Annotated in this window: 52 protein-coding genes (1 of these 52 running past the window's edge); 28 read left to right on the top strand and 24 right to left on the bottom strand. The window is 73.7% G+C overall.

Features of this window, described 5'->3' with window-relative positions; all coding sequences use genetic code 11:
* On the bottom strand, window positions 1–560 hold the 5' end (the start) of the coding sequence (locus tag ACH5AR_RS06925) for an adenylate/guanylate cyclase domain-containing protein (protein WP_396300308.1). The gene continues 565 nt to the left of window position 1, outside the view; only the first 560 of its 1125 coding nucleotides appear in the window; its start codon is at window positions 558–560; the stop codon falls past the left edge of the window.
* Window positions 561–733: 173 nt separating this feature from the next.
* The gene (locus ACH5AR_RS06920; RefSeq protein ID WP_396300307.1) at window positions 734–1627 is read right to left on the bottom strand and encodes a biotin--[acetyl-CoA-carboxylase] ligase; all 894 of its coding nucleotides are present in this window, start codon (window positions 1625–1627) and stop codon (window positions 734–736) included.
* A gap of 230 nt (window positions 1628–1857) precedes the next feature.
* Here ACH5AR_RS06920 and ACH5AR_RS06915 point away from each other — a divergent pair, with 230 nt between their 5' ends.
* From ACH5AR_RS06915 to ACH5AR_RS06890, 6 genes are all read left to right on the top strand, one after another.
* The gene (locus ACH5AR_RS06915; protein WP_396300306.1) at window positions 1858–3447 is read left to right on the top strand and encodes an acyl-CoA carboxylase subunit beta; all 1590 of its coding nucleotides are present in this window, start codon (window positions 1858–1860) and stop codon (window positions 3445–3447) included.
* 29 nt (window positions 3448–3476) lie between these two features.
* Window positions 3477–3698: an acyl-CoA carboxylase subunit epsilon gene (locus ACH5AR_RS06910; RefSeq protein WP_396300305.1), complete on the top strand. Its 222-nt coding sequence runs from the start codon at window positions 3477–3479 to the stop codon at window positions 3696–3698.
* A 129-nt stretch (window positions 3699–3827) separates the two neighbouring features.
* Entirely contained in the window at window positions 3828–3968 is a 141-nt protein-coding gene (gene mmpB, locus ACH5AR_RS06905; RefSeq protein WP_396300304.1) for a morphogenic membrane protein MmpB, read from the top strand.
* Window positions 3969–4015: 47 nt separating this feature from the next.
* Window positions 4016–4627 (top strand): nucleoside triphosphate pyrophosphatase, encoded by a 612-nt coding sequence (locus tag ACH5AR_RS06900; protein ID WP_396300303.1) that lies wholly within the window; start codon window positions 4016–4018, stop codon window positions 4625–4627.
* 131 nt (window positions 4628–4758) lie between these two features.
* Window positions 4759–5475, top strand: a complete 717-nt coding sequence (locus ACH5AR_RS06895; RefSeq protein ID WP_396300302.1) for a hypothetical protein — start codon at window positions 4759–4761, stop codon at window positions 5473–5475.
* A gap of 283 nt (window positions 5476–5758) precedes the next feature.
* The gene (locus ACH5AR_RS06890) at window positions 5759–7534 is read left to right on the top strand and encodes an acetyl/propionyl/methylcrotonyl-CoA carboxylase subunit alpha (protein ID WP_396300301.1); all 1776 of its coding nucleotides are present in this window, start codon (window positions 5759–5761) and stop codon (window positions 7532–7534) included.
* 129 nt (window positions 7535–7663) lie between these two features.
* On the opposite strand, the gene ACH5AR_RS06885 is transcribed toward ACH5AR_RS06890, so the two are convergent.
* Together ACH5AR_RS06885 and ACH5AR_RS06880 are read right to left on the bottom strand one after the other, a co-directional pair.
* On the bottom strand, window positions 7664–8626 hold the full coding sequence (locus tag ACH5AR_RS06885; RefSeq protein WP_396300370.1) for a DeoR/GlpR family DNA-binding transcription regulator: 963 nt from the start codon (window positions 8624–8626) through the stop codon (window positions 7664–7666).
* A 236-nt stretch (window positions 8627–8862) separates the two neighbouring features.
* Window positions 8863–10326, bottom strand: coding sequence for an NAD(P)H-quinone dehydrogenase (locus ACH5AR_RS06880; RefSeq protein WP_396300300.1), 1464 nt, complete (start codon window positions 10324–10326; stop codon window positions 8863–8865).
* Between the two features lie 100 nt (window positions 10327–10426).
* Here ACH5AR_RS06880 and ACH5AR_RS06875 point away from each other — a divergent pair, with 100 nt between their 5' ends.
* Window positions 10427–10864, top strand: a complete 438-nt coding sequence (locus ACH5AR_RS06875) for a gamma-glutamylcyclotransferase (protein WP_396300299.1) — start codon at window positions 10427–10429, stop codon at window positions 10862–10864.
* Here the strand turns inward: ACH5AR_RS06875 and ACH5AR_RS06870 are convergent.
* Window positions 10831–11715: a hypothetical protein gene (locus ACH5AR_RS06870; protein ID WP_396300298.1), complete on the bottom strand. Its 885-nt coding sequence runs from the start codon at window positions 11713–11715 to the stop codon at window positions 10831–10833. The genes ACH5AR_RS06875 and ACH5AR_RS06870 overlap by 34 nt on opposite strands.
* Window positions 11716–11985: 270 nt before the next feature.
* On the opposite strand from ACH5AR_RS06870, the gene ACH5AR_RS06865 reads away from it, so the two are divergent.
* Together ACH5AR_RS06865 and ACH5AR_RS06860 are read left to right on the top strand one after the other, a co-directional pair.
* Window positions 11986–12807: a purine-nucleoside phosphorylase gene (locus tag ACH5AR_RS06865; protein ID WP_396300297.1), complete on the top strand. Its 822-nt coding sequence runs from the start codon at window positions 11986–11988 to the stop codon at window positions 12805–12807.
* 185 nt (window positions 12808–12992) lie between these two features.
* On the top strand, window positions 12993–14717 hold the full coding sequence (locus tag ACH5AR_RS06860) for a phospho-sugar mutase (protein WP_396300296.1): 1725 nt from the start codon (window positions 12993–12995) through the stop codon (window positions 14715–14717).
* Between the two features lie 72 nt (window positions 14718–14789).
* On the opposite strand, the gene ACH5AR_RS06855 is transcribed toward ACH5AR_RS06860, so the two are convergent.
* Both ACH5AR_RS06855 and ACH5AR_RS06850 read right to left on the bottom strand, forming a co-directional pair.
* Window positions 14790–15470, bottom strand: a complete 681-nt coding sequence (locus ACH5AR_RS06855; protein WP_396300295.1) for a PH domain-containing protein — start codon at window positions 15468–15470, stop codon at window positions 14790–14792.
* Window positions 15471–15531: 61 nt separating this feature from the next.
* Window positions 15532–15930 (bottom strand): type II toxin-antitoxin system VapC family toxin, encoded by a 399-nt coding sequence (locus tag ACH5AR_RS06850; protein ID WP_396300294.1) that lies wholly within the window; start codon window positions 15928–15930, stop codon window positions 15532–15534.
* 149 nt (window positions 15931–16079) lie between these two features.
* Between ACH5AR_RS06850 and deoC the strand changes: the two genes are divergently transcribed.
* The 5 genes from deoC to ACH5AR_RS06825 all read left to right on the top strand — a co-directional run bounded on the left by deoC (window position 16080) and on the right by ACH5AR_RS06825 (window position 20774).
* On the top strand, window positions 16080–17066 hold the full coding sequence (deoC, locus tag ACH5AR_RS06845; protein WP_396300293.1) for a deoxyribose-phosphate aldolase: 987 nt from the start codon (window positions 16080–16082) through the stop codon (window positions 17064–17066).
* A gap of 5 nt (window positions 17067–17071) precedes the next feature.
* Window positions 17072–18553 carry an aldehyde dehydrogenase family protein gene (locus tag ACH5AR_RS06840; RefSeq protein WP_396300292.1) on the top strand — a complete coding sequence of 494 codons (1482 nt, stop codon included), beginning with the start codon at window positions 17072–17074 and terminating at the stop codon, window positions 18551–18553.
* Window positions 18546–19448 (top strand): aldehyde dehydrogenase family protein, encoded by a 903-nt coding sequence (locus ACH5AR_RS06835; RefSeq protein WP_396300291.1) that lies wholly within the window; start codon window positions 18546–18548, stop codon window positions 19446–19448. The genes ACH5AR_RS06840 and ACH5AR_RS06835 overlap by 8 nt, the downstream gene beginning before the upstream one ends.
* A gap of 229 nt (window positions 19449–19677) precedes the next feature.
* Window positions 19678–20088 carry a hypothetical protein gene (locus ACH5AR_RS06830; protein ID WP_396300290.1) on the top strand — a complete coding sequence of 137 codons (411 nt, stop codon included), beginning with the start codon at window positions 19678–19680 and terminating at the stop codon, window positions 20086–20088.
* A gap of 47 nt (window positions 20089–20135) precedes the next feature.
* Window positions 20136–20774 carry an ATP-binding protein gene (locus tag ACH5AR_RS06825; protein ID WP_396300289.1) on the top strand — a complete coding sequence of 213 codons (639 nt, stop codon included), beginning with the start codon at window positions 20136–20138 and terminating at the stop codon, window positions 20772–20774.
* Window positions 20775–20931: 157 nt separating this feature from the next.
* Here ACH5AR_RS06825 and ACH5AR_RS06820 read toward each other — a convergent pair whose 3' ends face one another.
* Window positions 20932–21804, bottom strand: a complete 873-nt coding sequence (locus ACH5AR_RS06820; protein WP_396300369.1) for a SigE family RNA polymerase sigma factor — start codon at window positions 21802–21804, stop codon at window positions 20932–20934.
* Window positions 21805–22185: 381 nt separating this feature from the next.
* On the opposite strand from ACH5AR_RS06820, the gene ACH5AR_RS06815 reads away from it, so the two are divergent.
* The 4 genes from ACH5AR_RS06815 to ACH5AR_RS06800 all read left to right on the top strand — a co-directional run bounded on the left by ACH5AR_RS06815 (window position 22186) and on the right by ACH5AR_RS06800 (window position 25505).
* Window positions 22186–22863: a response regulator transcription factor gene (locus tag ACH5AR_RS06815; protein WP_030257458.1), complete on the top strand. Its 678-nt coding sequence runs from the start codon at window positions 22186–22188 to the stop codon at window positions 22861–22863.
* Window positions 22864–22911: 48 nt separating this feature from the next.
* Window positions 22912–24456: an ATP-binding protein gene (locus ACH5AR_RS06810; protein ID WP_396300288.1), complete on the top strand. Its 1545-nt coding sequence runs from the start codon at window positions 22912–22914 to the stop codon at window positions 24454–24456.
* Complete coding sequence (locus tag ACH5AR_RS06805) at window positions 24453–24785, top strand: hypothetical protein (protein WP_396300287.1); 333 nt, start codon at window positions 24453–24455, stop codon at window positions 24783–24785. The genes ACH5AR_RS06810 and ACH5AR_RS06805 overlap by 4 nt, the downstream gene beginning before the upstream one ends.
* A gap of 111 nt (window positions 24786–24896) precedes the next feature.
* Complete coding sequence (locus ACH5AR_RS06800) at window positions 24897–25505, top strand: VanZ family protein (RefSeq protein WP_396300286.1); 609 nt, start codon at window positions 24897–24899, stop codon at window positions 25503–25505.
* Here ACH5AR_RS06800 and ACH5AR_RS06795 read toward each other — a convergent pair.
* Both ACH5AR_RS06795 and ACH5AR_RS06790 read right to left on the bottom strand, forming a co-directional pair.
* A complete protein-coding gene (locus ACH5AR_RS06795; RefSeq protein WP_396300285.1) occupies window positions 25475–26155 on the bottom strand; it encodes a PhzF family phenazine biosynthesis protein in 681 nt (226 codons plus the stop codon). The genes ACH5AR_RS06800 and ACH5AR_RS06795 overlap by 31 nt on opposite strands.
* A gap of 160 nt (window positions 26156–26315) precedes the next feature.
* Window positions 26316–27704, bottom strand: a complete 1389-nt coding sequence (locus tag ACH5AR_RS06790; protein ID WP_396300284.1) for a hypothetical protein — start codon at window positions 27702–27704, stop codon at window positions 26316–26318.
* 334 nt (window positions 27705–28038) lie between these two features.
* On the opposite strand from ACH5AR_RS06790, the gene ACH5AR_RS06785 reads away from it, so the two are divergent.
* The gene (locus tag ACH5AR_RS06785; RefSeq protein WP_355267409.1) at window positions 28039–28224 is read left to right on the top strand and encodes a PspC domain-containing protein; all 186 of its coding nucleotides are present in this window, start codon (window positions 28039–28041) and stop codon (window positions 28222–28224) included.
* 37 nt (window positions 28225–28261) lie between these two features.
* Here the strand turns inward: ACH5AR_RS06785 and ACH5AR_RS06780 are convergent, their stop codons facing one another.
* The 3 genes from ACH5AR_RS06780 to ACH5AR_RS06770 all read right to left on the bottom strand — a co-directional run bounded on the left by ACH5AR_RS06780 (window position 28262) and on the right by ACH5AR_RS06770 (window position 31130).
* On the bottom strand, window positions 28262–28648 hold the full coding sequence (locus tag ACH5AR_RS06780; protein WP_396300283.1) for a hypothetical protein: 387 nt from the start codon (window positions 28646–28648) through the stop codon (window positions 28262–28264).
* Between the two features lie 227 nt (window positions 28649–28875).
* On the bottom strand, window positions 28876–30033 hold the full coding sequence (locus tag ACH5AR_RS06775; protein ID WP_396300282.1) for an adenosine deaminase: 1158 nt from the start codon (window positions 30031–30033) through the stop codon (window positions 28876–28878).
* Between the two features lie 131 nt (window positions 30034–30164).
* On the bottom strand, window positions 30165–31130 hold the full coding sequence (locus ACH5AR_RS06770) for a LysR family transcriptional regulator (protein ID WP_396300281.1): 966 nt from the start codon (window positions 31128–31130) through the stop codon (window positions 30165–30167).
* A 92-nt stretch (window positions 31131–31222) separates the two neighbouring features.
* Between ACH5AR_RS06770 and ACH5AR_RS06765 the strand changes: the two genes are divergently transcribed.
* Window positions 31223–32515 carry an MFS transporter gene (locus ACH5AR_RS06765; protein ID WP_396300280.1) on the top strand — a complete coding sequence of 431 codons (1293 nt, stop codon included), beginning with the start codon at window positions 31223–31225 and terminating at the stop codon, window positions 32513–32515.
* A gap of 245 nt (window positions 32516–32760) precedes the next feature.
* On the opposite strand, the gene ACH5AR_RS06760 is transcribed toward ACH5AR_RS06765, so the two are convergent.
* The 8 genes from ACH5AR_RS06760 to ACH5AR_RS06725 all read right to left on the bottom strand — a co-directional run bounded on the left by ACH5AR_RS06760 (window position 32761) and on the right by ACH5AR_RS06725 (window position 43254).
* Window positions 32761–34038 (bottom strand): thymidine phosphorylase, encoded by a 1278-nt coding sequence (locus ACH5AR_RS06760; protein WP_396300279.1) that lies wholly within the window; start codon window positions 34036–34038, stop codon window positions 32761–32763.
* 114 nt (window positions 34039–34152) lie between these two features.
* Window positions 34153–34563 (bottom strand): cytidine deaminase, encoded by a 411-nt coding sequence (locus ACH5AR_RS06755; RefSeq protein WP_396300278.1) that lies wholly within the window; start codon window positions 34561–34563, stop codon window positions 34153–34155.
* Window positions 34560–35825, bottom strand: a complete 1266-nt coding sequence (locus ACH5AR_RS06750; protein WP_396300277.1) for an ABC transporter permease — start codon at window positions 35823–35825, stop codon at window positions 34560–34562. Before ACH5AR_RS06750 ends, ACH5AR_RS06755 begins: the two co-directional genes overlap by 4 nt.
* Window positions 35822–36988 carry an ABC transporter permease gene (locus ACH5AR_RS06745; RefSeq protein ID WP_396300276.1) on the bottom strand — a complete coding sequence of 389 codons (1167 nt, stop codon included), beginning with the start codon at window positions 36986–36988 and terminating at the stop codon, window positions 35822–35824. Before ACH5AR_RS06745 ends, ACH5AR_RS06750 begins: the two co-directional genes overlap by 4 nt.
* A 3-nt stretch (window positions 36989–36991) precedes the next feature.
* Window positions 36992–38803 carry an ABC transporter ATP-binding protein gene (locus ACH5AR_RS06740; protein ID WP_396300275.1) on the bottom strand — a complete coding sequence of 604 codons (1812 nt, stop codon included), beginning with the start codon at window positions 38801–38803 and terminating at the stop codon, window positions 36992–36994.
* Between the two features lie 59 nt (window positions 38804–38862).
* Complete coding sequence (locus ACH5AR_RS06735; protein WP_396300274.1) at window positions 38863–39918, bottom strand: BMP family protein; 1056 nt, start codon at window positions 39916–39918, stop codon at window positions 38863–38865.
* A gap of 280 nt (window positions 39919–40198) precedes the next feature.
* A complete protein-coding gene (locus tag ACH5AR_RS06730) occupies window positions 40199–41452 on the bottom strand; it encodes an amidohydrolase (RefSeq protein ID WP_396300273.1) in 1254 nt (417 codons plus the stop codon).
* Window positions 41453–41664: 212 nt separating this feature from the next.
* Complete coding sequence (locus tag ACH5AR_RS06725; RefSeq protein WP_396300272.1) at window positions 41665–43254, bottom strand: methylmalonyl-CoA mutase; 1590 nt, start codon at window positions 43252–43254, stop codon at window positions 41665–41667.
* Window positions 43255–43437: 183 nt separating this feature from the next.
* On the opposite strand from ACH5AR_RS06725, the gene ACH5AR_RS06720 reads away from it, so the two are divergent.
* The 6 genes from ACH5AR_RS06720 to ACH5AR_RS06695 all read left to right on the top strand — a co-directional run bounded on the left by ACH5AR_RS06720 (window position 43438) and on the right by ACH5AR_RS06695 (window position 48762).
* Window positions 43438–44193 carry an SDR family oxidoreductase gene (locus ACH5AR_RS06720; protein ID WP_396300271.1) on the top strand — a complete coding sequence of 252 codons (756 nt, stop codon included), beginning with the start codon at window positions 43438–43440 and terminating at the stop codon, window positions 44191–44193.
* 289 nt (window positions 44194–44482) lie between these two features.
* On the top strand, window positions 44483–44968 hold the full coding sequence (locus tag ACH5AR_RS06715) for a 2-oxo-4-hydroxy-4-carboxy-5-ureidoimidazoline decarboxylase (protein ID WP_396300270.1): 486 nt from the start codon (window positions 44483–44485) through the stop codon (window positions 44966–44968).
* A gap of 346 nt (window positions 44969–45314) precedes the next feature.
* Window positions 45315–45695, top strand: a complete 381-nt coding sequence (gene sdhC / locus ACH5AR_RS06710) for a succinate dehydrogenase, cytochrome b556 subunit (RefSeq protein WP_074003919.1) — start codon at window positions 45315–45317, stop codon at window positions 45693–45695.
* An 8-nt stretch (window positions 45696–45703) separates the two neighbouring features.
* Window positions 45704–46195, top strand: a complete 492-nt coding sequence (sdhD, locus tag ACH5AR_RS06705) for a succinate dehydrogenase, hydrophobic membrane anchor protein (RefSeq protein ID WP_396300269.1) — start codon at window positions 45704–45706, stop codon at window positions 46193–46195.
* 51 nt (window positions 46196–46246) lie between these two features.
* Window positions 46247–47989, top strand: coding sequence for a succinate dehydrogenase flavoprotein subunit (gene sdhA, locus ACH5AR_RS06700; RefSeq protein ID WP_396300268.1), 1743 nt, complete (start codon window positions 46247–46249; stop codon window positions 47987–47989).
* On the top strand, window positions 47989–48762 hold the full coding sequence (locus ACH5AR_RS06695) for a succinate dehydrogenase iron-sulfur subunit (protein ID WP_396300267.1): 774 nt from the start codon (window positions 47989–47991) through the stop codon (window positions 48760–48762). The genes sdhA and ACH5AR_RS06695 overlap by 1 nt, the downstream gene beginning before the upstream one ends.
* 101 nt (window positions 48763–48863) lie before the next feature.
* Here ACH5AR_RS06695 and ACH5AR_RS06690 read toward each other — a convergent pair whose 3' ends face one another.
* Window positions 48864–49121, bottom strand: coding sequence for an SCO4848 family membrane protein (locus ACH5AR_RS06690; protein ID WP_396300266.1), 258 nt, complete (start codon window positions 49119–49121; stop codon window positions 48864–48866).
* A 135-nt stretch (window positions 49122–49256) separates the two neighbouring features.
* On the opposite strand from ACH5AR_RS06690, the gene ACH5AR_RS06685 reads away from it, so the two are divergent.
* Window positions 49257–50450, top strand: a complete 1194-nt coding sequence (locus ACH5AR_RS06685) for a D-alanyl-D-alanine carboxypeptidase family protein (RefSeq protein WP_396300265.1) — start codon at window positions 49257–49259, stop codon at window positions 50448–50450.
* A gap of 24 nt (window positions 50451–50474) precedes the next feature.
* Here the strand turns inward: ACH5AR_RS06685 and ACH5AR_RS06680 are convergent, their stop codons facing one another.
* Window positions 50475–51488 carry a YihY/virulence factor BrkB family protein gene (locus tag ACH5AR_RS06680; protein ID WP_396300264.1) on the bottom strand — a complete coding sequence of 338 codons (1014 nt, stop codon included), beginning with the start codon at window positions 51486–51488 and terminating at the stop codon, window positions 50475–50477.
* Between the two features lie 46 nt (window positions 51489–51534).
* The gene (locus ACH5AR_RS06675; protein ID WP_396300263.1) at window positions 51535–52533 is read right to left on the bottom strand and encodes a glycosyltransferase family 2 protein; all 999 of its coding nucleotides are present in this window, start codon (window positions 52531–52533) and stop codon (window positions 51535–51537) included.
* Between the two features lie 134 nt (window positions 52534–52667).
* Here ACH5AR_RS06675 and ACH5AR_RS06670 point away from each other — a divergent pair, with 134 nt between their 5' ends.
* Window positions 52668–56240, top strand: coding sequence for a CDP-glycerol glycerophosphotransferase family protein (locus ACH5AR_RS06670; RefSeq protein ID WP_396300262.1), 3573 nt, complete (start codon window positions 52668–52670; stop codon window positions 56238–56240).
* The last annotated feature ends 132 nt before the right edge of the window (window positions 56241–56372 follow it).

The raw sequence follows: 56372 nt of genomic DNA, 5'->3' as shown, positions 1-56372 counted from the left end.
GTGAAGCCGACCAGGTCGGCGAAGCCGACGGCGAGCCGCCCGCTGGTGATCTCGTGGTCCTCGGCGGCCTGCACCACCCGGCCGGTAACCGCCGCCAGCTGGCGCCGCCAGACGTACACCAGGAACTGCTCCAGCTCCGGCAGCAGCAGCTCGACCAGCGGGTACGCGACGTCGGCGCGGGTCAGCCCCGGCTCGGCGGACTGGGTGAGGTTCTCCAGGAAGGTGTCCATCTGCCAACCGGCCAGCCGGGCCGTGGTCTGGCCGGTGGACCGGGCCACCTGGATCGCCATCGACTCGCTGAGCAGCCCGGACTCGACCAGGCCGGCCAGCCGCCGCAGCGCGATCACGTCGCCGTCGGTCAGCGCCCGGGACTGCCCGATGTCGGGGAAGCCCATGGCCCGCCAGAACCGGGTGGCCAGCTCCATCGGGACGTCGGCGGCACGCGCGGCCTGGTACGGGGTGTAGCGGCGCGGCGCGTCCAGGATCAGGCGTTCCAGTTCGAGCGCGACCGTGGGGTCGTTGCCGCCCCCCGCCGCGCCGCCGCTGCCGTCCTCTGCCACCGGTCCGTCCCCGTGCGCCTGCCGCACTCGCCTCGTGTCCTACCTGTCCGGGCGCGCCGTCCGCCACCCGGGCGGGCAGTGGCGCGCCTCACACCGCTGCCAGGTGGAATGTTCGCACGGAATCGTCGGATCCGGGGCATCAGCCCGGGTCAAGGGGAGGTGAAGACTGCCGTTCAGCGGGGTTCGGGGCGCACGTGGACGACGTCGCCCGCGCCGACCGCCCGGCGTACGCCGTCCGGCGTGCGGACCACCAGCCGCCCGTCGCCGTCCACCGCCACCGCCTCGCCGACCAGCTCGCGGTCGCCCGGCAGGTGCACCTTCACCTGGCGCCCGAGCGTGGTGCAGCGGTCCACGTAGGCGCGCAGCAGGTCGCTGGCGTGCGGGTCCCCCGCGGCGGCGGTCCACTCCCGGTACAGCTCGGCGAACTCGCGCAGCAGGGCGCGCAGCAGGGTGCCGCGGTCGGTGGTCGAGGCGCCGGCCAGCCCGAGCGAGGCGGCGGTGGGGACGGGCAGTTCCTCGGCGCGCAGCGAGACGTTGAGGCCCATGCCGACCACCACCGCGCCGCCGGACAGCTCGGTGAGGATGCCGCCGAGCTTGCGCTCCGCGCCGTCGATCTCCACCTGGAGGTCGTTGGGCCACTTCAGCCCGACCTCGACCCCGGCGACCCGGCCCAGCGTGCTGGCCGTGGCCACCCCGACCAGGATCGGCAGCCAGCCGTAGCGCTCGACCGGCACCCCGTCGGGGCGCAGCAGCACGGACAGGAACAGCCCGGAGCGGGGCGGAGCCGTCCACCGACGGTCCAGCCGGCCGCGGGCGGCGCTCTGCGCCTCGGCGACCAGCACCGCACCCTGTCCGGCGCCCGCCGCGGCCCGGGCGGCGAGGTCGCTGTTGGTGGAGCCCGTCTCGGCGACGACGTCCAGGGAGGTCCACAGGCCGCCCGGCAGGAGCAGGTCGTGGCGCAGCGCCTCCTCGTCCAGCGGCGGACGGTCCAGGTCGGTCCAGGGGGACGGTCCGGCGTGGCCGAAGCCGCGCAGTCCGCTGCGACGGGGGCTCTCTGGTGCGTTCATGGGGGCAACCCTAGATCGGCCACGGGCCCAGGCCGCCCCATCGTCCCGCAGAACGGCCGTCGGCAAAACTGTGTCGATGGCCATAACGCCGGGACGTGCCGCATCGCCCTCCGCGATGGCTACGCTACCCAGCGGTAGTTCGTAGCGCCGCCCTGCCCCAGGCGCGGGCCCGCCCCCCGGCCCCGCGCGCACGCGAACAGGCGCGGCCATGGATCAGGGAGAGCCACCGGATGACCGAGGCGCCGTACGACCCCCACACCACCGCCGGCAAACTCGCCGACCTGCGCCGCAGGCTCGACGAGGCGGTGCACTCCGGCTCCGCGAAGGCCGTGGAGAAGCAGCACGCCAAGGGCAAGCTGACCGCCCGCGAGCGGGTCGTGGAACTGCTGGACGAGGACTCCTTCGTGGAGTTCGACGAGTTCGCCCGGCACCGCTCGACCAACTTCGGCCAGGAGCGGAACCGGCCGTACGGCGACGGCGTGGTGACCGGCTACGGCACCGTGGACGGCCGCCAGGTCGCCGTGTTCGCCCAGGACTTCACCGTCTTCGGCGGCTCGCTCGGCGAGGTCTTCGGCGAGAAGATCGTCAAGGTGATGGACTTCGCGCTGAAGACCGGCTGCCCGGTCATCGGCATCAACGACTCCGGCGGCGCCCGGATCCAGGAGGGCGTGGTCTCGCTCGGCCTGTACGGCGAGATCTTCCGCCGCAACGTGCACGCCTCCGGCGTGATCCCGCAGATCTCGCTGATCATGGGCCCCTGCGCGGGCGGCGCGGTGTACTCCCCCGCGATCACCGACTTCGTGGTGATGGCCGACCGGACCTCGCACATGTTCATCACCGGCCCCGACGTGATCAAGACCGTCACCGGCGAGGACGTCGCGATGGAGGAGCTGGGCGGCGCCCGCACCCACAACACCAAGTCGGGCAACGCCCACTACCTGGCCGCGGACGAGAAGGAGGCGATCGAGTACGTCAAGAGCCTGCTGTCGTACCTGCCCTCCAACAACCTGAGCGACCCGCCGTCCTACCCGGAGCAGGCCGACCTCTCCGTCACCGCCGAGGACCTCGAACTCGACACCATCGTGCCGGACTCGGCGAACCAGCCGTACGACATGCGCAAGGTGATCGAGCACATCGTCGACGACGGCGAGTTCCTGGAGACCCAGCCGCTGTACGCGGGCAACATCATCACCGGCTTCGGCCGGGTCGAGGGCCGGTCCGTCGGCATCGTCGGCAGCCAGCCGATGGACCTGGCCGGCTGCCTGGACATCAACGCCAGCGAGAAGGCCGCCCGCTTCATCCGCACCTGCGACTCCTTCAACGTCCCGGTGCTGACCTTCGTGGACGTGCCCGGCTTCCTGCCCGGCACCGAGCAGGAGTGGGACGGCATCATCCGGCGCGGCGCCAAGCTGATCTACGCCTACGCCGAGGCCACCGTCCCGCTGATCACCGTGATCACCCGCAAGGCCTTCGGCGGCGCGTACGACGTCATGGGCTCCAAGCACCTGGGCGCCGACCTCAACCTGGCCTGGCCGACCGCGCAGATCGCCGTGATGGGCGCGCAGGGCGCCGTCAACATCCTGCACCGCCGGGAGATCGCCGAGGCCGAGGCGGCCGGCACCGCCGAGGAGAAGCGGGCCGAGCTGGTCGCCTCGTACGAGGACACCCTGCTGAACCCGTACCTGGCGGCCGAACGCGGCTACGTGGACGCGGTGATCGCGCCGAGCGAGACCCGCCGGCACATCGTCCGCGGCCTGCGGGCGCTGCGCGGCAAGCGCGAGGTGCTGCCGCCCAAGAAGCACGGCAACATCCCCCTGTAGGCCCCGTCCCCGTCGGGAGAGAACCCGCCATGTCCCCGATCCACGTGCTGCACGGGCAGCCGACCCCCGAGGAGCTGGCCACCGTCCTGGCGGTGGTCCAGTCCCGGGCCGCCGCCGCGCAGGCAGCCGCCGAGGCGGCGCGCCTGGCCGGTGCCGGCCCGGCCTCCCCCTGGAACGACCGCGCCCGCCTGCTGCGGCCCGCCGTCCGCCCGGGCGCCGACGCCTGGCGGACCTCGGGCTGGGCGCACTGACGCCCCCGCCACGCAGGGGGAGGCCGGGCCCGCCGGCCTCCCCCTGCGGCTGTCCGGGGCGCCCGCTCCGCCCGGAACATGAGTACGGGTACTCAGGCGCCCGCGGCCCCCGCGGCGCACTCTGGACGGGTGCTCTGGTCAGACCCCCGCGACGAGCCCTCGCCCGAGGCCCGTCGGATGCAGGAGCGGATGCAGCGGGCCGGCCGGGTGCTCGCCGCCCTGGTGCTGGTCGGCGCCGTGCTGCTCATGCTGTCCCGTTCCTTCACCTGAGCCGTTCACCCGGACGGCGGACATCCGGACCCCCTACGCTGGTGGACATGACCGACCAGCGCGCTCTCGTCCTCGCGTCCGCCTCCCCCGCCCGCCTCGGGCTGCTGCGCCAGGCGGGCCTCGACCCGCGCGTGGTGGTCAGCGGCGTCGACGAGGACGCGATCACCGCCGCCACCCCCGCCGAGCTGGCACTCGTCCTGGCCGAGGCCAAGGCGAAGGCCGTCGCCGCCGGGCTCGCCGACGGCGAGCTGGTGATCGGCTGCGACTCCGTCCTGGAGCTGGACGGCCGGGCCCTGGGCAAGCCCGCGGACGCCGCCGAGGCGCTGGCCCGCTGGCAGTCGATGCGCGGCCGGGCCGGGGTGCTGCGCACCGGCCACTGCGTGATCGACACCGCGACCGGCCGGCAGTCCTCCGCCACCGCCTCCACCACCGTCCGCTTCGGCACCCCGGACGACGCCGAGATCGCCGCGTACGTGGCCTCCGGCGAACCGCTGCACGTGGCCGGGGCGTTCACCCTGGACGGCCGCTCGGCGCCGTTCGTCGACGGCATCGACGGCGACCCGGGCAACGTCATCGGCCTGTCCCTGCCGCTGCTGCGCCGGCTGCTCGCCGACCTCGGCGTGCGGATCACGGACCTCTGGACCCGGACCGACGGTTAGCACGCACACCGGTGGTCCGACGGTCCGGATCCGACAAAATCCGGACGGCAGGCCTGGGACAACCGGCCTACGACAGCCGCATCCCGCCCCCATAAGCTGACCGCGGTCCCGAACGGGAGGGGGTGCGGCAGGTGACCGACAGCATGCTCAACGTGGTGCTCGGCCTGGTGGCCAGCGCGATCAGCGCCGGCCTCGGCTGGCTGGCCCAACTGCTGCGCCGGCGCCGCAGGGTCGAGCGGGTGCGGGAGTTCCTCGGCCTGCCGGCCGGCAGCGAGTGCCTGATCGTGGTGCCCCGCAGCATCGGGACGGGCTCGCACGCCGACACCGTCACCCGGCGCGACGCCTACGCGCTGATGTGGCTGGCCGGACTGGTCGAGGAGTGCGGGGCGCGGCCCGAGCTGGTCGCGCACGACGCCGCGCACCGCGGGCTGGGCGCCAAGACCGAGCTGTGCCTGGGCGGCCCGGTCAGCAACGAGCGGACGGCCGCGCACCTGGCCTGGGGCCTGCCCGGGGTGACGGTCACCTCCGGTCCCGAGCGGGGCTCCAACGTGATCCTGGTCGGCGAGCGGGACTTCACCGCCCGCTCCGACGAGACGCACGCCCTGCTCGCCCGGATCGCCACCCCGGACGGCGGCCGCCCGGTGTTCCTGGTCTGCGGCCAGACCGGCACCGCCAACCAGGCCGGGGTGCGCCACCTGGTCGCGCACCACCGCCGCCTCGCCCGGACGTACGGGCGCGACGGCACCTTCGCGCTCGTCCTGCGGGTCGTCAACCCGGAGGCGTACGGGCCGGACATGGTCGAGGTGGCGGCCGACGTGACGGCGGAGGCGCTCAGGCGGCCGGCGTGACGGCGGGGTACCGGGGCGGCGGCCCACCGCGGGCTCCGGCGCCGCTCCAGCGCTCCGCGCGACACTGTGGCCCATGCCACCCTCCGCCACGCCGTCGGCCGGTCACCCGCCGTGGCCCCCGCCGCTCCGGGCGGACCGGCGCCGACCTGCGGCGTCGTCCCGGGGCCGCCACCACGCCCGGGAAAGCCATCACCGAGCGTGTGGGATAGTTCACAACCCGGGGCTACTCGCCGGTACTGCCCGGGAATCCATAAACTCAACGAGGTTCAAGAAGGGAGCCACAGTGCGCAAGGTGCTCATCGCCAACCGCGGGGAAATCGCCGTCCGCGTCGCCCGGGCCTGCTCGGACGCCGGTATCGCCAGCGTCGCCGTCTACGCCGAGCCGGACCGGGATGCGGTGCACGTCCGCGCGGCCGACGAGGCTTACGCGCTGGGCGGTGACACCCCCGCTACCAGCTACCTGGACATCGCCAAGGTCCTCAAGGCGGCCGCCGACTCCGGGGCCGACGCCGTCCACCCCGGCTACGGGTTCCTGTCGGAGAACGCCGAATTCGCCCAGGCCGTCCTCGACGCGGGCCTGATCTGGATCGGCCCGCCGCCGCAGGCCATCCGCGACCTCGGCGACAAGGTGACGGCCCGGCACGTCGCCCAGCGGGCCGGTGCCCCGCTGGTGGCCGGCACCCCCGACCCGGTCTCGGGCGCCGACGAGGTCGTCACCTTCGCCCGCGAGCACGGCCTGCCGGTCGCCATCAAGGCGGCCTTCGGCGGCGGCGGGCGCGGCCTCAAGGTCGCCCGCACGCTGGAGGAGATCCCCGAGCTGTACGACTCCGCGGTGCGCGAGGCCGTCGCCGCCTTCGGCCGCGGCGAGTGCTTCGTCGAGCGCTACCTGGACAACCCGCGGCACGTGGAGACCCAGTGCCTGGCCGACAAGCACGGCAACGTGGTGGTCGTCTCCACCCGTGACTGCTCGCTCCAGCGGCGCCACCAGAAGCTGGTCGAGGAGGCGCCCGCGCCGTTCCTGACCGAGGAGCAGAACGCCGAGCTGTACCGGGCGTCCAAGGCCATCCTGAAGGAGGCCGGCTACGAGGGCGCCGGGACCTGCGAGTTCCTGGTCGCCAAGGACGGCACGATCTCCTTCCTGGAGGTCAACACCCGTCTCCAGGTGGAGCACCCGGTCACCGAGGAGGTCACCGGCATCGACCTGGTCCGCGAGATGTTCCGGATCGCCGACGGCGAGGAGCTCGGCTACGACGACCCGGAGATCCGCGGCCACGCCTTCGAGTTCCGCATCAACGGCGAGGACCCGGGCCGCAACTTCCTGCCCGCGCCCGGCACCGTGACGCTGTTCGCCCCGCCGTCCGGGCCGGGCGTGCGCCTGGACTCCGGCGTGGAGAGCGGCTCGGTCATCGGCCCCGCCTGGGACTCGCTGCTGGCCAAGCTGATCGTCTCCGGCCGCGACCGCAAGCAGGCCCTGGAGCGGGCCCGCCGCGCGCTGGCCGAGTTCAGGGTCGAGGGCATGGCCACCGCCATCCCGTTCCACCAGGCGGTCGTCGCCGACCCGGCGTTCGCGCCCGAGGTGCACGGCAGCGACCAGCCGTTCACGATCTACACCCGGTGGATCGAGACCGACTTCGACAACACCATCGCGCCGTTCGCCGGCGCGGCCGGTGACGGCGAGGAGGCCGAGACCCGGGAGACCGTGGTGGTCGAGGTGGGCGGCAAGCGGATCGAGGTCTCGCTGCCGTCCTCGCTGGGCGTCACGGCGGCTCCGGCGGCCGGTGCCGCGGGCTCCGCCAAGGCCAAGCGCCGGGTGGGCGCCAAGAAGGCCGGCTCGGCCCTCAGCGGTGACACCCTGGCCTCGCCGATGCAGGGCACCATCGTCAAGGTCGCCGTCGAGGAGGGCCAGGTCGTCGCCGAGGGCGAGCTGATCGTGGTCCTGGAGGCGATGAAGATGGAGCAGCCGCTGAACGCCCACAAGGCGGGCACCGTCTCCGGCCTCAGGGCCGAGGTGGGCGCGAGCGTCAGCAGCGGCGCCGCGCTCTGCGAGATCAAGGACTGACGCCGCCCCTGACCGCCGGACCGGTCCGTACGCCCCTTGGGGGTGTGCGGACCGGTTCCGTTTCCGGCGTCCGCGCAGTGCCCTGACGCCCGCGCGGCTCCCGCCCGGTGCCCTGTCCCGCCCGGCGCCCTAACGCCCGCGCGGCAGGCCCATCTCGGCCAGCCGGGCCGGCATCCCGCCCGGGCCGGCCGGCCCGCCGTGCGCGCCGGGACGGCGCTGGCCGGGCAGCGGGGCGCCGCCGGGGGGCGGCCCGCCGCGGCGGGCCATCGGGCCGGGCTGGGCCTGCTGCTGGTGCATCGGGCCGTTGCCGGTGCCGTGCACCGGGGCGTCACCGCCCGGGCCGGCGCCCAGCGGGGCCAGGTCGACCTGCACCCCGCAGTCGGCGAGCGCGTCCAGCTCGCGGGCGGTGCCGTCGTCCGCGGTGGCCTGCTCGTCGGTGACCAGCCGGGTGATGGTGTCGGTGGCGACGGTCTGGAACATGCCGGCCGCGCCGAGCTTGGTGTGGTCGGCGAGGACGATCACCTCGGCGGCCGCCAGCACCATGGCCCGGTCCACGCTCGCGGACAGCATGTTCGCCGTCGACAGCCCGCGCTCGGCGGTCAGCCCGCTGCCGGAGATGAAGGCCTTGGTGACCCTCAGCCCCTGCAGGGACTGCTCCGCGCCACTGCCCACCAGCGCGTAGTTGGAGCCGCGCAGGGTGCCCCCGGTCATCACCACCTCGACCCGGTTGGCGTGCGCCAGCGCCTGGGCGACCAGCAGCGAGTTGGTGACCACCGTCAGCCCGGGCACCCGGGCCAGTCGGCGGGCCAGCTCCTGGGTGGTGGTGCCGGCGCCGACCACCACGGCGTCGCCCTCCTCCACCAGGCCGGCGGCGAGGTCCGCGATGGCGCTCTTCTCCGCCGCGGACAGGTGGGTCTTCTGCGGGTAACCGGGTTCGCGGCTGAAGCCGCCGGGGAGCACCGCGCCGCCGTGCCGGCGGTCGAGGAGCCCTTCTGCCTCCAGCGCCCGCACGTCACGGCGCACGGTCACTTCGGAGGTCTGGACGACGCGGGCCAACTCCCGGAGCGAGACGGCTCCGTTGGCGCGCACCATTTCGAGGATCAACTGGCGACGTTCTGCTGCAAACACAGAACCGACGGTAACCTGCGTGACCGTCTGCTTTCAGGCGTTTGCAGCTAGTAGCGGGAATTGCTCACGCACGAGCGGCGCGTGACCGTACAATGCGCGCCGCCAGGGGCCCGGGACTGCGCCCGCCGTCCGGGTGACGCACGCCCCGACGCAAAGGGCGGCCGCCGATCGGCAGCCGCCCCCAACTGTGCGTCGAACGCTCAGGATTCGCCGTCGACCCGCTTCCGGACGTGCAGCTGGCGGGCCGCCTCGGCGGTCGAGCCGGAGACGGACGGGTAGACGGTGAAGGCGCTGGCCACCTGTTCGACGGTCAGATTGGCGTCCACCGCGAGCGCGATCGGGTGGATCAGCTCGCTGGCCCGCGGGGCGACGACCACGCCGCCGACCACGATGCCGGTGCCCGGGCGGCAGAACAGCTTCACGAAGCCGTCCCGGATGCCCTGCATCTTCGCCCGCGGGTTGCCGCGCAGCGGGAGCTTGACGACGACGGCGTCCATCTTGCCGCACTCCACGTCGGCCGCCGTGTAGCCGACGGTGGCGATCTCCGGGTCGGTGAAGACGTTGGAGGCCACCGTCTTGAGGTTCAGCGGCTGCACCGCGTCGCCGAGCGCGTGGTACATCGCGATCCGGCCCTGCATGGCCGCCACCGAGGCGAGCATGAAGACGCCGGTGCAGTCGCCCGCCGCGTACACGCCGGGGGCGGTGGTGCGGGAGACCCGGTCGACCTGGATCTGGCCCCAGTCGTTGAGCTTGACCCCGGCCTCCTCCAGGCCCATCTCGGAGGTGTTCGGGATCGAGCCGACGGCCATCAGGCAGTGGGTGCCCTCGATCACCTTGCCGTCGGCCAGCACGACCTCGACCCGGTCGCCGATCCGCTTGACGCTCTCGGCGCGCGAACGGCCCATGACGTTCATGCCCCGGCGGCGGAAGACGTCCTCCAGCACCTCGGCGGCGTCCGGGTCCTCGCCCGGCAGCACCCGGTCGCGGCTGGAGACCAGGGTCACCTTGGAACCGAGCGCCTGGTAGGCGCCGGCGAACTCGGCGCCGGTGACACCGGAGCCCACCACGATCAGCTCGCGGGGCAGTTCCTCCAGGTCGTACACCTGGGTCCAGGTCAGGATCCGCTCGCCGTCCGGCTGGGCGTCCGGCAGCTCGCGCGGGTGGGCGCCGGTGGCGACCAGCACCGCGTCGGCGCGCAGCGACTGCACGGTGCCGTCCGGGGCGTCCACCAGCACCTCGCGGGAGCCGTCCACGGCCTGCCCGCCGGTGCCGAGCCGGCCGCGGCCGCGCAGCACGGTGACGCCGGCCCGGGTGACGGACTGGGTGATGTCGTGGGACTGCGCGATGGCCAGGCGCTTCACCCGGCGGTTGACCTTGCCCAGGTCCACCCCGATCACGTCGGCGGCCTGCCCGGCCGGGCCGGAGGACCCCACCGGGTCCGCGACCAGGATGCCCAGTTCCTCGTACGAGCTGTCGAAGGTGGTCATCACCTCCGCGGTCGCGATCAGGGTCTTCGACGGAACGCAGTCCGTGAGCACCGCCGATCCGCCCAGACCGTCGGTGTCGACGACGGTCACCTCCGCGCCGAGCTGTGCGGCGACCAGGGCCGCCTCGTAGCCGCCGGGTCCGCCACCGATGATCACGATCCGAGTCACGCCTCCCATTGTCCCGCACGCCGCGAGCGCCGCCACGCCGGGGTCCGGGCTCGGCCCACCGACGACCGCTCGCGGCGGCCCGGCCACCGCCCGGGCTACGCTGGCCCCCATGCCCCTCTACGCCGCGTATGCCACCAACCTCGATGCCCGGCAGATGACCCGCCGGGCCCCGCACTCCCCACTGCGCGGCACGGGGTGGCTCGCCGGCTGGCGGCTCACCTTCGGCGGCGAGCAGCTGGGCTGGGAGGGCTCGCTGGCCACCGTGGTCGAGGACGAGAAGGACCAGGTCTTCGTCTCCCTCTACGACGTCGCGCCGATGGACGAGGAGGGCCTGGACCGCTGGGAGGGCGTCCAGCTCGGCATCTACCGCAAGATCAAGCTGCGCGCGCAGACCCTGGACGGGGACATCCAGGTCTGGACGTACGTGCTCAACGACTACGAGGGCGGCCTGCCCGCGGCCCGCTACCTCGGACTGATCGCCGACGCCGCGGAGAGCGCCGGCGCCCCGCACGACTACGTGATGGACCTGCGCCGCCGCCCCTGCTGACCGGCCCGCGGCCCCCAGCTGCGGGCGGCGTCCGCCAGCACCCCGGCCACCACCGCGCGCCGGGCCGGCTCGGTGCGCAGCCTCCTGCCCAGCTCGACGTGGAGCCACGGCACCCCGGCGCCGGCCGCGCGCCGGCCCTCGACGTTGGTGGTGCCGGCCAGCCTTCCGTCGCCCTCCCGCCAGGCCCGGCAGACCGCGTACCCGGCCCGGGCCAGCCCGTCGGCGACGAGCTCGGCGGCCGGCCCCGGCCGCCCGGCGCCGGGCGAGACCACCGCGTCCCGCCCGGGCAGGCCGGCCTCGGCGAAGCCGTGCACCTGGATGCCGGGCAGTCCGCGCCCGGTGAGCACCCCGACCACGGCGGCGAAGACGGTGTCGGCGCGGTGCGCGACGTCCGAGGAGCCGTCCGGCCCGGCCCGGCGGTGCGCCCCGGCGAGCACCAGCACCCCGCCCGGCACGGCCCGGAACACGTCCACCCCGAGGGCTTCGGTGCGGGCGTCGGAGACCGGGTGGGGCACCTGCACGGACCACGCGGGGCGGGCCGAGAGGTCCAGGTAGACCCGGCCCCAGCCGCGGGTCGACTCGGCCGAGGCGTCGGCGAGCTCGGCCACCCGGCGGCCGGTGGCGGCCTCGGTGAACTCGGTGCGCCGGTAGCCGGCCCGGGCCAGCGCGCGGTCCGCCCGCTCGGCCCGCCCGTCCAGCAGGGCCCGCACGCCCTCGGCCAGCGCCCGGCGCTGCGCGGCGTCCGGCGCGGTGTAGGCGCCCCACCGGAACCCGCCGACGTACGCGTCCACCCGGGCCGCCAGGTCCGGCCCCGGGGCAGGCGGGCCCGCCCCTCCGAGTGCGATGGCCATGATCGACTCCGTGGTCCGAGGGACCGGCGGTGCGCGCGGACCGGCACCGGCTCGACCGGCACCGGCGGGACACCCCGTACGGACCATTCTCCGGCACCTTCCCCACGGTGCGCTCACGGACGACACCGGACCGCCCTCCGTGTGGGAACCGACGGCCCGGGAGGCCCGACAGCGCCGCCGAGCTGTGTTTTCCGGTCAACCGGGTAACGATCCGGCATGCCGCCGCCGAATTTCTACGCGCGTAGCCGAAAGCCGTCTATCCTCTGACCCGTGAACGCTTCTCCTCAGTCGGTCGTCTCCGCCGACCCCTACGCCGCCGCCCAGGCCGCCGCCGAGCGCCTGCGCGAGCTGACCGGTGCCGAGCGGCACGACGTCGCCCTGGTGATGGGCTCCGGCTGGGTGCCGGCCGCCGACGCCCTGGGCGAGACCGTGGCCGAGTTCCCGGTCACCGAGCTCCCGGGCTTCCCCGCCCCCGCCGTGGCCGGCCACGCCGGCAAGATCCGCTCGGTGAAGATCGGCGACAAGCGCGCCCTGATCTTCCTCGGCCGCAACCACTACTACGAGGGCCACGGCGTGGCCACCGTCGTCCACGGCGTGCGCACCGCCGCCGCGGCCGGCTGCGGCATCATCGTGCTGACCAACGGCTGCGGCGGCCTGCGCCAGGGCTGGACGCCCGGCCAGCCGGTCCTGATCAGCGACCACATCAACCTCACCGCGGACTCCCCGATCGTCGGCGCCAACTTCGTCGACCTGACGGACCTGTACTCCAAGCGCCTGCGCGCGCTGTGCCGCGAGGTCGACCCGTCGCTGGACGAGGCCGTCTACGTCCAGTTCCGCGGCCCGCACTACGAGACCCCGGCCGAGGTCAACATGGCCCGGGTGATCGGCGGTGAGCTGGTCGGCATGTCCACCACCCTGGAGGCCATCGCCGCCCGCGAGGCCGGCTCCGAGGTGCTCGGCATCTCCCTGGTCACCAACCTGGCCGCCGGCATGACCGGCGAGCCGCTCAACCACGCCGAGGTGCTGGAGGCTGGCAAGGCCTCCGCCGAGCGCATGGGCGAGCTGCTGGCGAAGGTCCTTGAGCGGATCTGACGCCCGGCAGGCGCAGAATCATGACTGACGGGGCCCACGGGCGGCGTGATCCGCTGATCACGCCCTCCCGTGGGCCCCGTCCGCGTGCGCGACCCCCGCTCCCGACACCCGGTCGCAGCGGAGCCCTCCCGACCCACAGCGGAACCCCAGGCCGACACACCGACGCACTTCCCGATGGAGCTGGCATGACGCAGGCACTCACCCCCGACCTCCTCGCCCGGGCCCGGACCTGGCTGGCCGAGGACCCCGACCCGCAGACCCGCGCGGAGCTCGCCGCCCTGCTGGCCCGGGCCGAGGACCCGGAGGCCGCGACCGACGGCAAGCTCGCCTGGGCGGAGCTCGCCGAGCGCTTCTCCGACCGCCTCCAGTTCGGCACCGCCGGCCTGCGCGGCGAACTCGGCGCCGGCCCGATGCGGATGAACCGCGCCGTGGTGATCCGGGCCGCCGCCGGCCTGGTCGCGTACGTCAGGCAGCAGGGCCTGGGCGACCTGGTCGTCATCGGCTACGACGCCCGCCACAAGTCGTACGACTTCGCCCGCGACACCGCGGCCGTGGTGGTCGGCGCCGGCCTGCGCGCCGCGCTGCTGCCGCGCCCGCTGCCGACCCCGGTGCTCGCCTTCGCCGTCCGCCACCTGGGAGCAGCCGCCGGCGTCACCGTCACCGCCAGCCACAACCCGCCGCAGGACAACGGCTACAAGGTCTACCTGGGCGACGGCTCGCAGATCGTCCCGCCGGCCGACGCCGGGATCGCCGCCGAGATCGACGCGATCGGCTCGCTGGAGGAGGTCCCGCGCGCCGCGGAGGGCTGGGAGGTGCTCGGCGAGGAGGTCGTCGAGGCGTACCTGGCCCGGGCCGTCTCCATCGTCGACGAGCACAGCCCGCGCGACCTGGAGGTGGTGTACACCCCGATGCACGGCGTCGGCCGCGACACCCTGGTCGCCGCGTTCCGCCGGGCCGGCTTCCCCGCGCCCACCGTGGTCGCCGAGCAGGCCGAGCCCGACCCGGACTTCCCGACGGTGGCCTTCCCCAACCCGGAGGAGCCGGGGGCGATGGACCTCGCCTTCCGCACCGCCGCCTCCGTCGGCCCGGACATCGTGATCGCCAACGACCCGGACGCCGACCGCTGCGCGGTGGCCGTGCCGGTCAACGGCAACGCGGGGGGCAGCGGCAACGGCGCCTCCGGCTGGCGGATGCTGCGCGGCGACGAGGTCGGCGCACTGCTCGGCTCGGCCCTGGTCGCGAAGAAGGCCGAGGGCACCTTCGCCACCACCATCGTCTCCGCCACCCTGCTCGGGCGGATCGCCGAGGCCGCGGGCCTGGGCTACGCCGAGACGCTGACCGGCTTCAAGTGGATCTCCCGCGCCGACGGCCTGCGCTACGGCTACGAGGAGGCGCTCGGCTACTGCGTGGACCCGCAGGGCGTGCGGGACAAGGACGGCATCACCGCCGCCCTGCTGGTCGCCGAGCTCGCCGCGACCCTCAAGACGTCCGGCCGCACCCTGTCCGACCTGCTGGACGACCTGGCGCTGGAGCACGGCCTGCACGCCACCGACCAGCTCTCCGTCCGGGTCCAGGACCTCTCGCTGATCGCCGACGCCATGCGCCGCCTGCGCGAGCAGCCGCCGACCGTGCTGGCGGGCCTGCGGGTCACCCGCGCCGACGACCTGTCGGCCGGCTCGGCCGACCTGCCGCCCACCGACGGCCTGCGCTACTACCTGGCCGGCGAGGGCGTCCGCTCGGCCCGCATCGTGGTCCGCCCGTCGGGCACCGAGCCCAAGCTCAAGTGCTACCTGGAGGTCGTCCTCCCGGTCGCCTCGGCCGCCGGCCTCGCCGCCGCCCGCGAGCGCGCCGCCGCGCTGCTGGCCACCGTCAAGCAGGACCTCGCCGAGGCCGCGGGCATCACCGCCTGAGTCCGCGCCCGGACGCGGAAGGGGCCCGCCGGTCGTGACCGGCGGGCCCCTCGACGTCTCCGTCCGGCGGCGTCAGAGCGCGATGACCGTGACCAGGGCGGCCAGGCCGAGCAGGGTCGGGGCGATGATCCACCAGCACCAGCGGACCTCGACCGGCCCCGCCGCGGCGGGCCGGGCGGCGTTGCGCTCGGCCATCTCCTGGAGGACCGCGGTGACCTGGTCGGACCAGGCCCGGGTCGGGTCGGGCGAGCCCTGGACGACCGGGTTGGTCCGCTTGGCCATGCCCAGCCCCAGGCCGGTCCGGGAGGCGTGCTCGGCGGCGCCGGAGCTCTGCGCCCGGGTGGCCCGCTTGCGCTGCCGCAGCGACACCGGCACCGCCCAGACCTGGAACTTCCTCCCGCCGGCCAGCAGCTCGACCGAGTACCCGGCGCGCAGCGCGTCCACCGAGGCCCAGGGCGCGACGACGGTCCGCCACGGGTTGCGCACCACCAGCCGGTCGCGGCCGGCCGTGACGACCGGGCGCAGCGTGTACGCGATCACCGGGAAGGCGAACACCGGCACCGCGGCGAGCGCGACGTACGGCGTCTTCCCCGTCCCGCTCGCCACCGCGTCGCCGACCAGCCAGGCGGCGACGACCAGCAGCAGCACGCCGGAGATCACCCCGGGGACAGAGCGGTACACGCGGTCCGCGTACGCGGGGTCCCCGTCGGGGGCGTCCGGGCCCCGGCGGGGCCCGTCGTCGGAATCGGTCATGGCGTCGATTCTGCCCCATGGCCCGAGCGGCCCACAGGCTCGGCCGATCACGGTTCGACGGCTATGCGGCCCCGAGGATCTCGATCCGACAACGGGCCCCGCCCGCCGTGCCCATCCAGGGGTCGCAGCCGAGCAGCGTCGCGCCCAGGGCTTCCGCGAGCGCGATGGACGAAGCGTCGTACGAGCTGTGGCTGTGCCGCAGCTGCCGGACCCGGGGCATCAGCGGCTCGGCCTTCATCCGCCGCATCGGCAGGTCCTGCAGATCCGCCAGCGCCTCGGCGACCACCTCGTCGGTGAGCCGCTGGTCCTTCGTCGCGATCCCCCGCAGGGCGCTGACCACCTCGTAGTCCGGCAGGCTGGGGGCGAAGAAGGCATCCCCCTTGCGCAGCCGGGCCTCGACGGCGTCAGCCAGACGATCGTCGAACACCAGCAGGGTGACCAGTGCCGACGAGTCGATCACCGCCGGGCTCATGAGGCGCCCGGAGCAATCGACCTGCCCGGGATTCACCCGGCGGCGTGAACCCCCTCCGCCCCCAGGTCTCGGTCCGGCCACGAATAGCGGGCGCCCTGGCGGCCCACTACGCGCGTAGATATGCTGCTCTGGTGACTATGTCCACTGTTGCAGCCAATGCCCCCGGCGTTGCGGGCAGCGGCCTTCAGGACGTTGCGGCGTCCGAGGCCTCGCTCCGCCGCTTCCTGCACGGCCTGCCCGGCGTCGACCAGGTCGGCCTGGAGGCGCGCGCCGCCGCTCTCGGTACCCGCTCGATCAAGACCACGGCGAAGGCGTACGCCATCGACCTGGCGATCTCGATGATCGACCTGACCACGCTGGAGGGCGCGGACACGGTCGGCAAGGTGCGCGCGCTGTGCGCCAAGGGCAGGACCCCCGACCCGTCCGACCCGACCACCCCGCGCGTCGCCGCCATCTGCGTCTACCCGGACATGGTCGCCACCGCGAAGGCCGCCCTGCGGGGCACCGGCATCCAGGTCGCCTCGGTGGCCACCGCCTTCCCGGCCGGCCGCGCCGCCCTCCCGGTCAAGCTCGCCGACACCGCCGACGCGGTGGCCGCGGGCGCCGACGAGATCGACATGGTGATCGACCGCGGCGCCTTCCTCTCCGGCCGCTACCTCGACGTGTACCGCGAGATCGTGGCCGTCAAGGAGGCGTGCAGGCGCCCCGACGGCAGCTCCGCGCACCTCAAGGTGATCTTCGAGACCGGCGAGCTCCAGACCTACGACAACGTCCGCCGGGTCTCCTGGCTGGCGATGCTGGCCGGCGCCGACTTCATCAAGACCTCCACCGGCAAGGTGGCCGTCAACGCGACCCCGCCGGTCACCCTGCTGATGCTGGAGGCCGTCCGCGACTTCCGCGCGGCCACCGGCGTCCAGGTCGGCGTCAAGCCCGCCGGCGGCATCCGCACCACCAAGGACGCCATGAAGTACCTGGTGATGGTCAACGAGACCCTCGGCGACGACTGGCTGACCCCGCACTGGTTCCGCTTCGGCGCCTCCAGCCTGCTCAACGACCTGCTGATGCAGCGCCAGAAGCTGGCCACCGGCCGCTACTCCGGCCCCGACTACGTGACGGTGGACTGATCACCATGGCCAAGAAGAAGAACACCGAGGAGCCCGTGGCCGAGCCCGCCGGCGGCCTCTTCGCCTACGCCCCCGCCCCGGAGTCCCCGGCCGCCGCGGGCGACATCGCCACCTCCTACGGCCACTTCATCGGCGGCGAGTTCGTCGACTCCTCCGGCAACGAGGCCCTGAAGACGGTCAACCCGGCCACCGAACAGGTGCTCGCCGAGTTCGCCCAGGGCACCGAGGAGGACGTGGACCGCGCGGTCGCCGCCGCCCGCGGGGCCTTCGCCGACTGGTCGGCGCTGCCCGGCAGCGAGCGCGCCAAGTACCTGTTCCGGATCGCCCGGATCATCCAGGAGCGCAGCCGCGAGCTGGCCGTGCTGGAGTCGATCGACAACGGCAAGCCGATCCGCGAGACCCGCGACGTCGACCTGCCGCTGGTCGCCGCGCACTTCTTCTACTACGCGGGCTGGGCGGACAAGCTGGACTACGCCGGCTTCGGCCCGAACCCGCGCCCGCTGGGCGTGGCCGGCCAGGTCATCCCGTGGAACTTCCCGCTGCTGATGCTGGCCTGGAAGGTCGCGCCCGCGCTGGCGACCGGCAACACGGTCGTCCTGAAGCCGGCCGAGACCACCCCGCTGACCGCGCTGCGCTTCGCCGAGATCTGCCGCCAGGCCGGCCTGCCGAAGGGCGTCGTCAACATCGTCACCGGTGACGGCCGCACCGGCGCCGCGCTGACCGGCCACCCGGACGTCAACAAGGTCGCCTTCACCGGCTCCACCCCGGTCGGCCGCGCCATCGCCAGGCAGCTGGCCGGCACCCGCACCAAGCTCTCGCTGGAGCTGGGCGGCAAGGCCGCGAACATCGTCTTCGACGACGCGCCGATCGACCAGGCGGTCGAGGGCATCGTCAACGGCATCTTCTTCAACCAGGGCCACGTCTGCTGCGCGGGCTCGCGCCTGCTGGTCCAGGAGTCGGTCCAGGACGAGCTGCTGGACGCCCTGAAGCGCCGGATGGCCACCCTGCGGGTGGGCGACCCGCTGGACAAGAACACCGACATCGGCGCCATCAACTCGGCCGAGCAGCTGGCCCGGATCACCGCGCTGGCCGAGGCCGGCGAGGCCGAGGGCGCCGAGCGCTGGTCCCCCGCCTGCGAGCTCCCGGGCACCGGCTTCTGGTTCAGGCCGACCCTGTTCACCGGCGTCAGCCAGGCCCACCGGATCGCCCAGGAGGAGATCTTCGGCCCGGTCCTGTCGGTGCTGACCTTCCGCACCCCCGCCGAGGCGGTCGAGAAGGCCAACAACACCCCGTACGGCCTCTCCGCCGGCATCTGGACGGAGAAGGGCTCGCGCATCCTCTGGATGGCGGACCGGCTCCGGGCCGGCGTGATCTGGGCCAACACCTTCAACAAGTTCGACCCGACCTCGCCGTTCGGCGGCTACAAGGAGTCGGGCTACGGCCGCGAGGGTGGCCGCCACGGTCTGGAGGCCTACCTCGATGTCTGATGTCGCGACGCGTCTTGACGTCTTCAAGACCTACAAGCTGTACGTCGGCGGGAAGTTCCCGCGCTCCGAGAGCGGGCGGGTGTACGAAGTGACCGACTCGAAGGGCGAGTGGCTCGCCAACGCCCCGCTGGGCACCCGCAAGGACACCCGCGACGCCGTCCTGGCCGCCCGCAAGGCGGTCAAGGGCTGGTCCGGCGCCACCGCGTACAACCGCGGCCAGGTGCTGTACCGGGTCGCCGAGATGCTCCAGGGCCGGCGCGAGCAGTTCGCCGCCGAGGTGTCCGTCTCCGAGGGCGTCGGCTCGAAGAAGGCCGCCGCGCTGGTGGACGCCGCGATCGACCGCTGGGTCTGGTACGCGGGCTGGACCGACAAGGTCGCCCAGATCGCGGGCGGTGCCAACCCCGTCGCCGGGCCGTACTTCAACCTCTCCACCCCGGAGCCGACCGGCGTGGTCGGGATCGTCGCCCCGCAGGCCGGGTACGGGCACTCGCTGCTCGGCCTGGTCTCGGTGATCGCCCCGGCGATCGCCACCGGGAACGCGGTCGTGGTCGCGGCCGCCGCGGACGCCCCGCTGCCCGCGCTGTCGCTGGGCGAGGTGCTGGCCACCTCGGACGTCCCGGGCGGCGTGGTCAACATCATCTCGGGCGCCACCGCGGACATCGCCCCGACCCTGGCCTCGCACCAGGACGTCAACGCGCTGGACCTCACCGGGGCCATCGCCGCCGACGGCCCCGGCGCGGCGAAGGCGCTGGAAGCCGCCGCCGCGGATACCCTGAAGAGGGTGGTCCGTCCGGTGCTGGACCCGTTCGCCCAGGACTGGACCAATGCGCCCGGTACGGACCGGCTACTCTCGTTCCTGGAGACGAAGACGGTCTGGCACCCGAAGGGGATCTGACCTCCGCCGCTCCGCCGCCCGACGCAACGCCGGGCACAACTCCACAGACTGGCCGTCCCCAGTGCCCTCACCCCCCCAGGGCCCGGACGGTCATAGGACGGACCCGCGCCTCTCCCCCCCTGGCGCGGGTCCGTCGACTTTCGTCACCGGCCCCGGCGACCTTCGGCGCTCCCCGGGCCCGCGCACCCGGACCATGATCGTCCGTACCGGAAACGCACGAGGGGGAGCCGTGGGAGAGTTGATCGCCGAGCTGGCACCGCTGTTCGCGGACGGCCTCCTGCGCGGGTGGCACGTCTCCCGCACCCGCAGGCGGCTGGCCGCCGGACGGCCGGTACGGGTGCCGTGCTCGGCCCGCTCCGACCGGCCCGGCTGGCAACGCGCCTACACCAACGGGACGTTGCGCATCACCCCGGGCGCCGGGAAGGCCACCTTCGGCTCCCGCTCGCTCGGCCGCACCGACCTGCCCGTCGGCGGCACCTTCCACGAGCCCGAGCCCGACACCTGGCACAGCCAGGACTGGGCCGCCACCGGCTACCGGCCGCCCGGCGGAGGCGAGCCGGTCTACCTCCAGGTCGACAGCCGCTACCTCCCGCTGCTGCACGCCGCCCTCGCCGCCCCGGACGCGATCCGGAAGGTGTGAGCCGGACGGTTTCGGCAACCACCCGGGATGCGTCAGACTGGTGTCCCGTGAGTGACTCCCCCATGAACCCCGCACCGACCGGGCATGCCCGGGTGATCCTGCTCTCCGGGCCCTCCGGGTCGGGGAAGTCCTCGTTGGCCGAACGCAGCGGCCTGCCGGTGCTCCAGCTCGACGACTTCTACAAGGACGGGGACGACCCGACCCTGCCGCGGCTGCCGGACGGCGCCGTCGACTGGGACTCCCCGCTCTCCTGGCACCGCGACCGGGCCGTCGCCGCGATCCGCGCCCTGCACGAGCACGGCCGCGCGGACGTCCCGGTGTACTCGATCCCGGACAACGGCCGGGTCGGCACCCGGCACCTGGAGCTGGACGGCGCCGGCGCGTTCATCGCGGAGGGCATCTTCGCCGCCGAGATCACCGCCGAGTGCGCCGGGCACGGCCTGCTCGGCGACGCCCTGTGCCTGCGCAACGGCGCGCTCACCACGGCCTGGCGCCGGCTGCGCCGGGACGTCCGGGAGGGCCGCAAGTCGCTGCCGGTGCTGCTGCGCCGGGGCCTTCGGCTGATGCGGGCCGAGCGGTCCATCGTCGGACGGCAGGTCGCGCTCGGCTCGTACGCGTGCGCCGGCCCGGAGGCCGAGCGGCGGATCCGCGCCACCGCCCGGAGCGCCGAGCTGTCCGCCGTCTGAAGCCGCCCCGGGCACGACACGGGGCCCGGTGCGTCTCCCCCGCACCGGGCCCGCGCCTTCCCCGAACGGTCCTCGGCTCCCCCACGGGCGTCGCTCCCCCGAGCCGCCGCCCCCGGACCGTGACCGTCCGCTTCCCGTCCCCCGACGGGAGTCCTCGTTACGCGACCAGCTCGCCGAACGCCCGGACGGTGTCGCCGGACTTGTTCAGGTGCTCGTCCTCGCGCAGCCGGCGCAGTGCGCGCCAGATGCTGCTCTTGACCGTGCCGACGCTGATCCCCAGCACGTCGGCGATCTCCGGGTCGGTCTTGCCCTCGTAGTACCGCAGCACCAGCATGGTGCGCTGGTTCTCCGGCAGCTTCGCCAGCGCCTGCCAGAGCACGGTGCGCAGCTCGGTGCCGCCCATCGCGTCGGTGTCGCCGGCCGTCTCCGGCAGCTCCTCGGTCGGGTACTCGTTGACCTTGCGGCGCCGCCAGGCGGAGATGTGCAGGTTGGTCATGGTGCGGCGCAGGTACCCGCCGACCGCGGCCTTGTCGGTGATCCGGCCCCAGGCCCGGTAGGTGCTGAAGAGCGCGCTCTGCAGCAGGTCCTCGGCCTCGTAGCGGTCACCGGTCAGGTGGTAGGCCGTGGCGTACAGGGAGGCGCGGCGCTCGCGCACGTACGCGGTGAACTCCGTGATGTGGTCCTCCGCGACGGCCGGGTGCTCCCCCTGCGCGCCTCCCTGCCCGGCCTCGGCGGTGCGGGCCGCCGCGGGGTTCAGCCGCAGCAGCGTCGCACCGGCGGCCTCGCGGCCGGCCGGCTCCCCCGAGCCGACCGTCCGCAGGCCGTTCCCCCCGGTCCCCCGGTTCCCCCCCGGGGCGTCCTTGCCCTCGACGCGGACGGGGAGGATCCCCCGCAGCGTGAGGGTGGTGGCGGAGTCGGCCGAACTCCCCAGACGGCCGATCCCGTACAGCTCCCCCGTCCTGCCGCCGCCGCTCACCCGGCGGGCGACAGGGCTTCCACCGGTGCTGTGCGCGCACCCCCGTACGGTCACGGCACCGGAGTTCTCGTCGGTCCTGACCTCGTACCGGGTCCGGTGGGACGCGGCTGAGGAACGCGCGGTGCGGACAGCCGGGTTGGTCCGGGTCTGAAGCATGGCGTTCATCGTGCGCCCCCTGGGTCGGTACGAGCGGTTCCGGTAGCCGCCCTCCAGCCGGCCTTGCGGCCCGCTGTCCTGCGGCGACAGGGAAAATCCTGCCCGCCGGTTGTGATGGCGCTGTCCGCCGACTGTCACAGGGGTGTCACAGGCGCGGGCCGAACGTCCCGGTCCGCCTCCCTCCGTACCGGACGCCGGTGGCGGCCGTTCCGGTTCCCGGCGGGACGACGGGCGGCCCGGGGGGTGATTCGGCGCTGCCGGTGGGCCAAAATGGGGCCCGTGCCTTTCCTCCTTCTGATCGAGGACGACGACGCCATCCGTACCGGCCTCGAACTCGCCCTCACCCGCCAGGGCCACCGCGTGGCCACCGCCGCCTCCGGCGAGGACGGTCTGAGGCTCTTCAAGGAGCAGCGGCCCGACCTGATCGTGCTGGACGTGATGCTGCCCGGCATCGACGGCTTCGAGGTGTGCCGCCGGATCCGCCGCACCGACCAGCTGCCGATCATCCTGCTGACCGCGCGCTCGGACGACATCGACGTGGTGGTGGGCCTGGAGTCCGGCGCGGACGACTACGTGGTGAAGCCGGTCCAGCCGCGGGTGCTGGACGCCCGGATCCGGGCGGTGCTGCGCCGCGGCGAGCGGGAGAGCTCCGACTCCTCGGCCTACGGCAGCGTGGTGATCGACCGCGCGGCGATGACCGTCACCAAGGACGGGCAGGACCTCCAGCTCACCCCGACCGAGCTGCGGCTGCTGCTGGAGCTCAGCCGCCGCCCCGGCCAGGCGCTCTCCCGCCAGCAGCTGCTGCGGCTGGTCTGGGAGCACGACTACCTCGGCGACTCCCGCCTGGTGGACGCCTGCGTGCAGCGGCTGCGGGCCAAGGTCGAGGACGTGCCGTCCGCGCCGACGCTGATCCGCACCGTCCGGGGGGTGGGCTACCGGCTGGATCCGCCGGCCTGATCCCGACCAGCCCACCCGCCCCGAACTCCCGTACCACGACAGGCTCTTGTGACTGACCATCAGACGACTGCCCGGCGGTTCCCGACGGGCCGGTGGCGTCGGCTGCGCTCCCTGCGGGTGCGGCTGATCGCGGTGTTCGCGGCCGTCGCGCTGCTCGCCGCCGTCTCGGCCTCCGGCATCGCGTACTGGCTGAACCGCGACGCGGTGCTCAAGCGCGCCCAGGACACCGCGCTGAACGACTTCCGGGTCTCGCTCACCCGCAACGTCTCCGACCTGCCGCTGAACGCGACCTGCCCGGAGCTGGCCGCGCTGGCCTCCACCGTGGCCAGCTCCGGCCTGACGTACGACGTCGTGGTGGTCGACGCGGCGCACCCGGAGTGCCCGGCCTCCTCCGACCCGGCGCACTTCACGGCGGCCGACGTCCCGAGCGCGCTGCAGTCCACCGTTGCCAAGCCGCGCGAGGTCAGCGAGAGCAACCCCTACCCGTACCACCTGTACTGGCAGCGGCAGAACCTGGAAGGCCGGCCGTTCGTGATCGGCGGCACCAAGGTGGTGCCGAACGGTCCGACGGCGTACATGTTCAAGTCGCTGGAGAACGAGCGGGCCGACCTCAACACGCTGGGCTGGTCGCTGGCGATCGCCACGCTGCTCGCGCTGATCGGCTCGGCGCTGCTGGCCCAGGCCGCCTCGGCGACGGTGCTGCGGCCGGTCAAGCGGCTCGGCGACGCCGCCCGGCGGCTCGGCGAGGGGCGCCTGGACACCCGGCTGGAGGTCGAGGGCTCGGACGAACTCGCCGACCTGGCGCGGACCTTCAACCGGGCCGCGGAGTCGCTGCACGAGCAGGTCGAGGAGCTCAGCGCGCGCGAGGCGCAGAGCCGGCGGTTCGTCGCCGACATGTCGCACGAGCTGCGCACCCCGCTGACCGCGATGACCGCCGTGACGGACATCCTGGAGGACGAGGCCGAGTCGCTGGACCCGATGATCGAGCCGGCCGTCCGGCTCGTGGTCAGCGAGACCCGGCGGCTGTCCGACCTGGTGGAGAACCTGATGGAGGTGACCCGCTTCGACGCCGGCACCGCCAAGCTGGTCGCCGACGAGGTGGACGTCGCCGACCTGATCATGTCCTGCATCGACGGACGGGCCTGGTACGACGCCGTCGAGGTGGACGCCCCGCGCGGCATCCTGGCCGTGGTGGACCCGCGCCGGCTCGACGTGGTCTTCGCCAACCTGATCGGCAACGCGCTGAAGCACGGCGGCTCGCCGGTGCGGGTCAGGGTCCGCCAGGACGGGGAGTCCGTCGTGGTCGAGGTCTCCGACAGCGGCCCGGGCATCCCCGAGGAGGTGCTACCGCACGTCTTCGACCGCTTCTACAAGGCGGACCGGGGACGGGCCCGCTCGGAGGGCAGCGGCCTGGGCCTGTCGATCGCGATGGCCAACGCCCGGATACACGGGGGAACGATCACGGCGGCGAACGGGGAGGTCGGCGCGGTGTTCACCCTGACGCTGCCGCTGGCCCCGCCGCCTCCGCCCTCCGCGGGCGAGGCCGAGGGCGGCCCCGCCGGCGACGCCGCCGAGGACAAGGACGCCACGTGACCGCCCCGACCGAGACCGCCGCCCCGCGCACCCTCCTGCGCCGCTCCGCCGGCGTGCTGCTGCTGGCCGCGCTGGCCGCCGGCTGCGGCATCCGGCCGACCGCCGTACCGGTCGACGCCGGTGCGCCCGCCAGCCGGACAGCCTGCCCGACCAGCCCGCACATACCGACGGCCCTCGCCACCCCGCCGGGGCCCGCCCCGACGGTGTCCCCGTCCCGCGGCGGCAAGGCGGCCGCGAGCCCGAGCCCGTCGCCCACGCCGGTGGCGCCGGGCAGTGCGCCGCCGGACAACGTCTTCGGCGCGGTGCCGACCACCCCGTCCTGCCGGTAGACCGCCGGGGCGGGGCGGGCGGATGGGGCGCGGGAGGCGTCCGGGGGCGCGTTCGGGAATGTTCACGCCCGGCGTGGAACCGACGTGACGTCGGCCCACGTCCTTCCCCCCGTGCAGCGAGATGGCACCAGGACACGCGACGAGCGTTCCGGCGCGGGGACGAGGAACAGCCCGGCGGCGGCCGTCCACCGTCCCCTCCGGTTGGCCGGGCTGGCCGGGCTCACCGGCCACCTGGCACTGGCGCTCTGGCTGGTGCTGAGACCGCTGCCGGTCGCCTGGGTGTACGACGCCAACCTGACGCCGCTCGCCTCGCTCCGCTCCTCCAGCGGGTGGCAGGTCGTCGGCGAGCTCCTGCTGTTGGCTCCGCTCGGGGTACTGCTGCCGCTGGCCGGCGGCCGGCTCCGGGCCCCCTGGCTGCCGTCCTTCCTGCGCACCACCGGGGTCTCCGCGATGCTGGCGACGGCCCTGGAGTTCCTCTCCTCCTGGGCGCCCGGGCACGTGCTCAACGTGGACCACATCCTGCTGGCCGTCGTCGGCGTGGCCGTCGCCCACCTCGCGCTCGTCCCCGGCCTGCGGCACCTGCTGCGGGACCGGCGGCCGCGGGCGCCCCGGCTGCCGGTGCTCTCCGTCCCGCCGGTGGCCGCCGTCACCTCGGTCGCGGCCGTCGCGCCGGCCGCCCGCCGGGCCGCCTACGCCGAACCGACGCCGCCCGCCGGCTGAGCCGGGCGCGCCACCCGGACCACCCGGCCGCCGACCTCCACCAGCCCGTCCGGGCGCGGACCGGCCAGCAGCTGCGAGCCCCGGCCCTGGGTGACGACCAGCTCCCGGCCGAGGTCCGCGGCCAGCAGCAGGGCGGCCGCGCCGGTCGCCTCGTCCTCGTCGATCCCGTCGCCCCGCCCGGGGAAGGCCCGGGCCCGTACGGTGCCGGCCTGCTCGTCCTGCCAGGCCCAGGCGTAGACCCACTCCCCCGGCGGCGGCACCTCCAGCGCCTCCACCTCGGCCGCCGAACCGTACCGGCGCAGCGTGCGCCCCGGGGCCCACTCGGGCCTGGCCGCGATCCTGGTCAGCCCGCCCGCGCGCCGCACCGCCACCTCGCCGGCCGCCGTGACCAGCCGGTCGGCCCCGAGCAGCCAGGCGGCGCCCACGCACGGGTGGCCGGCGAACGGCAGGCGCACCGACGGGGTGTAGATGTCGATCGCCCCGCGCTCCGGGTCGTCGACGAACACCGTCTCGCTGAAGCCGAGTTCGCGGGCGATCCGCTGCCGCTCCGCCCGCCCCGGCACGGCGGCGCCGTCGCGCACCACCCCGAGCGCGTTGCCGTGGCTCCCGTCGGGCCCGCAGAAGACCCTCAGCACCTCGAACTCCGTCATGTCCCACCTCGTCGGCCGTCGCTGTCGGCAGAGCGTACCCACGGCGTACCGCGGAGGCGGCGACGGGTGCCGGCCGCCTCCGGGACGGCGCGTGCCCGTCCCCGGACGCGCGGGGCGGGCGCGCCCGGCCCGGCGGCGGGCCCCGGAAGGCCCGGCCCGGTCAGCTCCCCGGGCGGCCCCGCCCGCGGTTGCGGCGCCAGGCCACCACCAGGGTGCCGAGGCCGAGGGCGATCGCGGTCGCCCCGGTGATCGCCATCGGCTCCGGGGCCGTGCCCCCACCGGTGGCGGCCGGCCGGGGGCCCGCGGCCGGGGCCGCGACGGCCGGGGGCGGCCCGGCCGAAGGCGGGCCCGTCGCCGCCGAAGGGGCCGCGGCCGGGGCCACCGCGGCGGTGACCGGCACCGGCGCGTCCGGCTCGGGCTCCGGGGCCGGGCCGGGGTGGGGACCGGCCGGACCGGGCGCGACGGTGGCGCCCGTCGCGGTCACGGTGATGAAGTCGGCCGCCGGGCCGAGAGCCGCGGCCGCGCCCTCGCCCGGATCCGGCACGGTGGCCGCGACGGCGACCAGGGACTCGAAGAGGATCGGCGCGTCCTGGGTGAAGGCCAGCCGGAGGTCGACGGTGCGGCTCTCGCCCTTCGCCAGCGCGACGGCGTCAGCGCTCCCGGCCCCGGTCCCGGCCCCCAGCCCGTAGCAGAGCCCGGTCAGGCGCTCCGGGCAGCCTCCCCGGGCGGCCGCCCGCCACTGGCCGTCGGCGGCGCGGAACTCGAACCTGACGGTCTCCGCGGGGAGTTCGCCCGCTCCCCGGAACACGACGGCGGGCACGACCCGCAGCTCCCGGCCGCTGCGGTTGGTGAGGACCAGCCTGAACGGCTTCGCCTCCCCGCCCACGGTGAACGAGAAGGGCACGCCCTCGAACCCGACCTCCGCGGTCGCCGCCGGGGCGGTCGGCCGGGCGGTCGGCGCGGCCGGCGCGGCGACGAGCAGGCCCGGGTGGCCGCCGACCACCACGGTGGTGCGCTGCTCCGGCGGCAGGGCCGGGTCCGAGACCACGACGTCGAAGCCCGGCACCACCCGCCCGGCCGGGGCGTCGGCGGCGACGGTGAGCCGCAGCCGGTAGACCGCCTCGGCGCCGGCCGCCAGCGGCAGCGGGGCGGGCTGGTCGAGTGTCCAGGCCGCGCCGGCGCCCGCGGGGTCCGCCCTGGCGTCCTGCCACGGGGCACCGCCGGGCGAGCGGTACTCCAGCCGGAAGTGGCCCTGGCCGGCGCCGGTGCCGGTGTCCGTGAGGACGAAGGCCGAGGACGGCACCTCCAGCCCGTGGTCGGCGGTGTTGCGGAGCGTCGCGGTGAACTCCACCGGCGCGCCGCCCGCGGCGACGGTGCCGGGCAGGCCTCCGAACGCGATGGTGACGGGCGAGGGGCGGTTCTGGGTGCCCGGGGCCACCGCGACGGCCCCCGGTGCGGCGACGACGGCCGGGGCCCCGACGACGGCCGGGCCGGAGGCCAGCGTGACGGCGGCGGTCGCGGTCAGGAACCTGCGATGCCGAATGCGCAACTCAACCTCACCGGGAATGCGGGACAGGACCCATCAGAACGTGAAACCGCCTGCACGAGAGGTTGCTTCGCAAAAACGTCGGGCATTCGTCCGCCCCCCGGCCGACCGCGATCGGCAGCATCCTACCGAGCCCCCGCCGGCCGTCCGGACCGCGGAGGGCCCCCGGTTCCCCGGGGACACCCTGAGGCGACCCCGACATCCGGCTACGACTCCCCGGTAACCCTTCGGGGTGGGGAATCACCTGCCGGGCTGAGGCCCGGAGGGCGACGGCGGCGGAGTATGGAAGCAGCCCGCCGGACCGGCCGGACCGGGCCGCCACCGTACGGAGAAGACCATGAGCGCGCGCCTCGCCCGTCCCCGCCACAACCGCGTCATCGCCGGCGTCTGCGCCGGGATCGCCGAACGCTTCGGCCTGACCCCGTGGACCGTCCGACTGATCTTCCTGCTCTCCTGCCTGCTGCCCGGCCCGCAGTTCCTGCTCTACCTGGCCCTCTGGCTGCTGCTCCCCCAGGAACCGTGAGCCCGGCGGCCCGTCGCCGTGTGCCGCGGGGCCCTGGTCAGCCGGTCAGGCCGGGGAGGGCCGGGAGGGTGCTGGTCAGGCCGCCGATCGGGGTCTTGTCCAGGCCGGGGATGGTCGGGAGGGCGGCGCGCTGCTCGGCGGCGCGCTGCTGGGTGACGCCCGCCAGCGGGGTGTCACCGGCGGGGACGGCCTTGCCGACGGTCGGGGCGAGGGTGCCCAGCGTCTCGGTCACCTTGCCGGTGGCGGGCAGCTTGGCGGCGGTGTCGGTGACGGCGCCGGTCACTGCCGGGTTGGTCAACGCGCCGGTGGGCAGCCCGAGGCCGCCGGCCGCCTGGCCGTCGGCCGCGGAGGCGGTACCGGCGCCGATCGCCGCGATGGCGACGCCGAGCGCCGCGGTGCCGGCGACCTTCAGAGCCTGCTTCATGGTTGGTCCCCTTTGGGTCCTCGTCGGTGGCCGACTTCGCGCACGGAACCGGCGGACGGGCGACCGCCGCCGCGACGAGTCGGCATGACTGGCACACCGTAGTGAGCCGGTCGCACGGGCACCAAAGGCCGTTCACTCACCCGAGTGAGTAGTCGGATGAACGCCAACTCCTCTGGCGGAAGCCGGTGTTCATCCGACCGGAGCTCCCGGAGCGCCGCCCCGGCGGCTCAGCGGGCGTCGGCGCCGACGCTGAACAGCCACTCCGCCTTCAGCTCGGCGTAGCCCGGCTTGATCACGTCGTTGATCATCGCCAGCCGCTCGTCGAAGGGCAGGAACGCGGACTTCATCGCGTTCACCGTGAACCACTCCAGATCGCCCAGGGTGTACCCGAAGGCGTCCACCACGTGGCCGAACTCCCGGCTCATGCTGGTGCCGCTCATCAGCCGGTTGTCGGTGTTCACGGTGACCCGGAACTTCAGCCGGCTGAGCAGCCCGATCGGGTGCTCGGCGTACGAGGCGGCCGCGCCGGTCTGGATGTTGGAGGTCGGGCACATCTCCAGCGGGACGCGCTTGTCGCGCACGTACGCGGCCAGCCGGCCGAGCTCGACCGTGCCGTCCTCGCCCACCGTGATGTCGTCGACGATCCGCACGCCGTGGCCGAGCCGGTCGGCACCGCAGCACTGCAGCGCCTCCCAGATCGACGGCAGGCCGAAGGCCTCGCCGGCGTGGATGGTGAAGTGGTTGTTCTCGCCCTTGAGGTAGTCGAAGGCGGCCTGGTGGCGGGTGGGCGGGTAGCCGGCCTCGGCCCCGGCGATGTCGAAACCGACCACGCCCCGGTCCCGGTAGCGGTTGGCCAGTTCGGCGATCTCGGTGGAGCGGGCGGCGTGCCGCATCGCCGTCAGCAGGGTGCCGACCCGGATCCGATGGCCGGCCGCGCGGGCGTTGGCCTCGCCGAGGCGGAAGCCCTCCTGGACGGCCTCGACGACCTCGTCCAGGCTCAGCCCGGCCTCCAGGTGCTGCTCCGGGGCGTAGCGCACCTCGGCGTACACGACGCCGTCGGCGGCGAGGTCCTCGGCGCAGTCCGCGGCGACCCTGACCAGCGCCTCACGGGTCTGCATCACGGCGCAGGTGTGCGCGAAGGTCTCCAGGTAGCGGACCAGCGAGCCGGAGTCGGCGGCCTCGCGGAACCACTCGCCGAGCTCCTTGGGGTCGGTGGTGGGCAGGCCCTGGTAGCCGACGGCGGCGGCCAGCTCGACCACGGTCTCCGGGCGCAGCCCGCCGTCCAGGTGGTCGTGCAGGAGGACCTTCGGCGCGCGGCGGATCTGGTCGGCGGTGGGGATGCGCGGGCCGGTGCCCGCGGTGGTGACGGGGATCTGCTGTTCCATTGCGGAAATATAGCCCCTACGCGCGTAGACCGACTACTGCGAACACCACCGGATGGTCCAAACCGCACCGGGAATTCCACCGGCCGGTCCATGCGATCCACCAAAGCGTCAACCGCCCGCCCACCACGGCCTCAGTCGTGCTGCAACAGCCGCCCGCGCCGGGACAGCACGAAGTCCCGGAAGGCCCGCGCCGGCGGCGTCAGCGGCCGCCCCGCCGCCCAGGCGAGCCCGATCGCCCGCCGGGCGCGCGGCGCCGTCACCTCCAGCTCCACCACCCCCGGCCGGGGCACCAGGGCCGGCGGCAGCAGCGCCACCCCCAGCCCGGCCGCCACCAGCCCGCGCAGCGTCTCCGCCTCCTCCCCCTCGAAGGCCAGCCGGGGCACGAACCCCGCCTGCGCGCAGAAGCCGTCCGTGATCGCGCGCAGCCCGTACCCCTGCTCCAGGCCGACGAAGGGCTCCTCGGCCACCTCCGCCAGCCGGATCCGCCGCCGCCCGGCCAGCCGGTGGTCCGCCGGGACGACCAGGTGCAGCCGCTGCTCGTCCAGCGGCCGGGCGGCGAACGCCGGGTCGTCCGGCAGCGGCGCCACCAGGCAGAGGTCCAGCTCCCCGGACCGCAGCCGCTCCAGCATCGCCGCGCCGTAGTCCTGCACCAGCTGGAACCGCACCCGCGGGTGCGCCACGCGGAAGCCGCGCAGCAGCGCCGGCACCGCGTCCGGGCCCATCGTGTGCAGGAAGCCGAAGGCGACCAGGCCCACCTCGGGATCCGCCTCCGCCCGGGCCGCCGCCGCGCCGCGCTCGACCTCGGCCAGCGCCCGCTCCACCGAGGCCAGCAGCAGCCGGCCCGCCCTGGTGAGGCGGACCGTCCGGCCCTGACGGGCCAGCAGGTCCACCCCCAGCTCCTCCTCCAGCCGGGCCACCGCGCGCGACAGCGTCGGCTGCGGCACCCCGAGCAGCGCGGCCGCCTGGGTCACGTGCTCCAGCCGGGCCACCGCCGCGAACTGCGCCAGCCGGGGCGCCAGCAGCACGGCCGGCTCCTGCGGCCCCAACTCGGCCGTCCGGTACCGCTGATCGCCCTCCACCGCTTCCGGGCCGTACATCCCCGCACCACCTCACCTCATACGCCAGTGCATCGATCATCCCCGCTTCATGCATTGGACGCATCAAGACCGACGGGCCTACCGTCGACGACATGCAGCCCGCCGATACCGGGGCATCCGTGACCACCCCGGATGCCCCCGCCCCCGCCCCCTCCGCCGCCCGCGCGACGGACGACCGCCTCCGCCCCGGCCTGCGCGCCTTCCGCCACGCCAACCTCGCCCTGTTCGCCGCCGGGGTCGCGACCTTCGTCCTGCTCTACGCCACCCAGGGCCTGCTGCCGGTCCTCTCGGCCGATCTCGGCCTCACCCCCGGCCAGGCCAGCTGGACGGCCTCCGCCGCCACCCTCGGCCTCGCCCTCGGACTGCTCCCGGCCAGCGCGCTCTCCGACCGGTACGGCCGCACCGCGGTGATGACGGCCTCCACCCTCGCCGCCTCCGTCCTCGCGCTCGCGCTGCCCTTCGCGCCGGACCTCACCACCCTCGTCGCCCTGCGGGTCCTCCAGGGCGCCGCCCTCGCCGGGCTGCCCGCCACCGCGATGGCCTACCTCGCCGAGGAGGTCCACCCCGGCGCGCTGCCCTCCGCGATGGGCCTGTACGTGGCCGGCAACAGCATCGGCGGCATGGGCGGCCGGCTGGTCTCCGGCTGGACCGCCGCCGGGTTCGGCTGGCGCTGGGGCCTCGCCGCCTCCGCCGTCCTCGCCCTGCTCGCCACGCTCGCCTTCCGGCTGCTGATCCCCGCCGCCCGGCACTTCACCCCGGCCCCGGTGGACGCCCGGGCCCTGGCCCGCACCGTCGGACGGCACCTGCGCAACCCGCTGCTGGTGCGGCTGTACGCGCTCGGAATGCTGTTCATGGCGGTGTTCGGGGCGGTCTACAACACCGTCGGCTACCGGCTGATCGCCGCGCCGTTCCACCTGCCGGAGTCGATCGCCGCCTCGATCTTCGTGGTCTACCTGGTCGGCACCGGCACCTCCGCCGCGGCCGGCCGGCTCTCCGGCCGCCTCGGCCGGCGCGGCGCCCTCTACGTCTCCATCGGCGTGACGGCGGCCGGCCTGCTGCTCTCCCTCGCCGAGTCGCTGGTCTGCGCCCTGCTCGGGCTGGTCCTGATCACGGCCGGCTTCTTCGCCGGCCACGCCACCGCCTCCTCCTCGGTCGGCCGCACCGCCACCGAGGGCCGCGCCCAGGCCTCCGCCCTGTACCTGATCGCCTACTACCTCGGCAACAGCCTCGGCGGCACCCTCGGCGCCGACGCCTACCACGCCACCGGCTGGCCCGGCGCCGCCACCGTCGGCCTCACGGCCATGGCCCTCGCCGCCGCCGTCACCCTCTACGCCACCCGCCGGGCCCACGCGGCCCGGCGCTCGGCCGCGGCCGTCCGGGCCTGAGGGACGCGAAGGAGCCCGTACCCGGCGACCGGGTACGGGCTCCTCGACGGTGTTCAGGCAGCGCGCCCCCGGAAGCGGACAGTCGCCGCCTCCTCGGGGCTCCGCTCCACCTGCTCGCGCGGCAGTTCACGCGTACGGCGGGTCCTCCACCGGACGGGTCCACCGGCCCGATCTCGACGGTGAAGCGGTCGACTCCCCTGGGCGGCAGCGTAGGGCACGCTGCCGCACACACGGTCATCGCCCGACTACGCGATGCGGTCGAGCACGATCGGGTTCGGGGTGAACGCCGTGCCCGCCGGGGCGACCTCGATGCCGCCGGCCAGGGCCTCGACGGCGTAGTCGAAGCGCTCCGGGGTGTCGGTGTGCAGGGTCAGCAGGGGCCGGCCGGCCACCACGGTGTCCCCGGGCTTGGCGTGCAGTTCGACGCCGGCCCCGGCCTGCACCGGGTCCTCCTTGCGCGCGCGGCCCGCGCCCAGGCGCCAGGCGCAGACGCCGACCGCGTACGCGTCCAGCGCGGTGAGCACGCCGGAGGCGGGCGCCGGGATGACGTGCTGCTCGCGGGCGACCGGCAGCGGGGCGTCGACGTCGCCGCCCTGGGCGGAGATCATGCGCCGCCAGTGGTCCATCGCGGAGCCGTCGCGCAGCGCGTCCGCCGGGTCCTTGCCCCGGACGCCGGCCGCGGCGAGCATCTCGCGGGCGAGCGCCAGGGTCAGCTCGACGACGTCGGCCGGGCCGCCGCCCGCGAGCACCTCCAGGGACTCCCGGACCTCCAGCGCGTTGCCCGCGGTGAGGCCGAGCGGGGTGGACATGTCGGTCAGCAGGGCGACGGTGTTGACGCCGGCCGTGGTGCCCAGGCCGACCATGGTGCGGGCGAGCTCGCGGGCGTCGTCCAGGTTCTTCATGAACGCCCCGGAGCCGACCTTGACGTCCAGCACCAGCGCGCCGGTGCCCTCGGCGATCTTCTTCGACATGATCGAGGAGGCGATCAGCGGGATGGCCTCGACGGTGCCGGTCACGTCGCGCAGCGCGTACAGCTTCTTGTCGGCCGGGGCGAGGCCGTCGCCCGCCGCGCAGATCACCGCGCCGGCGGAGCGCAGCACGTCCATCATCTCCTCGTTGGAGAGCAGGGCGCGCCAGCCGGGGATGGACTCCAGCTTGTCGAGGGTGCCGCCGGTGTGGCCGAGGCCGCGGCCGGACAGCTGCGGGACGGCGGCGCCGCAGGCGGCGACCAGCGGGGCGAGCGGCAGGGTGATCTTGTCGCCGACGCCGCCGGTGGAGTGCTTGTCGCTGGTGGGCAGCGGCAGCGAGGAGAAGTCCATCCGGACGCCGGAGCGGATCATGGCGTCGGTCCAGCGGCTGATCTCGTGCGGCCGCATCCCGTTCAGCAGGATCGCCATCGCCAGCGCGGACATCTGCTCGTCGGCGACCTCACCGCGGGTGTAGGCGTCGATGACCCAGTCGATCTGAGCGTCGCTCAGCTCTCCGCGGTCGCGCTTGGTCCTGATGACGGAGATGGCGTCCATGCGTGCTCCAAGAGGGGTTTCAAAAGCGAAGAGTGTCGCGAGATGACCGGGTTCCGGCCCACTCGCGACACTCTACGCGCGTAACAGAAAAGGAATCCAGACCTCGAAGGGCCCTTACATCCGCTCGGGTCCGAAGGCGTCCGGGAGGACCTCGCTCATCGGCTTGATGCCGGAGGGCAGCTCTATCAGCAGCTGGGGCCCGCCGTGCTCGTACAGCAGCTGGCGGCAGCGCCCGCACGGCATCAGCAGTTCGCCGGCGCCGTCCACGCAGGTGAAGGCGACCAGCCGGCCGCCGCCGGAGGAGTGCAGCGCGGACACCAGCCCGCACTCGGCGCACAGCCCCAGCCCGTACGAGGCGTTCTCCACGTTGCAGCCGGTGACCACCCGGCCGTCCTCCACCAGCGCGGCCGCGCCGACCGGGAAGCCGCTGTACGGGGCGTACGCGTGGCCCATCGCCGAGCGCGCCGCCTCGCGCAGGCGCTCCCAGTCGATCGCGGACGGCGCCGCGGGCAGGTCGGCCGTCACTTGCCCTGGCCCTTCCGGTAGACCTGGCCGTCCGCCTTCGGCATCCGCAGCCGCTGCGAGGCCAGGGCGAGCACCACCAGGGTGATCGCGTACGGCGTGGCGACGATCAGCGGGCGCTGCACCTCCTCGGTGAACGCGTACCAGCAGAGCAGGCCCGCGGCGGCCGCGGCGGCGAGGGCCGTCGCGAGGTACTTGCGGCGGTACAGGTGCCAGAGCGCGAGCAGGACCATCGCGATGCCGACGATCAGGATCAGCACGTGCACCGACTCCGGGTCGCGCAGCTGGAGGCTGTCGGTGAAGCCGAACAGGCCGGCGCCCATGGCGAGGCCGCCGGGCATCCAGTTGCCGAAGATCATCGCGGCGAGGCCGATGAAGCCGCGGCCGGCCGTCTGGCCGTCCTTGTAGAAGTGCGCGGCGACCAGCGAGAGGTACGCGCCGCCGAGGCCCGCGAAGGCACCGGAGGCGGTGACCGCCAGGTACTTGTACTTGTAGACGTTGACGCCCAGCGACTCGGCGGCGGTGGGGTTCTCGCCGCAGGAGCGCAGCCGCAGGCCGAACACCGTGCGCCAGAGCGCGAAGTAGCTGGCCACGATCAGCGCGGCGGCGAGCAGCACGACCACCGAGATGTTGGTGACCAGGCCGCCGAGCACGCCCGCGACGTCCGAGACGAAGAACCAGTGGTGGCCCTCGATGTCCTTCAGGCCGGAGGACAGTCCGGGGACGGTGATGTACGGCAGCGGATCGGCCGGCGGGGACTGGTTCTGCCCGGCGCCGAAGGCCACGTAGTCCTTGTAGTAGATCCGGTTGACGTACGCGCAGATGCCGGGGATCAGCAGGTTGATGCCGACGCCGGAGACGATGTGGTCGACGCCGAAGGTGACGGTGACGAGCGCGTGCAGCAGGCCGCCGGCCGCGCCGCCCGCCATGCCGGCCAGCAGGCCGACCCACGGGTTGACCAGGTAGCCCGCCCAGGCGCCGCAGAAGGTGCCGGCGACCATCATGCCTTCGAGGCCGATGTTGACCACGCCGGCCCGCTCGGACCAGAGGCCGCCCAGACCGGCCATGCCGATCGGCACGGCCGCACCGAGCGCGGCGGTGACCTGCCCGGAGGAGGTCAGCGAGTGGTTGCCGGTGGCCATGCCCACGGCGGCGACCAGCACCAGGGCGCCCGCGATCAGCAGGAGCACCACCGGCCAGGACAGCTTGCGCTTCTTCGCGGGCGCGCCCGACGCCTTCGGGCGCGCAGCGGTGGCCGTACTCATGCGGAGACCTCCTTCTTCTCGGCGGCCGCGGCGGCCTGGGCGGCGAGCTCGGCGCCGACCCGCTTCTGCTGGCGGACCAGGCCGTAGCGGCGCACCAGCTCGTACGCGACGACGACGCAGATGACGATGGTGCCCTTCATGACGTCGACGATCTCGAAGGGGAACTCGCCGTTCAGGGGCAGCGGCAGCACCGAGCCGGCGGCGTCCAGGAAGGCGAACAGCAGCGCCGCGAAGGCGATGCCGATCGGGCTGTTGCGGCCGAGCAGGGCGATCGAGATGCCCAGGAAGCCCAGTCCGGGCTGGAAGGTCTGGCCGAAGTAGTACGAGTTCTGCAGCAGTTCGGGCAGGCCGATCAGACCGGCGATCGCACCGGAGACGACCATCGAGACGACGACCATCTTCCGGACGTTCACGCCGGAGGCCGTCGCGGCGCTCTCCGAGCGGCCGGTGGCGCGCAGGTCGAAGCCGAAGCGGGTGCGGGTCAGCACGAACTGGAAGACCACGCCGACGACGAGGGCGACCACCAGGAAGCCCCAGAGCCTGCCGCCGTTCGTCTCGATCGAGAAGAAGTGGCTGGACTCCGAGACCGGCTTGGTCTGGATCGAGTTGCTGGTGCCGCTGACCTTGGGCGCGAAGATCCCCGGGACGAGCAGCACGCCGACGATCGCGGTGGCGATCGAGTTCAGCATGATGGTCGAGATGACCTCGCTGACGCCGCGGTAGACCTTCAGCAGGCCGGCGACGCTCGCGTACAGACCGCCGACCACCATCGCGGTGAGCAGCAGCAGCGGGATCTGGAGGACGGCCGGCAGGTCGAGCTGGCTGCCGACGAAGGCCGCGAACAGCGCCGCGACCTTGTACTGGCCCTCGACGCCGATGTTGAACAGGTTCATCCGGAACCCGAACGCGGCGGCCGCGGCGGCCAGGTAGTACGTGCTGGTCCGGTTGAGGATGTTGACCTGGCCGTCCGCCTTGGTGGCGTACGTGATCATCACGTTCCACGCGTCGAACGGGTTCTTGCCCGAGGTGGCCAGCAGGACGGAGCAGATCGCGACGGACAGCACGATCGCGAGCACCGGTGCGGCCAGCGCGAGCGCGATCCGCTCGCCGCTGAACCGCTGCGCCAGGCCGGGCTTGGCGGCGGCGGGGTTGGGACTGGTCATGGGTTACTCCCCCGCCTGCGGGTCGTCGGCGGTGTCGGTGGGCTGGTCCCCGGCCTCGGCCTCGGTGCCCTCGGCCGCGACGGCGTGCGCCTCGGCGACGGCCTGCGGCTCGGACTCCAGGTGGCCGCTGGCGGCACCGGTCATCGCGGTGCCGAGGTCCTCGGCGGTGACGGTGGCCGGGTCGGCGTCGGCGACCAGGCGGCCGCGGTAGATCACCCGGATGGTGTCGGACAGGCCGATCAGCTCGTCCAGGTCGGCGGAGATCAGCAGCACGGCCAAGCCGGCCCGCTGGGCGACCCGGATGTGCTCCCAGATCTGCGCCTGTGCGCCGACGTCCACACCGCGGGTGGGGTGGGCGGCGATCAGCAGCTTGGGCTGGTGGCTCATCTCGCGGCCGATGATCAGCTTCTGCTGGTTGCCGCCGGAGAGCGAGGCCGCGGTGACCTCGATGCCGGGGGTGCGGACGTCGTACTGCTCGACGATCCGCTGGGTGTCCGCCCGGGCGGCGGACGGGTCGAGCAGCAGGCCCCTGGAGTTGGGCGCCTCGGTGACGTGGCCGAGGATGCGGTTCTCCCAGAGCGGGGCCTCCAGCAGCAGGCCGTGCCGGTGGCGGTCCTCGGGGATGTAGCCGATGCCGGCCTCGCGGCGGGCCCGGGTCTGGGAGCCGGAGATGTCCCGGCCGTCCAGGGTCACGGTGCCGGCGCTCAGCGGCAGCATGCCCATGATGGCCTCGACCAGCTCGGCCTGGCCGTTGCCCTCGACCCCGGCGATGCCGAGGATCTCGCCCTTGCGGATGCGCAGCGAGATGTCGTCCAGGACGACGCGCTCGATGCCCTCGGCGTCGGTCTTGGAGATCCGCAGGCCCTCGACGCCGAGCATCTCGGCCTCGGTGACGGTCGACTCCCGGCTCTCCGGGGAGGGCAGCTCGGCGCCGACCATCAGCTCGGCGAGCTGGCGGGCGGTGACGGCCTTCGGGTCGGCGTCGCCGACCGTGGTGCCGCGCCGGATGACGCTGATCGCGTCGGCCACCGCGAGCACCTCGTGCAGCTTGTGCGAGATGAAGATGACGGTGACGCCCTCGGACTTCAGCTCCCGCAGGTTGTCGAACAGCGCGTCGACCTCCTGCGGGACGAGCACCGCCGTGGGCTCGTCCAGGATGAGGATCTTGGCGCCGCGGTACAGCACCTTGAGGATCTCGACGCGCTGGCGGTCGGCGACGCCGAGGTCCTCGACCAGGGCGTCCGGGCGCACGCCCAGGCCGTACTGGTCCGAGATCTCCCTGATCTTCGCCTTCGCCCTGGCCCCGATGCCGTGGAGCTTCTCGCCGCCGAGGACGACGTTCTCCCACACGGTGAGGTTGTCGGCGAGCATGAAGTGCTGGTGCACCATGCCGACGCCGCGGGCGATGGCGTCGCCGGGGGTGTTGAACTCGCACTGCTCGCCGTTGATCGCGATGGTGCCCTCGTCCGGCTTCTGCATGCCGTAGAGGATCTTCATCAGCGTCGACTTGCCGGCGCCGTTCTCGCCCATCAGGGCGTGCACGGTGCCGGTGCGCACGGTGAGGTTGATGTCGTGGTTGGCCACGACGCCCGGGAAGCGCTTGGTGATGCCGCGCAGTTCGACGGCCGGTGTCGCCGTCCCCGCGCTGGGGGTGCCGTCCTCGCGCGGGGGGACGGGGTCGGATGCGGTGATGGCGATCTCCTGGTGGTCTGGAGGCGCGTCGTTGCGCGGGGAGGGCCAAGGGGGAACGTGGGGGGACGGAACGGGGCCCGGGGGTACGCGTTGAGCGCACCCTTCCGGGCCCCTCCCGTGCATTCGTGACATCGCGCTGCCGGGCAGGCGGCAGGCGCTGCGGCGTCCGGGACGCGCGGTCCTTACTGGGCCGGCGCGGTCGGGATCGTGGTGGCGCCGGACTTGATGGCGTCCTCGGCGGCCTTCAGCTTGTCCTGGATGTCGTCGATCTTGCCGCCGGTCTTGGAGAGCGACACACCGTCGGCCTTCAGGTCGAACAGCTTGATGCCGGTCGGGGTCTGGCCCTGCTTGACCGACTGGACGTACGAGAACACCGCGGTGTCGACGTTCTTGACCATCGAGGTCAGGATGGCGTTCTTGTACTTCGCCAGGGCCGGCTGGTTGGCCTGGTCGGAGTCGACGCCGATGGCCATCTTGCCGGCGTTGGAGACGGCCTCGATGGCGCCGTTGCCGGAGGAGCCGGCGGCGGTGTAGATGACGTCCGCGCCCTTGTCGAGCTGGCCCTGGGCGGCCTCCTTGCCCTTGTCGGGCGAGGTGAAGCCGGTGAAGTCCGGCGGGGTGCTCAGGTAGGTGGTCTCGACCGTGATGTTCGGGTCGACGGACTTCACGCCCGCCTTGTAACCGGCCTCGAACTTCTTGATCAGCTCGGACTGCACACCGCCGATGAAGCCGACGTGCTTGGCCTTCGACTTGTTCGCGGCGGCGACACCGGCCAGGTACGAACCCTCCTGCTCGGCGAAGAGCAGCGAGGTGACGTTGGCCGGCTGGTCCTTGTCGTTCGAGTCGATGATCGCGAACTTGACGCCCGGGTTGTCCTTGGCGACCTTGTTGACCGCCTGCTGGTAGACGAAGCCGACCGCGACGATGGTCTTGTAGCCGCCGTCGATCAGGTTCTTGAGGCGGGTCTCCTTGTCGGCCTCGGCCTCGCCCGGCTTGGCCTCGGCCTCGGTGACGGCGACGCCCAGCTCGGACTTGGCCCGGTCGAGGCCGCGGGCGGCGGAGTCGTTGAACGACTGGTCGCCACGGCCGCCGATGTCGTAGGCCATGCCGACCTTGAGCGAGCCGTCGCCCGAGCCGGCGGAGGAGGAGTCGGTGCTCTTTGCGCCGCAAGCGGCGAGCGAGGCCATGCCCAGGGAACCCGAGAGCACAACCGCGGCGAGCTTCATTGAACGGCGCAAGGGGATATCTCCTTCTACACGCAACCGTTTAGCGTGGTCGGACGCCACCGTAACGCGCGTAGAACACGGTTGTGTTACGGGGTGGCGGAGCGTTCGGGTTGTTATCAAACCGTGGTCTGACGTCTTTCCCGCGGCTCTTTCCCCTGTACGGACGGTGATCCGGGGGCGGTTCGGCGCGCTGTGGAGGCCCGTTCGGCCCAGCTTACGGAAACCGCCCGGGGGGCGCGTGCGAAGACGCGCACCGCGCCCCGGGCCCCCGGCTCCGCCCCCGGAACCGCCGTCAGCTGCCGTCCGCCTCCAGGGCCAGCGCCGCGAACAGCTCCACCCCGATGCCGATCGCCCGTTCGTCCACGTCGAACCGGCCCTGGTGCAGGTCGCGGACGGCCGGGTCGCCGGGCGGGCGGACGCCGAGCCTGGCCAGCGCGCCCGGGGCGTGCTCCAGGTACCAGGAGAAGTCCTCGCCGCCCAGGCTCTGCTCGGTGCCCTCCACCACCTGGACGCCGTCGCCGCCGAAGCGGGCGTTCATCGTCTCGTCCAACCGGGCGACCGAGACCGCCTCGTTGACCACCGGCGGCACCCCGCGGTGGTAGTCCAGCGTCCACTTGGCCCGGTGGGTCTCGGCCAGCTTGGCGATCAACTCGTGCAGCAGGTCCGGCGCCTCGCGCCAGCCGTCCAGCTCCAGGCAGCGGACGGTGCCCTCCAACTCGGCGTGCTGCGGGATGACGTTGGGCGCGGAGCCGGAGGCGATCCGCCCCCAGACCAGGCTGACGCCCCAGCGCGGGTCCATCCGGCGGGCCAGCGCGCCCGGGAGGTCGGCGGCCGCCCGGGCGACCGCGGTGACCAGGTCGGTGGTCAGGTGCGGACGGGCGGTGTGCCCGCCGGGGCCGTCCAGGTGGAGCACCAGGCGGTCGCAGGCCGAGGTGATCGCGCCGACCCGCAGGGCGATCCGGCCGACCTCCACCTTCGGGTCGCAGTGCACCGCGAAGATCCGCCCGACGCCCGCCATCCCGCCGGCCTTGACGACGTCCAGCGCACCGCCCGGCATGACCTCCTCCGCGGGCTGGAACACCAGCCGCACGGGGCGGCTCAGCTCCCCGGTGCGGACGGCCTCGGCCAGCACCAGGCCGGTGCCGAGCACCACCGCGGTGTGCACGTCGTGGCCGCAGGCGTGGGCCCGGCCGGGGACGGTGGAGCGGTACGGCACGTCGGTCTTGGCGTCGTCGATCGGCAACGCGTCGATGTCGGCGCGGAAGGCGAGGAACTCCGTGTCCGGGGCGGTGCCGGGCGGGACGATGTCGACGAGCAGGCCGGTGCCGCCGGGCAGCACCCGGGGTTCGAGGCCGGCGGCCTCCAGCCGGTCGCGCAGCAGCCCGGTGGTTCGGAACTCCTGGCGGCCCAGCTCCGGGTGCCGGTGCAGGTCACGGCGGAAGGCGATCAGCTCGGGCTCCAGCGCCCGTACCCGGTCGCGCAGATCGGCGGCGGGGCGTACGGGGGCGAGAGTCGTGCCCGGCTGAGCGGGCTCAGGACGGTTCATCTCGCCAATCGTAGGCCTGCTGGGGGGTTTTGGCCCGACTTCCGGAAAACTAGTCCCCGGATGGGCGCATACCGGCCGGACACGTGGGTATGACATCTTGTTTCAGCCGCCTTCCCCGGGTTGCGTGCCCTGTGCAACGATCCCCCGGGCCGGTGGTCACGGCCGTCCCCCGCCCGACGGCACGCGCTGGTTGACGGCCGTTCAGCCGGTGGTCAGAAGCGCTCCACCGGGGCGTACGTCCCCCACACCCCGCGCAGCGCGTCGCAGACCTCGCCGACGGTGGCCCGGGCGGCCAGCGCCTCCTTCATCGGGTAGAGCACGTTCCCCGGCCCCTCGGCGGTGCGGCGCAGCCCGTCCAGCGCCCGGGTGACGGCGCCGGCGGAGCGCTCGGCGCGCAGCCGGGCCAGCCGCCGCGCCTGCCGCGCCTCGATCGCCGGGTCCACCCGCAGCGGCCGGTACGGCTCCTCCGTGTCCGACCGGAAGCGGTTGACGCCGACCACGGTCCGCTCCCCCGCCTCCGTCTCCCGCTGGACCCGGTAGGCGGTGCGCTCGATCTCGCCCTTCTGGTATCCGCGCTCGATCGCGGCCACCGCGCCGCCCTGCTCCTCGATGCGGTCCATCAGCGCCAGCACGGCGGCCTCCACCGCGTCGGTGAGCGACTCGACGGCGTAGGAGCCGGCGAACGGGTCGACGGTGGCCGTCAGGTCGGTCTCGTGGGCGAGCACCTGCTGGGTGCGCAGGGCCAGCCGGGCGGCCTTCTCGGTGGGCAGCGCGATCGCCTCGTCGAAGCTGTTGGTGTGCAGCGACTGGGTGCCGCCGAGCACCGCGGCGAGCGCCTGGACCGTCACCCTGGCCAGGTTGACCTCGGGCTGCTGGGCGGTGAGCTGCACTCCGGCGGTCTGGGTGTGGAAGCGCAGCATCTGCGAGCGCGGGTCCCGGGCGCCGAAGACGTCCCGCATGGTCCTGGCCCAGATCCGGCGTGCCGCCCGGAACTTGGCCACTTCTTCGAGCAGGGTCGTGCGGGCCACGAAGAAGAAGGAGAGCCGGGGCGCGAAGTCGTCCACGGCCATCCCGGCGGCGATCGCGGTGCGGACGTAGGCGATCCCGTTGGCCAGGGTGAAGGCGACCTCCTGCGCGGGATCGGCCCCGGCCTCGGCCATGTGGTAGCCGGAGACGGAGACGGTGTTCCAGCGCGGGACCTCTGCCCGGCAGTACCGGAACACGTCGGCGGCCAGCCGCAGCGAGGGCTCCGGCGGGAAGATGTAGGTGCCGCGGGCGATGTACTCCTTCAGCACGTCGTTCTGGACCGTCCCGGTGAGCGCCGCCGGCGCCACCCCCTGGGCCTCGCCGACCAGTTGGTACAGGAGCAGGAGCAGGGCGGCGGGCGCGTTGATGGTCATCGAGGTGGACACCCCGCCGAGCGGGATGCCCTCGAACAGCTCGGCCATGTCCTCGACGCTGTCCACGGCGACGCCCACCCGGCCGACCTCCCCGGCGGCGAGCGGGGCGTCCGAGTCGTAGCCCATCTGGGTGGGCAGGTCGAAGGCGACCGACAGGCCGGTGCCGCCCCCCGCGATCAGCTGCCGGTAGCGGGCGTTGGACTCGGCGGCGGTGCCGAAGCCCGCGTACTGGCGCATCGTCCAGGGCCGGCCGGTGTACATCGTCGGGTACACGCCCCGGGTGTACGGGTACGCCCCCGGCCGGCCCAGCCGGGCGTCGGCGTCCCAGCCGGCCAGCGACTCGGGGCCGTACAGCGGCTCGATCTCGAAGCCGGACTCGGCGCGGCGGGGCTCGGCTGCCATGGGGTCCTCCGGGGCTCGGGGGGTCGGGGCCGCCGCACGGCCGGGCCCCGCGCTGCCGGGGCCCGCACCGGCGGGGTCCTCGCACTATCCGGGTCCGCGCCGGGCGGCGGGCGCCCGGCCCGCCGGAGCGCAGGCGCGGTTGAGATGATCGGGTGAACGAGCGACGAGCCCCAGGGAGTGGCAATGACCGAGCAGAAGGTGGCCGTGGTCACCGGTGCCAGCAGCGGGATCGGCGCGGCGACCGCCCGCCGGCTGGCCGCCGAGGGCTTCGAGGTGGTCCTGACCGCCCGCCGCACCGACCGGATCGAGGCGCTGGCCGGAGAGATCGCCGAGCGGGGCGGCAGCGCCCGGGCCGTCACCCTGGACGTCACCGACCGGGCCGCCGTGGACGCCTTCGCGGCGGCCGTCGGCCGGGTGGACGTCCTGGTGAACAACGCCGGCGGCGCGATCGGCGCCGAGACCGTCGAGCACGGCGACCCGGCCGACTGGCGGGCCATGTACGAGGTGAACGTGCTCGGCGTGCTGCACGTGACCCAGGCCCTGCTGCCGGCCCTGCGGGCGACCGGCGACGGCACCGTGCTGGTGCTCTCCTCGACCGCCGCGCTGGCCGCGTACGAGGGCGGCGGCGGGTACGTCGCCGCCAAGCACGCCGCCCACACCATCGCCGCCACGCTGCGCCTGGAGCTGTGCGGGGAGCCGATCCGGGTGATCGAGATCGCCCCCGGCATGGTGAGGTCCGAGGGCTTCGCGGTCACCCGCTTCCGCGGCGACGAGGAGAAGGCCGCCGCGGTGTACGCGGGCGTGGCCGAACCGCTCACCTCCGAGGACATCGCGGACACCGTGGCGTGGGCGGTCACCCGGCCCCCGCACGTCAACGTCGACCTGCTGGTGGTCCGTCCCCGGGCGCAGGCCGCCAACCACAAGGTCCACCGCGCCTGAGGCCCCCCGGGGCGGGTGGGACAAGGGAGGGCGCTGACACGCGAGTGTCAACGTCACAACTTGATAGCTCGTCCGGATGAATCCGGCGCGCGCCCTCCCCAACTGATGACCGCTCAACTACCTTTGAGGCGCTGGACGACCGGCGCTCGTGCGCCCCTCGGCAGCCCCCGTCCCACCTGCGCACGACCCCTCTCCACCGGCACCTTCCCGCCCTCACGAGGAGGACCCGCTGGCCAGCGACATCCCGTCACAGCGGCTCGACGTCAGAACAGAGCCGACCCTCCTGGGGTTGCACCGCTTCAACGAAGCCGACGCCGGCGCGGCCGAGGAGGCCCTGCTGGCCTGCTGCGGCAGCCACCGCTGGGCCCTGCGGCTCACCGCCCACCGGCCCTACCCCGACATAGAGTCCCTGCTGGCCGCCGCCAGCGAGGCCTCCTACGACCTGCGCCCGGCCGACCTCACCGAGGCGCTGGCGGACGAGAGCTGGATGCCGCAGCCGCTGCTCGGCATGCGGGCCCCCGGCAGCCAGGCCGCGCACACCGCGCTGCGGGCGGCGCACGCCGCGTACGAGGCCCGGTTCGGCCACGTGTTCGTGGTCTGCCTGGAGGGCCTCGCGCCGGAGGAGATGCTCGACGCCGTGCTCTCCTCGATCCGCACCCGCCTCGCCAACGACCCGGACGAGGAGCGGCTGATCGCGGCCGACGAACTCCGCCGGATCGCCCTGACCCGCCTGGAGCACCTGGTCGCGACCCACTCGGAGGCCGCGGCGCGCTGAGCCCGCACCACCCGCCCCCTCACCCGCCCGGGTGAGGTCACCCGCCGGAGCCCGCGCATCCCCCCGGACGAGTGAACCGGGCCACCACCGACCCCGCACCGGCCCGCGACGCCCCGCCCCGTGCCCACCGGCACGGGGCGCGAGCATGCCGTCACCCGTGGTGATGACCCGGGGTTTGGTTCCCGCCGCACTAGGCCAGAAGTGCCTGATTGATCACACCTGGGGCCCCCGGAGGCGGTTCACGACAAGGCGTCGATAGGATGCTGGCGGCCGGTGGACCGTACCCGGCCGGGCTGACCGACACCGAAGCCGGCCGAGCCCCCAATCGCTTCCGGAGGGTTTTTCCGTGCCGGCTGGAACGCTGTACCGCGGCCGGGAAGGCATGTGGAGCTGGGTGGCTCATCGAGTCACCGGCGTCCTCATCTTCTTCTTCCTGTTCGCCCACGTCCTGGACACCGCCCTCGTGCGAGTGTCGCCGGAGTCCTACGACACCGTCATCCAGACGTACAAGACTCCGCTCGTGAACCTGATGGAGTACGGCCTGGTGGCCGCCATCCTGTTCCACGCCCTGAACGGCCTGCGCGTCGTCGCAGTGGACTTCTGGTCCAAGGGCCCGAAGTACCAGAAGCAGATGCTCTGGAGCGTCGTCGGCGTCTGGGTCGTCCTGATGGCCGGTTCCTTCTACGGGATCCTCCAGCACACGCTGATCTCCTGGTTCGGGAAGTGAGCCGAGACATGTCCACGGAAATCTCCGACGCCGTCGTCGTCCCGTCCAAGCAGGCGCACACCGGCACGGGCCTCGGCACCGGCAACCCGGCCGACGCGTTCGTCATCGAGCCCCCGCGCAAGCGGACCGCGAAGACCCCGCGCCGCACCCGGACCAACTTCGAGATGCTGGCCTGGCTCTTCATGCGCCTGTCCGGTGTCGTCCTGGTCGTCCTGATCCTCGGCCACCTGCTGATCATGCTGGTGCTCGACGGCGGCGTCTCCAAGATCGGCTTCGCCTTCGTGGCCGGCCGCTGGGCCTCGCCGTTCTGGCAGGGCTGGGACCTCCTGATGCTCTGGCTCGCCATGCTGCACGGCGCCAACGGCATGCGCCAGGTGATCAACGACTACGCCGAGAAGGACTCGACCCGGCTCTGGCTCAAGGGGCTCATGGGCACCGCCACGGTCTTCACCGTGCTGCTGGGCACCCTGGTGATCTTCACCTTCGACCCCAACATCTGAGCCGCGAGCACCATCGACCATCGGCAGAGGCCAGAGGCGAGTTAACCCCCCATGCAGATTCACCAGTACGACACCGTCATCGTCGGCGCCGGCGGCGCCGGCATGCGCGCGGCCATCGAGTCGACGCAGCGCAGCCGCACCGCCGTCCTGACCAAGCTCTACCCGACCCGGTCCCACACCGGCGCGGCCCAGGGCGGCATGTGCGCCGCGCTGGCCAACGTCGAGGAGGACAACTGGGAGTGGCACACCTTCGACACGGTCAAGGGCGGTGACTACCTGGTCGACCAGGACGCCGCCGAGATCATGTGCAAGGAGGCCATCGACGCCGTCCTCGACCTGGAGAAGATGGGCCTGCCCTTCTCCCGCACCGAGCAGGGCCGGATCGACCAGCGCCGCTTCGGCGGCCACTCCCGCAACCACGGCGAGGCCCCGGTCCGCCGCTCGTGCTACGCGGCCGACCGCACCGGCCACATGATCCTCCAGACGCTGTTCCAGAACTGCGTCAAGCACGGCGTCGAGTTCTTCAACGAGTTCTACGTCCTCGACCTGCTGCTCAACGAGGGCAGGACGGCCGGCGTCGTCGCCTACGAGCTGGCCACCGGCGAGATCCACGTCTTCCAGGCCAAGTCGGTCGTGTTCGCCTCCGGCGGCACCGGCAAGTTCTTCAAGGTCTCCTCCAACGCCCACACCCTCACCGGTGACGGCCAGGCCCTGGTCTACCGCCGCGGCCTGCCGCTGGAGGACATGGAGTTCTTCCAGTTCCACCCGACGGGCATCTGGCGCATGGGCATCCTGCTCACCGAGGGCGCCCGCGGCGAGGGCGGCATCCTGCGCAACAAGGACGGCGAGCGCTTCATGGAGCGCTACGCCCCCGTCATGAAGGACCTCGCGTCCCGTGACGTCTGCTCCCGCGCGATCTACACCGAGATCCGCGAGGGCCGCGGCTGCGGTCCCGAGGGCGACCACGTCTACCTGGACCTCACCCACCTGCCGCCGGAGCAGCTGGACGCCAAGCTGCCGGACATCACCGAGTTCGCGCGCACCTACCTCGGCATCGAGCCCTACACGGACCCGATCCCGATCCAGCCCACCGCGCACTACGCCATGGGCGGCATCCCGACCAACGTCGAGGGTGAGGTCCTGCGCAACAACACCGACATCGTCCCGGGCCTGTACGCGGCCGGCGAGGTCGCCTGCGTGTCCGTGCACGGCGCCAACCGCCTGGGCACCAACTCGCTGCTGGACATCAACGTGTTCGGCCGTCGCGCGGGCATCGCCGCCGCCGACTACGCCAACGCGAACGAGTTCGTCGAGCTGCCCGAGAACCCGGCCGAGAAGGTCCAGGCCCTGGTCGAGGGCCTGCGCGAGGGCACCGGCACCGAGTCCGTGGCGCAGATCCGCAAGGAGCTGCAGGAGACCATGGACACCAACGCCATGGTGTACCGCACCGGCGCCACCCTGAAGCAGGCGGTCGAGGACATCGCCGCGCTGAAGGAGCGCTACAGGAACGTCTCCATCCAGGACAAGGGCTTCCGCTACAACACGGACCTGCTGGAGGCCGTCGAGCTGGGCAACCTGCTCGACCTGGCCGAGGTGCTGGCCGTCTCCGCGCTGGCCCGCGAGGAGTCCCGCGGCGGCCACTACCGCGAGGACTTCCCGACCCGTGACGACGTGAAGTTCATGCAGCACACCATGGCGTACCAGGAGGTTGCCGCCGACGGCACCACCTCCATCCGCCTCGACTACAAGCCGGTCGTCACGACCCGCTACCAGCCGATGGAGCGTAAGTACTGATGAGCACTCCGACCGTGGAGAAGCACTCGGCCGCTCTGGACGCGGTCGAGGCCGGCGCCCTCCAGCCGATCACCGTCACCTTCCGGATCCGCCGGTTCAACCCGGAGGAGCACCCGGACCCGGTGTGGGTCGACTACCAGCTGACGATGGACCCGAAGGAGCGCGTCCTGGACGCGCTCAACAAGATCAAGTGGGAGCAGGACGGCACCCTCACCTACCGCCGTTCCTGCGCGCACGGCATCTGCGGCTCCGACGCCATGCGGATCAACGGCCGCAACCGGCTGGCGTGCAAGACCCTGATCAAGGACGTCAACCCGGAGAAGCCGATCACGATCGAGGCCATAAAGGGCCTGACGGTCCTCAAGGACCTGGTCGTGGACATGGACCCGTTCTTCCAGGCGTACAAGGACGTCATGCCGTTCCTCATCACCAAGGGGAACGAGCCGACCCGCGAGCGCCTGCAGTCCGCCGAGGACCGCGAGCGCTTCGACGACACCACCAAGTGCATCCTGTGCGCCGCGTGCACGTCGTCCTGCCCGGTGTTCTGGAACGACGGCCAGTACTTCGGCCCGGCCGCCATCGTCAACGCGCACCGCTTCATCTTCGACTCGCGCGACGAGGGTGCCGAGCAGCGCCTGGAGATCCTCAACGACCGTGAGGGCGTGTGGCGCTGCCGCACCACCTTCAACTGCTCCGAGGCCTGCCCCCGTGGCATCGAGGTCACCAAGGCGATCCAGGAAGTGAAGCGGGCCCTGGTGACCCGCCGCTTCTGATCCCGGCCCGACACGCCGAAGGCCCCGCCCGATCCGTTGATCGGGCGGGGCCTTCGGCGTTCCCGGCCGGCGTGCTCAGTCGGCGTGCTCAGCCGGCGTGCTCAGTCGGCGGCCGGGGCGCGGCGGGTGGCGCGCAGGCCGCGCACACCGATGCTGCCGACGGCGATGCCGAGGACGAAGGAGGTCACCGCGAGCAGGAGGTGGACCCAGAAGAAGGCGGTGGGCTGGGAGTGGTCGCCGCCGGTGAAGGCCTGGCCGCCGGAGTCCTTCCACAGGTTCTTGACGAAGGTCGTCCAGATGATCATCGACCAGACCCCGAAGGCGGTCAGGAACCAGGAGGTGCGGCGGCTGAGCTTCATGGGGGTCCTCGGCGTGTGAAGGCGGTGTGCATCCCAGTATGCGCGGGCCGCCGATCGGCGTACGGCTGGCCCCTCCTGCGGAGGACGGGCCCCGGGGGGCGGACACCGGCCGCCGCGAGTGGGTACGGTCTGCTGGTGCCCACACCCCGTCTCACGTTCGCGCGCCTGTGTGCCGCGCTCACCGCGGCCCTCCCGGTCCTGCTCGCCGCCCCGGCGGGCGCGGCCCCGCAGCAGCCGCCCCCGTCGGCCGCGATCGGCGGCGAGCGGCTCGGGCTCCCCGGGGTCCAGGTCGCCCCGCTGGCGGGCGCCCCGCCGCTGCCCGCCGACCTCACCGGCCAGTCCTGGATAGTCTCCGACGCGACGTCAGGAGAGGTGCTGGCAGCCAGCAACCCGCACCTGCGGCTGCCCCCGGCGAGCACCCTGAAGATCCTCTTCGCGGACACCGTGCTGCCCAAGTTCGACCGCGACGCCGTGCACCGGGTGGCCGACGAGGAGATCCAGGGGATCGGCCCCGGCAGCAGCCTGGTCGGCATCAAGGAGAACCTGGACTACCGGGTCGAGGACCTGTGGCGCGGGGTGTTCCTGAGCTCCGGCAACGACGCGGTGCACGTCCTGGCCCACATGAACGGCGGCGTCCAGCGGACCGTCGCCGAGATGCAGGCCCGCGCCGACGCCCTCCAGGCACGGGACACCCGGGTGGTCTCCCCGGACGGCTACGACATGGACGGCCAGGTCTCCTCGGCCTACGACCTGTCACTGTTCGCCCGGGCCGGCCTGCGCAACGCGGACTTCCGGACCTACTGCGCCACCCGGGACGCGATGTTCCCGGGCGCCGTCGACAAGAACGGCCAGCGCGGCAGCTTCGGGATCGCCAACACCGACCGGCTGCTGGGCAGGTACCCGGGCCTGATCGGCGTGAAGAACGGCACCACCACCAACGCCGGCTCGACCTTCGTCGGCGCCGCCGAGCGCGACGGCCGCACCCTGCTGGTCACGGTGATGCACCCGGCGAGCTACCAGAAGGTGTACGACGAGACGGCCGCCCTGCTCGACTGGGGCTTCGCCGCGGCCGGCCGGGTGCAGCCGGTCGGCCGGCTGGTCGACGAGCTCCCGCCCGCCGGCAGCGAGCCGACCGGCCAGGCCGGCGGCACCGACGGCACGCCCGCGCCGCCGCCGCACCCCTCGCCCACCGCCGCACCCGCCGCGGCGCCCGCGGCGTCGGGCGGGGGCGGCGGGCTCGGCCCCGGCGCCTGGTCGGCCGTGGTGCTGGCGGCGGCCGCGGCCGGGTACGGCGCGGTGGTGCTGCGGCGCCGCCGCTCCACCGGCTGACCCCGCGGACCGGGCGGCCCGGCCTCAGCCCTGGGGCCGGGCGGTGCCGTCCTTCCCCCCGGCCCGCCGCTCCTCGTCCGTCCCGCGCTGCCCGCCCCGGGCGGCCCGCTGCGCCTCGTCGGCCTCCTCCGCCGCCTGCGCGGCGTCGGCCGCCTCCAGCAGCGCCCGCCCCTGCGCCCTGGTCCGCTCCCGGGCGGCCACCGGGTCGGCCGTCGCCGTCCAGGCCACGCAGTACATCAGCAGCCGGGAGACGAAGTTGATCCACAGCAGCAGGGCCACCGGGGTGGCGAACGCCCCGTACAGGCTCTTCCCGGCGACCGAGCCCAGGTACGAGGCGAGCAGCAGCTTCAGCAGCTCGAAGCCGACCGAGCCGATCAGCGCGCCCTGCCACAGGGCCCGCCGGCCCTGGTCGGTGATCCCGGGGAAGGGCGCCAGCAGGTAGGCGAAGAGCAGCATGTCGCACGCTATGGCGATCAGCACGCCGACGGCGGTCAGCACGTAACCGCTGCGCAGGCCGGCGGCGTCCGCGATCCGCCCGGCGAGCGTGGTCCCGGCGGCCGAGGCGGCCAGCGAGAACAGCGACACCAGGCCGAGGCCGGCCAGCACCGCCACGTCCCGGGCCTTGCGCAGGACCGGGTTCTCCTCCTCCTGGGGCAGCTGCCACAGGTCCCGGACCGAGGTGCGCATGGTGTCCACCCAGCCGAGGCCGGAGACCAGCAGCAGCGCCCCGCCGACCAGCCCGACGGTGCCCGCGTTGGCCACCAGCGCGGGCAGGTCGAGGGCGTCCGAGAGCCCCGGCAGCTGGTCGGCGATGTGCTCCTGCAGCTCACGCACCCGGCTGTCGCTCAGCGTCGCGGCGGCGATCGCCAGGCCCACCGTGAGTAGCGGGAAGAGCGCGAGGAAGCCGAAGAAGGTGACGGCGCCGGCCAGCCGGTTGCCCCGGGCGGCGGACAGGTACTCGTACACCAGGTACGGACGGCAGCGCAGCACCCGGGCCACGAGCGGGCCGACGACCGGCAGGCGGGTCAGGAAGTCCACCTACCGGTTATACCGGGATATCCCCCGAACGGGCGTCAGGTCCGCGCTACCGCTTGACGAGTCGCCGGGCCCCGGCCAGCGCGCGGACGGCCTGGTAGGCGGCGTAGCGGCCGTGGCCGAGCAGTTCGGTGCGCACGCCGTCCACCCCGGGCGGCGGCCGGTAGCCGGCCGGCCGCAGCCGGGCGCAGTGCTCGGCGGCCCGGCGGAAGTACTCCCGGCGGTCGCCGGGCGGCACCCGGCCGGGCTTGGAGACCACGGTGTTGAGGTGGTGCAGCATCCGGCCGTAGACGACCGGGCGCCAGCGGTCCAGGTCCGGGCGGCCGTCCAGGAAGGCGAAGACCAGGTCGTACTGGGCGAACACGTCGAAGTGCTTGCGGCTGGCGGTGGCCAGGATGTTGCCGCCCTCCTGGCGCTGGCGGTAGTGCACGCCGACCCGGTCGAGCAGGGTGATCCGGGCGGCGGCGAGCAGCGCCGGGTACGTCCAGGGGGTGTCCTCGTAGTAGCCGGCCGGGAAGACCAGCCGCTGCTCGGTGACGAAGCCTCGGCGGTAGGCCTTGTTCCAGACCACCTGGAGCAGGTCGAGCAGGTCGGGGCGGGCGTCGAGGTCGAAGACGTCCGGGGAGGCGGCGCCGAAGACGTGCGCCGAGGCGGCCCGGGTGATCCGGCCGTCGGCGTAGGTGCGGGCGTAGTCGTACACCAGGACGTCCGGGTCACCCGTGGCGGTGAGCCGCTCGTCGACGGCCTTCAGCAATCCGGGGGTCAGGGTGTCGTCGCTGTCGAGGAAGACCACGTAGTCCCCGGTGGCGACCTCCAGGCCCGCGTTGCGGGCCCGGCCGAGGCCGACGTTCTCCGGCAGGTGGAGCACCCGGACCCGGGCGTCGGCGGCCGCCGCCCCGTCCAGCAGGGCGCCGCAGCCGTCCGGGGAGCGGTCGTCCACCGCGATCAGTTCGAAGTCCGGGCCGTCCTGGCCGAGCACCGAGTCGAGGCACTCGGCGAGGTAGTCCTGGACCTTGTACACGGGGACGATCACGCTGAAGCGGGGCACCGGCCCAGCGTAGTGGTCCCCGGGCGGGCGAGGACCCCGGAGGTAGGATCGGGGGCGCACGTACGCACCGATCCAAGTGCGGTCAGACCCCGTACGGGCTGCCACGCTCCTCCAGAGAAAGGCCTGCGTAGCCGATGGCTCCCCGCCTCTCCATCGTCGTCCCGATCTACAACGTCGAGCGCTACCTCGTCGAATGCCTCGACTCGATCGCCGCCCAGACCTTCACGGACTTCGAGTGCGTCATGGTCGACGACGGTTCGAAGGACGGCAGCGCGGCGCTCGCCGAGGCGTACGCGGCCGGGGACTCCCGGTTCCGGCTGGTCCGGCAGGTGAACAAGGGCCTCGGCGCGGCCCGCAACACGGGCATCCGGCACATCGACCCGGACTCCGAGTTCCTGTGCTTCGTGGACAGCGACGACTCGATGCCGCCGAGCGCGTACGAGCTGATGATCAACACCCTGGACGAGACCGGCTCGGACTTCTGCACCGGCAACGTGCTGCGCTTCCGCGCCGTGGGCTACTACCAGTCCGGCGGCCACGTGAAGCCGTTCAAGGAGACCAGGCTCAAGACCCACATCACCGAGGTCCCGGCGCTGGTCACCGACCGCACCGCGTGGAACAAGGTGTACCGCCGCTCGTTCTTCGACGCGGCCGGCCTGCTCTACCCCGAGGGCATCCTGTACGAGGACGCGCCGGTCAGCGTGCCGCACCACTACCTCGCCAAGAGCGTGGACGTGCTCTCCGAGCCGATCTACCACTGGCGCGAGCGCGAGGTCGGCGAGATGTCGATCACGCAGATGCGCACCAACCCGCGCGGCCTGGTCGACCGGGTCTCCTCGGTCGAGCTAGTCCGCGCCTGGCTGACGAAGCAGACCGAGCCGCGCTTCGCCCAGTACCTGCGCTCCTACGACGAGAACACCCTCGTCGAGGAGATCCCGATGTTCTTCTCCTCCCTCGTCGAGGGGGACAGGGAGTACCGGGACGCCTACCTCCAGCACGTCGGCCGGCTGCTCCGGGCGATCGGCCCCGAGCAGGTCGGCCGGCTGCGCGCCCCGCTGCGGCTGAAGTACCACCTGACCCTGTCCAACCGGATCGACGAGCTGGTCGAGCAGATCACCTACGAGCGCGAGAGCGGCGGCGGCGTCCAGGCCCGCGGCCTGCTGCGCCCGTACGCCGACTACCCGTTCCTGCGCGGCGGGCGCAAGAGCGTGCCGGCCGGGGTGCTGAAGCTGGACAACTCGCTGGTCATCCGCAGCCGCCTGTACGACAGCGCCTGGGTGGACGGCAAGCTCCGGCTGACCGGCCACGCGTACCCGGAGCAGCTGGGCGCGGCGGGCAAGCACGACATGGTGCGCACCCTGGTGCTGCGCGAGGCCAACGGGCGCCGGGTGATCGCGGTGCCGATGAAGACGACGTACAGCCCCGAGGCCACCGCGAGCTGCCAGCACGACCTGTACAGCTGCGACTGGTCCGGCTTCAGCGTCGCCGTCGACCCGAGGAAGCTGCGCCACCGCGGCCAGTGGAAGGACGGCAACTGGCGCGTCCTGGTGGCCGGCGTGGGCAAGGGCGGGGTCTACAAGGGCCGGATCTCGGCCGGGTGGAGCGACAGCGCGCTGTACCTGCCCTCGCACTGGGTCGAGCCGGACGTACGGATCGTGCCGTGGATCCGGGACAACTTCGTCTACCTCCGGGTGGAGACGGTCAAGGCCCGGGTGACCGGCCTGGCCGTGGACGGCGACCGGCTGGAGGTCTCGGGTGCGGCCCGCTCCGGCCCCGCCTTCGCCGGGGCGCGGCTGCGGCTCACCCACACCGAGTCGGACCGCCACCTGACCTTCCCGCTGGAGCTGGGCACGCCGGTCGGCACGCTCCAGCCGTTCACCGCGGCCTTCCCGGTCGCCGAGCTGACCGCCGTCCGCGAGGCCTGGGCCGAGCTGGACCCGGTGGCCGCCGAGCGCAGCCGCGACCACTGGGAGGCCACGCTGCTTCTGGCCGACGGCAGCGTCCTCCAGCTCGCCTGGGACGACCGCAACGCGCCCGAGCGGCTGCACCTGCCGCTGAACCCGCAGGCCCCGGTCGCCGAGCGCCGGGCGCTCTACTCCAAGCCCTCCCCCCACGGGCACCTCCAGTTCACCGACCAGGTGCTCCAGCCGCTGGTGGACGAGGTGTCCGGGCGCGGCGCCGACGGCTTCCTGCTGAGCGGCTCGTTCCCGCTGCCCGGCGCGCACCGCTGGGAGCTGGTGGTCCGCCACAAGTGGCGCGAGGAGGAGCACTCCTACCCGGTGGAGATCTCGGACGGCCGGTTCCGCACCGCACTGCCCGCGGTGCCGACGGCGTCCTTCGCCGGCCGGGTGCCGCTCTCCCGGGGCACCTGGCACGTCGTCTTCCGCCCGGTCGGGGTGCCGGTGCCCGAGCTGCCGGACGCCGCCGCGCTGGTCACCCCGGACTGCTACGGCGTGCTGCCGGTCGAGGTGGAGTCCCGCGGCAAGCGGATAGTGCTGGAGCGGCGTCACCACGACTGCCTGTCGCTGGAGTCGGACTCGGTGCTGCTGCCCGAGGAGCGGGCCGGCTACCGCCAGCGCCGGCTGCAGAGCGTGGACTACCCGGCCGCCCGCCGGCTGCCGGTGCGCGACGCGGTGCTGTACCACACCGGCAAGTACGGCACGTACTCCGGCTCGCCCCGGGCCGTCCACGAGGAGCTGGTCCGCCGCGGCCTGCCGCTGGAGCACCTGTGGGGCAACGACGACATGCAGGCCGAGCTGCCGCGGAGCGCGACCGCGCTGCGCTACCGCAGCCCGGAGTGGTACGAGGCGCTGGCCACCGCGAAGTACGTCGTGACCTCCACCCACCTGCCCGACTTCTTCGTCCGCCGCCCCGACCAGGTGGTCGTCCAGACCTGGCACGGCACCCCGCTGAAGCAGATCGGCTTCGACTTCGAGAAGGTCTGGTTCACCGACTCCGAGTACCTCAGGAGCCTGGCCCGCGAGGTCCCGAACTGGAGCCTGCTGGTGGCCGGCAACCGCTGGTCCGCCCCGGTGCTGCGGCGCGCCTTCGACTACAAGGGCGAGATCCTGGAGAGCGGTTCGCCCCGCAACGACCTGCTGTTCGCGCCCGACCGGGAGAAGACCGCCGAGCAGGTCCGGGAGCGGCTCGGCCTGCCCGAGGGCAAGAAGGTCGTGCTCTACGCGCCGACCTGGCGCGAGGACCGGCGCCGGCCGCAGGGCGGCTACCAGATCGACCTGCGGATCGACCTGGAGGCGGCCAGGGCCGCGCTCGGCGACGACCAGGTGCTGCTGGTGCGCCGGCACCACCTGATGTGCGGCCAGATCCCGGGCGCCGGCAACGGCTACGTCTGGGACGTCGGCAGCTACCCCGACATGGCGGAGCTGCTGCTGATCGCCGACGTCCTGGTGACGGACTACTCGGCGAGCGTGTTCGACTTCGCGGCGACCGGCAAGCCGATCGTGTTCTTCGCCTACGACCTGGAGCACTACCGGGACAACCTGCGCGGCTTCAGCCTGAACTTCGAGGCCGAGGCGCCCGGGCCGATGCCGGCCACCTCCGAGGAGCTCGTCTCCGTGCTCGGCCGGCTGGACGAGGTCACGGCCGAGTACGCGGAACGGGCCGACGCGTTCCGCGAGGCGTACTGCGACCTGGACGACGGCAAGGCCTCCGCCCGGGTGGTCGACGCGATGCTCCGCAAGGAGTAGCCCCACCGGGAACGCGGCGGGGGGCCCCCCCCCGGGGGCGCGGGGCGGGGGCCCCCCCGGGGCCCGGGGGGGACCCGGGGGGCAGGGGCGGGTGCCCCCCCCGTGTGGCGCCCAGGGGTGCCGCGCCTGTCC

The organism is Kitasatospora sp. NPDC018619 (genome assembly GCF_044391605.1).
Taxonomy (GTDB): Bacteria; Actinomycetota; Actinomycetes; order Streptomycetales; family Streptomycetaceae; genus Kitasatospora.
This window is presented reverse-complemented; position numbering and strand designations above follow the sequence as displayed.

Bases quoted from the DNA above. Each gene is read 5' to 3' on its own strand.
- ACH5AR_RS06915 (WP_396300306.1), top strand. From the start codon at position 1,858: ATGACCGAGGCGCCGTACGACCCCCACACCACCGCCGGCAAACTCGCC.
- ACH5AR_RS06770 (WP_396300281.1), bottom strand. From the start codon at position 31,130: ATGTACGGCCCGGAAGCGGTGGAGGGCGATCAGCGGTACCGGACGGCC.
- deoC (WP_396300293.1), top strand. From the start codon at position 16,080: ATGTCCACTGTTGCAGCCAATGCCCCCGGCGTTGCGGGCAGCGGCCTT.
- ACH5AR_RS06725 (WP_396300272.1), bottom strand. From the start codon at position 43,254: ATGGCAGCCGAGCCCCGCCGCGCCGAGTCCGGCTTCGAGATCGAGCCG.
- ACH5AR_RS06855 (WP_396300295.1), bottom strand. From the start codon at position 15,470: ATGACCGATTCCGACGACGGGCCCCGCCGGGGCCCGGACGCCCCCGAC.
- ACH5AR_RS06775 (WP_396300282.1), bottom strand. From the start codon at position 30,033: ATGGAACAGCAGATCCCCGTCACCACCGCGGGCACCGGCCCGCGCATC.
- ACH5AR_RS06795 (WP_396300285.1), bottom strand. From the start codon at position 26,155: ATGACGGAGTTCGAGGTGCTGAGGGTCTTCTGCGGGCCCGACGGGAGC.
- ACH5AR_RS06780 (WP_396300283.1), bottom strand. From the start codon at position 28,648: ATGAAGCAGGCTCTGAAGGTCGCCGGCACCGCGGCGCTCGGCGTCGCC.
- ACH5AR_RS06860 (WP_396300296.1), top strand. From the start codon at position 12,993: ATGACGCAGGCACTCACCCCCGACCTCCTCGCCCGGGCCCGGACCTGG.
- ACH5AR_RS06720 (WP_396300271.1), top strand. From the start codon at position 43,438: ATGACCGAGCAGAAGGTGGCCGTGGTCACCGGTGCCAGCAGCGGGATC.
- ACH5AR_RS06760 (WP_396300279.1), bottom strand. From the start codon at position 34,038: ATGGACGCCATCTCCGTCATCAGGACCAAGCGCGACCGCGGAGAGCTG.
- sdhA (WP_396300268.1), top strand. From the start codon at position 46,247: ATGCAGATTCACCAGTACGACACCGTCATCGTCGGCGCCGGCGGCGCC.
- ACH5AR_RS06690 (WP_396300266.1), bottom strand. From the start codon at position 49,121: ATGAAGCTCAGCCGCCGCACCTCCTGGTTCCTGACCGCCTTCGGGGTC.
- ACH5AR_RS06840 (WP_396300292.1), top strand. From the start codon at position 17,072: ATGGCCAAGAAGAAGAACACCGAGGAGCCCGTGGCCGAGCCCGCCGGC.
- ACH5AR_RS06745 (WP_396300276.1), bottom strand. From the start codon at position 36,988: ATGACCAGTCCCAACCCCGCCGCCGCCAAGCCCGGCCTGGCGCAGCGG.
- ACH5AR_RS06695 (WP_396300267.1), top strand. From the start codon at position 47,989: ATGAGCACTCCGACCGTGGAGAAGCACTCGGCCGCTCTGGACGCGGTC.
- ACH5AR_RS06750 (WP_396300277.1), bottom strand. From the start codon at position 35,825: ATGAGTACGGCCACCGCTGCGCGCCCGAAGGCGTCGGGCGCGCCCGCG.
- ACH5AR_RS06910 (WP_396300305.1), top strand. From the start codon at position 3,477: ATGTCCCCGATCCACGTGCTGCACGGGCAGCCGACCCCCGAGGAGCTG.
- ACH5AR_RS06835 (WP_396300291.1), top strand. From the start codon at position 18,546: ATGTCTGATGTCGCGACGCGTCTTGACGTCTTCAAGACCTACAAGCTG.
- ACH5AR_RS06730 (WP_396300273.1), bottom strand. From the start codon at position 41,452: ATGAACCGTCCTGAGCCCGCTCAGCCGGGCACGACTCTCGCCCCCGTA.
- ACH5AR_RS06885 (WP_396300370.1), bottom strand. From the start codon at position 8,626: ATGGTGCGCGCCAACGGAGCCGTCTCGCTCCGGGAGTTGGCCCGCGTC.
- ACH5AR_RS06765 (WP_396300280.1), top strand. From the start codon at position 31,223: ATGCAGCCCGCCGATACCGGGGCATCCGTGACCACCCCGGATGCCCCC.
- ACH5AR_RS06880 (WP_396300300.1), bottom strand. From the start codon at position 10,326: ATGGGAGGCGTGACTCGGATCGTGATCATCGGTGGCGGACCCGGCGGC.
- ACH5AR_RS06670 (WP_396300262.1), top strand. From the start codon at position 52,668: ATGGCTCCCCGCCTCTCCATCGTCGTCCCGATCTACAACGTCGAGCGC.
- ACH5AR_RS06740 (WP_396300275.1), bottom strand. From the start codon at position 38,803: ATGCACGGGAGGGGCCCGGAAGGGTGCGCTCAACGCGTACCCCCGGGC.
- ACH5AR_RS06900 (WP_396300303.1), top strand. From the start codon at position 4,016: ATGACCGACCAGCGCGCTCTCGTCCTCGCGTCCGCCTCCCCCGCCCGC.
- ACH5AR_RS06920 (WP_396300307.1), bottom strand. From the start codon at position 1,627: ATGAACGCACCAGAGAGCCCCCGTCGCAGCGGACTGCGCGGCTTCGGC.
- sdhD (WP_396300269.1), top strand. From the start codon at position 45,704: ATGTCCACGGAAATCTCCGACGCCGTCGTCGTCCCGTCCAAGCAGGCG.
- ACH5AR_RS06870 (WP_396300298.1), bottom strand. From the start codon at position 11,715: ATGGCCATCGCACTCGGAGGGGCGGGCCCGCCTGCCCCGGGGCCGGAC.
- ACH5AR_RS06875 (WP_396300299.1), top strand. From the start codon at position 10,427: ATGCCCCTCTACGCCGCGTATGCCACCAACCTCGATGCCCGGCAGATG.
- ACH5AR_RS06785 (WP_355267409.1), top strand. From the start codon at position 28,039: ATGAGCGCGCGCCTCGCCCGTCCCCGCCACAACCGCGTCATCGCCGGC.